The sequence below is a fragment of the Pseudomonas sp. WS 5503 genome (genome assembly GCF_012985385.1).
Lineage (GTDB): Bacteria > Pseudomonadota > Gammaproteobacteria > Pseudomonadales > Pseudomonadaceae > Aquipseudomonas > Aquipseudomonas paracarnis.
The window spans coordinates 113,649-168,800 of sequence record NZ_JAAQWI010000004.1; the positions used below are offsets into that span (position 1 = coordinate 113,649).

The window sequence follows — 55,152 nt, forward strand, 5'->3', positions numbered from 1 at the left end:
GGCCCAGCAGTCGCTCAAGCATTTCATGGACACGGTCATCGCGTTGTTTAAACCCGATTTCTATAGCAATGAGTTCAATGACCTCGGCCCCCATGCGTTTTTCAGCGACATGGCCGATTGGAAGCAGGTGCGCGAAGCCTGCCAGTTCGATGAGGCGTTTCTGTGGGTCGAGGCCGAGCTGGAAAAAGGCTTTAACGTGGCGGATGTCACGCGTTTGAACAGGTTGATTGGCCATCCGGACGAGCGCGTCCTGTTGATGCTGGCGCAGGATGCGGGCGGCATGGAGTTCGACCGGGTACTGCTCACCCCGGAATTGTTGACCAATGTGAAGTTCCAGGACGCCTACGCGTTCGATCAACGACTCTGTGCGGTGTATATCGCGATTTCACGGGCCAGGGTGCAGTTGTACCTGCCCTACGATGTGGTCGAGTGGCTCGACTACCACAAGTATCAAAAGACCCGTGAATCCCACGGTTACTGACGGATTTAATCCGGCTGTTTCACAACTTTTATAACGTCCTCTGGACAATCCGCAGACCGCCTTGTTAGCTTGCGCCGGCCACTTGTTTCAGAATATGACAAGGGCGTGGATTTGATATTGAAGTGCTATCACTTCTTTCACTCACAAGGATGTCTGTCATGAAAAGCCTGCAAGGGTTGCCTCGTCTTATCAGCGCGTCGGTAGGGACGCCCGGCAAAGCCCGCAACTTGCCCGCCGATGTTCAGTGCATCCAGTATTTATTCAATTTGATCATTCCCAAGATGGGATTTGCCTTGCTGGAAAACGGCAAGTGCGACGGCCAGTTGGTGCAATGCATCAGCCAGTATCAGTTTCGCCATCTCAAGTACGCCCATCCCGATGGCGTGATCGACCCCACCGGGCGGACGTTCAACAGTCTGATCGAAGAGGCGCTGAAGGTACCGGTGCGGGCTTTTCCCAATACGCGCATTCCGACGTTTCTCAACATTTTCGGCAATAACAACGTCGATGCGGTACAGGCCACGGTCAATGTGTACCTGGACCGCGTGCGTGCGGTGATCGAGGCCGAGCGGCGTAACCGGCAGTTGATGATGCAGTCCACCTGCGATGGCGGGACGACATTGAGCGACACGGATTTCCAGAACGCCGCCAAGCAATTGGGCAACGGCATTTCGGTGAATGTGGTCAAGGCGTTCGCCACGGTGGAGTCGGGCGGGAAGGTGGGGTTCGGGCCCGCCAAGTTGCCGATCATCGCTTTTGAAGGGCACCACTTTCGCAAGTACACCAAGCACATCTACGACCAGTCGCAGCCGTTGCTGTCGTATATCTACAAGAAAAAAGCCGGCCCGCAATGGCAGACGAACAATAAGGATCAGGTCAAGGCCTGGGAGACCATGGCCACTGCCTTTGCGCTGGACCAGGAAGCCGCCTTGATGTCGGCCTCCTGGGGCATGTTTCAAATCATGGGGTTCAATTTTGCTGCGTGCGGATTCAAGACGGTGTTTGAGTTCGTGGCGTCATTAAAGATCAATGCCGGTAACCAACTCAAAGCCTATCTCAGCCTTTGCAGCCACAACTCGGCATTATTGAGTGCCATGAAAAACAAGGATTTTACCGCCATGGCCCGAAACTATAACGGCGATGATTACGGCAACTATGACGTCCTGATGAAACAAGCCTACGAAGCCTTTGAAGGGAAGAAATAAGATGATTCGTTATCTGGCGATGGGAGTGTTGTCGTGGTGCGCCGTGGCGCCTGCGTTGGCCGGCTCGGCGGCGTTGCATTCAGGCAAATATGAAGGGCTGATGCTGGCGGTGACGCCGGGGCATCAGGTGGAGGGTTTCTACCAGGAGTCGATGGGCGAGGGTGTGGCCCGTGGTTGCACGTTCTACTTGCAAGGCAAACCCGAAGCGCTCACCACCTGGCTGGACGCTGCCTACCCAGGCAGTGTGGCAGCGGCGTCCGACGGGGTGACCCTGACCGTGGCGCAGGGCCGTCAACACCCCGGCTGCATCAATGTGCTGATGCCGGAAATCGCCACCGGCCTGGAGCTGAGCCAGACGGCCAGCAAACAATGGATAGGCTTGGTGACGGTGTCTGCCGACAAGGCTTACTTGCTGAAAACGCCGGGCGCCAAAGCGGCAAAGCGGCCCTACATCGTCAAGCATGACGTGGTGGGCGTACTGGCGTTCAAGGACGGTTGGGCGCAGGTGGAGTTCATCAACGCTGACGACCGTTCGTTCACGGGCTGGATCAGCCAGGGCCAGTACGCACGGTTGGCTGCGCCGAAGCCCTGAATTGTAGGAGCGAGCTTGCTCGCGAAAAACGTCAACGATAACGCGTGCCTCCTGAATAAACGCGGCGCTTGTGAGTTTTTCGCGAGCAAGCTCGCTCCTACTTGGTATCAGGGCGATTTTCGTCGCACATTTAGGACTGTGTCAGCCAAAGGTCTCGCGCAGTAGCCCGGCAAACGCATCTCGCGCCAGGTGCCGCTGGGTGTCCGTGTGCCAGAACAACAGGTTGTCCACGGGCGCCAGTGCTTCAAAGCGATACGATGCCAGCTGATTGGCCTGTTCATAGCGCGCCAGGATCCCCTCGGGTGCCAACGCCACGCCAATCCCCGCGCTCACGCATCCGATGATCGTGCCCCAACTGGCGTAGCTGGCGATTGTTGGCTTGATGTCATGGGGCTTGAGCCAGTTTTCCAGGGCGGCGCGATAAGGGCAGCCCGGCGGCCACACCAGCAGGGTTCGGCCGGCCAGGTCCTCGGCACTGTTGATAGGTGCGCTGCACGCGCTGGCGATCAGCACCAGGCGCTCGCTGTAGACCACGCTCTGTTCCAGCTTCGTGCGTTTGCCGCCGGCAGCCACCAGCGCCACATCCAGGCGGTGGTGCTGCAGGTCGTCCAGCAGTTGCGCCCAGGCACCGGTGACCAGTTCCAGGCTGACATCCGGATAACGCCGGTGGTATTCCGCCAGTAGCGGCGGCAAGCGCCCGCTGGCGCTGGATTCCACCGCACCGATGCGCAAGGTGCCACGGGGAATGGCGCTGGCATCCACGGCGCGTTTGGATTCATCCACCAAGGCCAGGATACGTTCGCAGTAATCCAGGAAGATCTCTCCCGCGGCGCTGATCGCCAGCCCTCGGCCAGCACGGATAAACAGCGGTGTGCCCAACTCGCTTTCCAGCTGCTTGATGCGCGTGGTGATATTGGACGGCACGCAGTGCAATTGCAGCGCAGCCTGGGCCACGCTGCCGGTTTGCGCCACGGCTCGCACCATTTTCAGTTGGGCCAGTTCCATTGCTCAGTTCCAATGATTTCAGAAGTCAGAAACGCTTAATTGTCCTATGCCTTGCCTGGGCCAAGACTGGCAGCATTCCTTTTGCGTGGATGCTGTCGATGAATACTCCGTCACCTCTGAAGCTTACGCTAGTCATTGCCAGCGTCATCCTCTGTTGGGCGTATTCCCCCATCGGCGTGCACATGGGGCTGCACAGTTACAGCCCCGGCCAATTGGCGCTGCTGCGGTTTTTGATCGCGTCGATATTCATGGGCGGCGTGGCCTCGGTGTTGGGAATTGGACGGCCACCATTGCGCGACCTGCCGTGGTTGTTGGTGCTGGGCTTTTTCGGGGTGTTCCTGCACCACACCAGTCTCAATTACGGGCAGCAATGGGTGACGGCGGCAGCGTCGAGTGTGTTGGCACAGTCGGCGCCGTTGTTCAGTGTGTTGATTGCGTTTTTGTGCTTGAAGGAGCAGGTCAGCGCCTGGCGCTGGGGCTGCGTGCTGTTGGGGTTGGCCGGCGTAGTGGTGGTGATCTGGGGCGACCGGGGCATAGGCGATATCAACCCACGGGGTTTGCTGATCTTGTTGGCGGCCTGCTCATGGAGTGTGTACTTCGCCATTCAGCGACATTACGCCCATCGCTACAGCCCGTTGACGATGGCGTGCTACATGGTGTGGTCCGGCACCCTGATGCTGTGCGTGAACCTGCCGGGCCTGCCCGTCGCCATCGTGCAGGCACCGATGGTGGAGAATCTTGCCGTGCTGGTGCTGGGCATTTTTCCCAGTGCCTTGGCCTATCTGGCCTGGGGTTACGTGTTGAAGCACGTCGAGGTCAGTCGTGCGTCGGTGGCGATGTACCTGATTCCACCGGTTGCCATGCTGATGGCCGCCACGCTGCTTGGCGAACACGTCACCCTGCAGGTGATGCTGGGCGCGGTGATCGTGCTGGCAAGTGTCGCCGCTATCAGTCTGGAAGGGCATTGGCGCTCCAAGGTGCCAGCAAAACGCCCGCAGGTGCCCTCCGGGAGGCCAATCGAACAAGCTTCGTCAGATTAGACGAGCGTGCCGGATGCAATTTCCCCCTTGCTCCGCTAGCATTACCGGCTTCTGCTTCCCAGTTGCGACGGTTTTCGATGAGTTATCAGGTTCTTGCACGTAAATGGCGCCCGCGCTCGTTCCGCGAAATGGTCGGCCAGACCCATGTGCTCAAGGCTCTGATCAATGCCTTGGACAGCCAACGGCTGCACCATGCCTACCTGTTCACCGGTACGCGTGGGGTGGGCAAGACCACGATTGCGCGCATCATCGCCAAGTGCCTGAATTGTGAAACCGGTATTACCTCGACGCCTTGTGGCTCCTGTTCGGTGTGCCGTGAGATCGACGAGGGGCGTTTCGTCGACCTGATCGAGATCGATGCCGCGAGCCGAACCAAGGTCGAAGACACCCGCGAGCTGCTGGACAACGTGCAGTACGCGCCGAGCCGTGGCCGCTTCAAGGTCTACCTGATCGACGAAGTGCACATGCTGTCCAGCCACTCCTTCAACGCCTTGTTGAAAACCCTGGAAGAGCCGCCGCCCTACGTCAAGTTCATCCTGGCCACCACCGACCCGCAGAAACTTCCGGCAACGATTTTGTCGCGGTGCCTGCAGTTCTCCCTGAAAAACATGACCCCCGAGCGTGTGGTCGAGCATTTGACCCATGTGCTGGGTGTCGAGAACGTACCGTTCGAAGATGACGCGCTGTGGTTGCTGGGCCGCGCCGCTGATGGTTCGATGCGCGATGCCATGAGCCTCACCGACCAGGCCATCGCGTTTGGTGAAGGCAAGGTCATGGCCGCCGACGTGCGCGCCATGCTCGGTACCCTGGACCACGGCCAGGTGTTCGACGTGCTCCACGCGCTGATCGAAGGAGACGCCAAGGCGTTGCTCGAAGCGGTGCGCCACCTGTCGGAGCAAGGCCCGGACTGGAATGGCGTGCTTTCGGAAATCCTCAACGTATTGCATCGCGTCGCCATCGCCCAGGCCCTGCCGGAAGGCGTGGACAACGGCCATGGCGACCGAGATCGCGTATTGGCCCTGGCCCAGGCCTTGCCGGCCGAAGACGTACAGTTCTACTACCAGATGGGCCTCATCGGTCGCCGCGACCTGCCCCTGGCACCCGACCCTCGGGGTGGCTTTGAAATGGTGCTGCTGCGCATGCTGGCATTCCGGCCGGCAGATTCGGCAGACGCACCGAGACAGCCGCTAAAGCCAGTGGGGATCAGCCAGGCCACAGTTGATTCCGCCAAACCAGTGGCTGGCGCGGCCGTTGTCGCGCCAGTAGTTACTGCGCCTGCGGTTGCTGTGCCTGAGCCGGTTGCGCCGGCACCTGAGCCCGAACCTGCGCCGGTTGCCGTCGCACCGGTGGTCGAGCCCGAGCCGGTCATCGAGCCCGAGCCCGTGGTCGACTTGCCTTGGAATGACCCGGTCGAAGCGCAAGTAGAGCCCGAGCAACAGCCCGCCGTGGAGCCCGTGCTGGAAACCACCGGCGAGCAACCCGAGCTGACGCCGATGCCTGCGCCGACTCCGGACAGCGTGGTGCCGGATGCCCCTGAGTGGGTATCGGCCCCCGTTCCTGAACCGACGGTCGCCCAGGTCGACGCGGCCACTCCCGGCATTGACCTGGACGACGAACCGCCGCTGGACGAAGACTACATCGAGCCGGACATGGATTCGGCCTACAGCTACCTGGACGATTTGGCCAGTGAGCACACCGCGGAACCTGCGCCCGAGCCCGAGGCAGAACCTGCCGCGGCCCCGGCTACCGGCCTGGCCCTGCAATGGCTGGAATTGTTTCCGAAATTGCCGATCTCCGGCATGACCGGCAGTATCGCCGCCAACTGCACCCTGATTTCCATCGAAGGCGACCACTGGCTGCTGCACCTGGACCCGGCCCATAGCGCCTTGTTCAACGCCACCCAGCAGCGTCGGCTCAACGATGCGCTCAACCAGTACCATGGGCGCACGCTGACCATCGCCATCGAGCTGATCAAGCCCGAGCAGGAAACCCCGGCCCAGGCAGCGACCCGTCGGCGCCTTAACCGCCAGCGCGAGGCCGAGGACTCGATCCACGCAGATCCGCTTATCCAACAAATGATGCAACAGTTCGGTGCGGTCGTCCGCCACGATACTATTGAACCTGTCGAAGCCCCGGTGCCCCAAGCGTCATGACACCGGCTACTCATTGATCCACGTACTTTTGAGGTGATTCCCATGATGAAAGGTGGCATGGCCGGCCTGATGAAGCAGGCGCAGCAGATGCAGGAAAAAATGGCCAAGATGCAGGAAGAGCTGGCCAACGCCGAAGTCACCGGTAAAGCCGGTGGCGATATGGTCAGCGTGGTGATGACCGGTCGTCACGACATCAAGCGTGTCAGCATCGATCCAAGCGTATTGCCAGGCGTGGGTGAAGATGACCTGGAAATGCTCGAAGCGCTGTTCGCCGCAGCCGTCAACGACGCTGTGCGCAAGATCGAAGCCAACAGCCAGGACAAAATGTCCGGCGTGACCGCTGGTATGCAACTGCCACCGGGCATGAAACTGCCGTTCTGATACAGGTTTTAGCTAGACTCAAATGCCAGGCATCGCGCCTGGCATTTTTTTTGGCCGGTCGAAACATCGAACCCCAGGCCTTCACCGATGGTCTGCACCCTATACCGTTGAAACCACTCACCGATAAAGGAGCCCCGCTGATGCCTCAAGAAATGACGCTCAACCAACGCATCGTTCTGGTCTCACGCCCTCAAGGCGCACCCACGCCGGAAAACTTTCGCCTGGAACGTGTGAGCCTGCCGGACCTGGCAGACGGTCAGGTGTTGCTCAAGACCCTGTACCTGTCCCTGGACCCTTACATGCGTGGACGCATGAGTGACGCGCCGTCCTACGCCGCGCCCGTGGAAATCGGCGAGGTGATGACCGGTGGGGCTGTCAGCCGTGTCGAGCAATCGCGCAACCCGAAATTCGAAGTGGGCGACCTGGTGGTCGGCGCCACCGGCTGGCAAAGCCACTGCATTTGCGAAGGCCATAACCTGATCCCGCTGCCCAAGGGGTTGCCGAGTCCGTCGATGGCCTTGGGCGTACTGGGTATGCCGGGCATGACGGCCTATATGGGCTTGATGGATATCGGCCAGCCCAAGGCCGGGGAAACCCTGGTGGTGGCGGCTGCGTCTGGCGCAGTGGGGTCGGTGGTGGGCCAAGTGGCCAAGCTCAAGGGCTTGCGCGTGGTGGGCATTGCCGGTGGCGCAGACAAGTGCCGCTACGTGGTGGATGAGTTGGGCTTTGACGCCTGTATCGACCACAAGAGCGAAGATTTTGCCCATGAGCTGGCCCTGGCCTGTTTCAAAGGCGTGGACATTTACTTCGAAAACGTCGGCGGTAAAGTCTTCGATGCCGTGCTGCCTTTGCTCAACCCCAAAGCGCGCGTGCCGCTGTGCGGGTTGATTGCCGGCTATAACACCCATGAAGCGCCCAGCGGCCCTGACCGTTTGCCGGCCCTGCAACGCACCTTGCTGACCAAGCGGGTGCGCATCCAGGGCTTTATCGTGTTCGATGACTACGGCGACCGCCAGCCGGAGTTCCTCAGTGCCATGGCGCCTTGGGTGCGCGAGGGCAAGATCAAGTTCCGCGAGGACGTGGTCGACGGCCTGGAGCAGGCGCCCGAAGCCTTTATCGGCCTGCTCGAAGGGCGCAACTTCGGCAAGTTGGTGGTGCGCGTCGCGCAGGATTGAGTATTTGACGCTAATCCGGGGCGCGGGTATAAACCGCGTCTCGTTGTTTTGTCGGACCCTTCGCCCATGAGCTTCAGCCCCCTGATTCGCCAACTGATCGACGCCTTGCGCACCTTGCCCGGCGTTGGCCAGAAAACTGCCCAGCGCATGGCGCTGCAACTGCTGGAGCGTGACCGCAGCGGCGGCACTCGCCTGGCCCAGGCCCTGAGCCAGGCCATGGAGGGCGTGGGCCACTGCCGCCAGTGCCGCACCCTCACCGAAGAAGAACTCTGCCCGCAATGCGCCGACCCGCGTCGCGACGACACGTTGCTGTGCGTGGTGGAAGGGCCGATGGATGTGTACGCCGTGGAGCAAACCGGTTACCGCGGGCGTTACTTTGTGCTCAAGGGCCACCTGTCGCCGCTCGACGGTTTGGGGCCGGAAGCCATCGGTATTCCACAACTGGTGGCGCGAATCGAAGAGCAGGGCACCTTTACCGAAGTGATCCTGGCAACCAACCCGACGGTGGAAGGTGAAGCCACCGCGCACTACATCGCCCAGTTGCTGACCAATAAAGGTTTGATTACTTCACGGATCGCCCATGGCGTACCGTTGGGGGGCGAGCTGGAATTGGTGGACGGCGGCACCCTGGCGCACTCGTTCGCAGGCCGCAAACCCATCGCCCTCTAAAAGCCACTGCAATCTGGAGCTTCCTAACCCTGTAGGAGCGAGCTTGCTCGCGAAAAACTAATAGGCGCCGCGTTCACTCAGGAAGCACGCGTTATCGTTGACGTTTTTCGCGAGCAAGCTCGCTCCTACAGGATTAGCGCAGACACAGTCCCTGTGTATGACTTGATAACCAAGCAAGCGCTTGGTAAGTTCGCTCCATCTCGCCATGGAGCTTGCCGATGTCTGCCTATCAGGAATACTTCGATCCCAGCCACCAATTGGTCCGCGACAGCGTGCGCCGCTTCGTCGAGCGCGAGATGCTGCCGGGCATCGAGCACTGGGAGGAAGCTGAGAGCTTTCCCCGTGAGCTTTACCTCAAGGCCGGTGCGGCGGGCATTCTGGGCATCGGCTACCCCGAAACGCTGGGTGGCAGCCACGAAGGCGATCTGTTCGCCAAGGTCGCCGCCAGCGAAGAGCTGATGCGCTGCGGCTCCGGCGGCGTGGTGGCAGGGCTCGGCTCCCTGGATATCGGCCTGCCGCCCATCGTCAAATGGGCCCGGCCCGACGTGCGTGAGCGCATAGCGCCTCTGGTGCTCGCCGGCGAGAAGATCATCGCCCTGGCGGTCACCGAGCCCAGCGGCGGCTCGGATGTAGCCAACCTGCAAACCCGCGCCGTACGTGAAGGCGAGCATTACCGCGTGAGCGGTGCCAAGACCTTTATCACCAGCGGCACTCGCGCTGATTTCTACACCGTGGCCGTGCGCACGGGTGGGCCGGGCTTTGGTGGCATCAGCCTGCTGCTGATTGAAAAAGACACGCCCGGTTTTACCGTCGGCCAGCCACTGAAGAAGATGGGCTGGTGGGCGTCGGACACCGCCGAGTTATTCTTCGATGACTGCCGCGTGCCTGTGGGCAATCTCGTCGGTGTCGAGAACATGGGCTTTGCCTGCATCATGGGCAACTTCCAGAGCGAGCGCCTGGCCTTGGCCCTCATGGCCAACATGACCGCGCAACTGGCCTTGGAGGAAAGCCTCCAGTGGGCCGCCCAGCGCGAAGCATTCGGCAAACCCATCGGCAAATTCCAGGTGCTCAAGCATCGCCTGGCGGAAATGGCTACCGCCGTGGAGGTTTCCCGCGAGTTCACCTATCGCCAGGCCGCGAAGATGGCCGCCGGCAAGAGCGTAATCAAAGAGATTTCCATGGCCAAGAATCTGGCTACCGATACCGCTGATCGGGTGACGTATGACGCGGTGCAGATATTGGGCGGGCAGGGATATATGCGTGGCAGTCTGGTGGAGCGGCTGTATCGCGATAACCGGATTTTGTCGATTGGTGGCGGGACGCGCGAAGTGATGAATGAAATCATCAGTAAGCAGATGGGGTTGTAAGCCGGGGTGTTCTTTCGGCCTCATCGCGGGCAAGCCCGGCTCCCACAGGAGAATGCATTCCAAGGTGGGAGCCGGGCTTGCCCGCGATGGCGTCAGTACTGACGACGCTTATCTCTCAGTCAGCCCGAACTGCGTCAGGCAATACGTCGGAATCCCCATGTCTGCCAAGCGCTGCGAGCCACCCAGCTCCGGCAAATCAATAATCGCCGCGGCTTCAAAGATCTTTGCCCCCATGCGCCGCACCAGGTTCGCCGCCGCAATCAGGGTGCCGCCGGTGGCGATCAGGTCATCGAACATCAGCACGGAGTCGCCTTCGCACAGGCTGTCGGCGTGCACTTCCAGGAACGCTTCGCCGTACTCGGTCTGGTAACCCTCAGCCAGCACGTCCGCCGGCAGCTTGCCTTGCTTGCGGAACAGGATGAGCGGCTTGTTGAGTTGGTAGGCGATGATCGAGCCGATCAGGAAGCCACGGGCATCCATTGCACCGATATGGGTGAAATCGGCTTCGACATAGCGTTGGGCAAAGCTGTCGGCCACCAGGCGCAGGGCGCGGGGCGATTGAAACAGCGGCGTGATGTCACGAAAGATCACACCCGGCTTGGGGAAGTCGATAACGGGGCGAATCAGGGATTTGATGTCGAACGAATCAAAAGTCATCGTCGAGGAGTCCAGAGCGGAAAACGGACTCGAAGTATACCTGCGGCCTCGCCGATTGGCGCGGCCGCAGCCTGGATCAGACCTCCAGCGAACCGCCAGCCAATGCACACAGCTGGATCGGGTCGAGGATATGCACTTCTTTACCCTCGGCGGCAATCAACTGGTTCTGCTGGAAACGGGTAAACACGCGGGACACGGTCTCCACTGCCAGGCCCAGGTAATTACCGATCTCATTGCGCGACATGCTCAGGCGGAACTGGTTGGCCGAGAACCCACGGGCGCGAAAGCGCGCCGACAGGTTGACCAGGAACGTGGCGATACGCTCGTCGGCGGTTTTCTTCGACAGCAGCAGCATCATTTGCTGGTCGTCACGAATCTCACGGCTCATCACGCGCATCAACTGGCGGCGCAATTGCGGCAGTTGCAGGGCCAGTTCATCCAGGCGCTCGAAAGGAATTTCGCACACCGACGTGGTTTCCAGGGCCTGGGCCGATACCGGATGAATCTCGGTGTCCATCCCCGACAGCCCGACCAACTCGCTTGGCAGGTGGAAACCGGTGATTTGCTCTTCGCCGCCGTCGCTGAGGCTGAAGGTCTTCAACGCGCCCGAGCGTACTGCATAGACGGAATCAAACTTGTCGCCCTGGCGAAACAGAAACTCGCCTTTTTTCAGTGGGCGGCCGCGTTTGACGATGTCGTCCAGCGCATCCATGTCTTCCAGATTCAACGAAAGTGGCAGGCAGAGGGGGGCCAGGCTGCAATCCTTGCAATGGGCCTGGCTGTGAGCGCGCAGTTTGACTGGCTCGGACATTTCTTAAATCCTTGTGGGAAAACACACATAAGACGTAAGGGTAACGCACTGGGGGGCAGCGAGGCCAGCGTGTACAGAAAACCTGCACAGGTATAAAGATTTGTTGCTTGAGGTCGATACAAAGAGCACATCTCTTAGACGGAGCTCGGATCATGTCTGTTATAGCGGCCTACAACCCGGCTATTCGCATCCCTGTTGTGCCTGACGCGAAGCCGGTTACTGCGCTCAAGGACGAAGGTCCCACCCTTGAAAAATCTTCTGAAACCAAGGTCGTGGAAGGTGTGACAGTGACTATTTCCGCTGCGGCATTCAAAGCGGCAGGCGTGGAGCAGCGCAGCAATGCGGACATCGATGACAGTGGCCTGGAAGACAACGTCAAACAGGTACTGAAAATGATCCGCCAACTGAAGCAACAGATCGCCGAAAAACAGGCCGAACTGGCGGCGGTGGCCGCGGACAGTAATCTTTCCCCTGAAGAGGCGCGTGCCAAGGCCAGCGCGCTGCAGACCGAGATCGGTTCGCTGCAGGCTGGCCTGATGTCGGCTCAGACGTCGCTGGCCAAGGCGATGAAAGGCATGAGTGCCGAGGATTCGATGAAAGCTGCCTCCCTGGCGATGTAATCAAATCACCCGCGAAAACCGTTGCCTGTTCTGGTGCTCCAGGTAGGCATCGAACACCATGCACACCGAGCGCACCAACAAGCGCCCGGCCGGCAGCACGCGAATGCCCTGGGCGTCCAGTTCGATCAAGCCATCATCGGCCATTGTCTGCAATTGCGGCCATGACTCGGCAAAATAGCCGCGAAAATCGATGTTGTACGCCTGTTCGATTCCCTCGAATGCCAGGCTGAAATTGCAGATCAACTGCTGGATCACGTCCCGTCGCAACCGGTCGTCCGTAGTGCAGACCAGGCCGCGGCTGGTCGCCAGTTGCGCGCCCGCCAAGGCATTCTGGTACTGGTTCAGGTCACTGCTGTTCTGGCAATACAGGTCGCCGATCTGGCTGATCGCCGACACCCCCAGCCCAATCAGGTCGCAGTGCCCGTGGGTGGTGTAACCCTGGAAGTTGCGCTGCAGCTTGCCTTCTTCCTGGGCCACCGCCAGTTCGTCGTCCGGCAGCGCAAAGTGGTCCATGCCTATGTAGCGGTAACCGGCCTGGGTCAGTTGTTCGATGGTGGTTTGCAGCATCAGCAGTTTTTCTGCCGGCGAGGGCAGGTCGTCGGTGTTGATCCGCCGCTGGGGCATGAAGCGTTCCGGCAGGTGCGCGTAGTTGAATACCGACAGGCGGTCAGGCTGCAAGCGGATAACTTCCTCCACGGTGCGCGCAAAGTTCAACGGCGACTGCTTGGGCAGGCCGTAGATCAGGTCGATATTAATCGAGCGAAATTGCAAGGTGCGCGCTGCATCGATCACGGCGCGGGTTTCCTCCAGGCTTTGCAGGCGGTTGACCGCCCGTTGCACCTCGGGGTCGAGGTCTTGCAGGCCGATGCTCACGCGGTTGAAGCCCAGTTCGCGTAGCAGGCCCATGGTGGCCCAGTCGGCTTCGCGCGGGTCGATTTCGATGCCGTAGTCGCCCGAGTCATCATCCAGCAAATTGAAATGCTGGCGCAGGCGTGTCATCACCTGGCGCAGTTCATCGTGGCTGAGAAACGTTGGCGTACCGCCGCCGAAATGCAGTTGCTCAACGGGTTGCTGCGGGTCGAGGTGGCAGGCCACCAATTGGATCTCCTGCTCCAGGCGCTGCAGGTAGGCCTGGGCGCGCCCCCGGTCCTTGGTGATCACCTTGTTGCAGGCGCAGTAGTAGCAAATGTTGGCGCAGAAGGGTACATGCACGTACAGCGACAGTGGCCGCACTGCCTTTCGGCTGTCACGCAGGGCGTGGAGCAGGTCGAAGGTGCCGACCTGGCTGTCAAATTGTACGGCGGTGGGGTAGGACGTGTAGCGCGGCCCCGCCAAGTCGTAGCGGTGAATCAGATCTGTGTCCCAACGAATGGCGTCGAGCATGCGGGCGGTCCCCCGGATTGGCTAGTGGGCCGAGTCTAGGGGCAGGGCAGGCAAGGCATGTTGATTTGCATCAACGGGGAGCGGCGCTATGCCACAGGGCCTGTTAATGCCCCATTAGCCAGTGCTGATGGGGGCCGGGCAAGGTCCAGAGGCCGAAGATCATCACCAGCACCCCGCCGGCCACCCGCACGCTGCGCTTGCGCAACAACGCCGTCACCCGTTCGGCGGCCAGCCCGGTGGCCAGCAGCACCGGCCAGGTGCCCAGCCCGAACGCCAGCATCAGCAAGGCGCTGTCCAGTGCATTGCCCTGGCTCGCCGCCCATAGCAGGGTGCTGTAGACGAGCCCGCACGGCAACCAGCCCCACAGCGCACCCAGCAACAAGGCGCGGGGCAGGCTGGACACCGGCAGCAAACGGTTGGCCACTGGCTGCAGATGCCGCCACAGGCCGCGCCCCAGGCTTTCGATACGGGTGAGGCCGCTCCACCAGCCGGCCAGGTACAGGCCCATGCAGACCAACAGCAGGCCGGCGAGCACACGCATGAACATCGCTGCCGGGCTGTTGGCCACCGCCCAGCCGGCCAGGCCGATCAATAAACCGGCGGTGGCATAGCTGAGGATGCGCCCCAGGTTGTATGCCAGCAGCAGGCGAAAACGGCGGCTGCGTTGTTCCTTGGGAATGGCCAGGGTCAGCGCGCCCATCAACCCACCGCACATGCCCAAGCAGTGGCCACCACCGAGCAGGCCGAGGATCAGCGCCGAGACCAGCAAGGGCATCAGCTCAAGCATGAGGGGGCTCTTTGGGCGGTTGCTCGGGGTTGTTGGCTCCATCGATGGCGGCCAGGTGGTTCGGGTCCTGGTCATCGAACAGCACGCTATGGGCCGGGCCATCGAGGTCTTCGTACTGGCCGCTGTCCACGGCCCAGAAGAAGATGTAGATGGCCACGCCCACTAACAGCAGTGCCGCCGGAATCATTACATAGAGAGCTGGCATCTGTACTCCATGCCCACGCGGCTCAGGCCGGCAGCGGGCGGGTTGCTGGGGCGGTGCCCGGGGCTTGCGCGCTCGGCAGGCGAGTCAGGCGCAACGCGTTGAGTACCACGGTCAACGAACTGATGGACATGCCGATGGCCGCCCAGATCGGAGTGATCCAACCCAGGGCGGCGAACGGCAGCATAAGGCCATTGTACAACCCGGCCCACAACAGGTTCTCGATGATCACTCGGCGGGTGCGCCGCGCGAGGCTGAAGGCCTGCACCAGCGCATCCAGGCGGTTGGACAATAGCACCGCATCGGCGCTGGTTTTTGCCAGGTCGGTGGCCGAGCCCATCGCCACACTGATATCGGCAGCAGCCAACACCGGCACATCATTGACCCCATCGCCCAGCATCAGCACTTTGCGACCTTCCTTGTGCAGGTTTTGCAGTACCTGCAGCTTGTCGTCAGGGCGCAGGCTGCCGTGGGCCTCGTCGATACCCAGCTCAGAGGCGACACTGGCTACCATCGGCGAACTGTCGCCGGAGAGCAACAGCGTGCGCCAGCCCCGCGCCTTGCATGCGGCCAGCAAGGCGGGGGCGTCGCTGCGCAGACGGTCGTCGAGTACGAACCAGGCCAGCGCCCCGCTGCGGTCGCCCAGCAGCAGCCATTGCCCGGCTTCGTCCGGCGAGGCGGGAATCGCGCAGCCACTGAGTTCACAGACAAAACCCGGCTGGCCGATGCGCAACAGACGTTCTCCCACACGACCCTCCAGGCCCAGCCCTTGCGTGCTCAGCACTTCATCGGCGGCTAGCGGCGCACGGCCGAAGGCACGGGCAATCGGGTGTTCGGAGCGGTTCTCCAGGGCGGCGGCAAGGCCCAGGCATTGGTCGCTGTCCAGCGCGCCGAGGGGCCGGATGGCGCGCAACGCCAGGCGCCCTTCGGTGAGGGTGCCGGTCTTGTCGAAAATCACCGTGTCGATCTGGTTCAGGCCCTCCAGCACATGGCCGCGGGTCAGCAGTAACCCGAGACTGTGCAAGGTACCGGTGGCTGCGGTAAGGGCGGTGGGCGTGGCCAGCGACAGGGCGCATGGACAGGTCGCCACCAGCATCGCCAGCACAATCCAGAACGCCCGGGTGGGGTCCAGCTCCCACCACAGCAGGCCGATCAGTGCGGCGGCGATCAGCGAGCACAACAAGAACCACTGCGCAGCGCGGTCGGCGATCTGCGCCAGGCGCGGCTTCTCGGCCTGGGCGCGCTCCAGCAGGCGCACGATGGCGGACAGGCGCGTGTCATGCCCCAGGGCGCGTACTTGGACGGTCAGCGCGCCTTCGACATTCAGCGTGCCGGCCGTGACGCTCTCACCCGTGCGCCGAGGTTGCGGCAGGTACTCGCCGGTCAGCAGGGATTCATCAATGCTGGATTGGCCGTCGAGAATCACCCCATCCGCCGGCAGCACCGCACCGGGATGCACCAGCACACGATCACCCAGTGCCAACTCGCTGAGCAGGATGCGTTCGCTCTGGCCATTGTCCTTGAGGCGCAGGCAGGAGGCGGGCAACAGGTTGACCAGTTGGGCGGTGGCTGCGGCAGTACGCTCCCTGGCGCGGCGCTCAAGGTAGCGTCCGGCCAGCAGGAACAGGGCAAACATGCCCACGGCATCGAAATACAACTCGCCTACGCCAGTGATCGCCGTCCAGATGCCGGCCAGGTACGCGCCGCCAATCGCCAGGGACACCGACACGTCCATGGTCAGGTGGCGCGTGCGCAGGTCACGCAGGGCGCCTTTGAAGAAGGGTGCGCAGCTGTAGAACACGATGGGCGTGGTCAGAAACATCGCAACCCAGCGCAGGATGACGTGCAATTCCGGGCTCAGGTCGATATTGAATTCCGGCCAGGTGGCCATGGTTGCCATCATGGCCTGGAACCACAGCAAGCCGGCGACTCCCAGTTGTCGCAGGGCCAGGCGATTCTCGCTGGCCAATTGTTCGGCGGCGCGGTCGGCCTGGTAAGGGTGGGCGGCGTAACCGATATGGCGCAGCTCGCTGAGCAGTTGGCTCAACGGCAATTGCCCATCGGCCCAGCGCACGTGCAGGCGGTGGTTGGACAGGTTCAATCGCGCTTCGGCCACCGCAGGCAGGCTGCGCAGGTGCTTCTCGATCAACCAGCCGCAGGCGGCGCAACTGATGCCTTCCATCAGCAAGGTGGTTTCGGCCAGGTCGCCTTGATGGCGGACAAAGGGTTTTTGCACATCGGCGCGGTCGTACAGCGCCAGCTCGTCCACCAACTGCACGGGCAGCGCCTCGGGGTTGGCCGAGGCTTCGCTGCGGTGTTGATAATAGCTTTCCAGCCCGCCGGCCACTATCGCCTCGGCCACGGCCTGGCAGCCCGGGCAGCAGAGTTCGCGGCGTTCGCCGAGGATCTGGGCGGTGAACCGGCTTCCGGAGGGGACGGGTAGGGCGCAGTGGTAGCAGGGGGTGGGTTGGGTCATTACTCGGTTCCGCAGATCGTTCCCACGCTTTGCGTGGGAATGTTGCCCGTGACGCTCTGCGTCACAAAGCGGACGCAGAGCGTCCAGCAAGGCGTTACCACGCAGAGCGTGGGAACGATCATCGTCTACTTCTTCAGGTCCTCGGCGCCCTGCAACGGTTCGTCACCCAGCAGCAAGTCCTTGTCGTGGCTGACCTCTTCTTCTTCGAACAGGCGCCAGGTGTTGCCGCCTTCCACGCCAAGCAGTTCCACGAAACGGCGACCTTCGACCTTGTCGGTGACCTGGCCGATGTAGCGGCCGGGCTCGCTGTCGCTGCGGGTGAGGTTGATCTTGCGATCCTTCTCTGGCTGGGTCGGGGAGATCAGGTTCAGCTCCAGGGTATTTGGATTGCTGTAGCCAGTCAGTTGCAGCTCGACCTCGCCGGTCAGTTCGTCCAGGTGCAGCTTGCCGCGCAGTTGCAGGGTCTGGGCCAGGCGCTCGCGGTCCAGGGAACGGTTGATGCCTTTGCCGGCCTCGTAGTAGTTGTCGTTGACCAGATTGTCCGGGTTGTTCACTGCGATGGTCACCATGGACAAGGTCAGGGTCACCGAGCAGGCCAGAATCGCGATGATGATCCAGGGCCAGAGGTGCTTGTACCAAGGGCTGGCGGCAGTAGTTGCGGGCATGCGTATGTTCCCTGTTAACGGACTTGTGGGCCGATGAATCGGCTCTTGGCTTCAATATGGACGCTGGTGTCATCGGCGTCTTCGAGGATGAAGGTCACCTCGTTGGTGCTCGACGGCAACTGCTCGGGCGCACTCGACAACTCCACCGGCATGCTGACGATATCGCCGGCGGCCACTTTGATTTCGCGCCGGCCTTGCAGCTTGAGGTCTGGCAGGCCAGCGGCGTCGAGCACGTAGGTGTGGTCGCGCTGGTCTTTGTTCATGATCTTCAGGCTGTAGACGTTTTCGATGCGTCCTTCGGCGTTCTCGCGATACAGCACGCGGTCTTTGCTGACGTCGAAACCCACCAGCGAGCGCATGAAGAAGGCGGCCACCAACAGGCTGATCATCGCCAGCAATACCAGGGCGTAACCGATCAGGCGCGGGCGCAGCTTATGGGTTTTCTGCCCCGAAAGGTTGTGTTCGGTGGTGTAGCTGATCAGGCCGCGTGGGTACTCCATCTTGTCCATGATGTTATCGCAGGCATCGATACAGGCGGCGCAGCCGATGCATTCGATTTGCAGCCCGTCGCGGATATCGATACCGGTAGGACATACCTGCACGCACATCGTGCAGTCGATGCAGTCGCCCAGGCCCTGAGCCTTGTAGTCGGTACCCTTTTTACGTGGGCCACGCACTTCGCCACGGCGGGGGTCATAGGACACGATCAAGGTGTCCTTGTCGAACATCACGCTCTGGAAGCGCGCATAGGGGCACATGTAGATGCACACCTGCTCACGCAGCCAGCCGGCGTTGCCGTAGGTGGCGAGGGTGAAGAAACCCACCCAGAAATACGACCAGCCATCGGCCTGGCCAGTGAAAAAGTCGAACACCAGTTCGCGAATCGGCGAGAAGTAGCCGACGAAGGTGATGCCAGTGGCAAAGCCGATCAGCAGCCACAGGCTGTGCTTGCTGAACTTGCGCAGGAATTTGTTGGCGCTCATGGGCGCCTTGTCGAGCTTGATGCGCTGGTTGCGGTCGCCTTCGGTGACCTTTTCGCACCACATGAAGATCCATGTCCACACGCTTTGCGGGCAGGTATAGCCGCACCACACGCGCCCGGCGTATACGGTGATAAAGAACAGGCCAAATGCCGCGACAATGAGAATGCCCGACAGCAGGATGAAATCCTGGGGCCAGAACGTTGCGCCGAAAATAAAGAATTTACGCTCCGGCAGGTTCCACCACACCGCCTGGTGACCGCCCCAGTTCAGCCACACCGTGCCGAAGTACAACAGGAACAGAGCGGCACCGCCGACCATGCGCAAGTTGCGGAACAAGCCAGTGAAGGCGCGGGTGTAAATCTTCTCACGCGAAGCGTAGAGGTCGACGGTCTTGGCAGGCGGGGTAACGTCATGTACCGGTATCTGGTCGCTCATCATTGCATCCCACGGCGGTGGAGATTTGCCTCGGCCAGTACGTGCCAGCCGGGGTCAAATTAAGGGTGTTGCAGTGGCCTAATGATACGCCCCCGATGGTGCGCAAAGGGTGCGACCTTTGGTCGCGTTGGGGGAAATCAATTGATGGTGTACGTGACCTGGATCAATTGACTTGGCAAGTATGGACGGTTTTTGTCGGTAAGCCGGTCATTCGTCCCATGGATTGATCAGTGCAACGCCGCTCGATTGGAAGTCGCTGATGTTGCGCGTGACGACGGTGAGCCCATGAACCAGCGCAGTTGCGGCAATCAATGAATCACTTTCGTTGGCTCGGTCGGGTACATGCAAGTGTGCGCAACGCAACGCGACTGCTGCATCGACGGGCAGGATTCTGGCATCAAAGGCGGGCATCACATGACGCTTGAGCCAGGCTCTCAACACCTTCCCCTGCGCCGGGTCTCGCCGCTCAATTCGCAGGACTCCGGTTTCCAATTCCTTCAGCGTGATCGCCGAAATAAACATACGTGGCGCCACCACACTTTTTGCCCACGCCACGACATTTGCATCAGCCTGAGGTTTACGCAGTTCAGAGATCACATTCGTGTCGAGTAAATACATCAAGAAAAGTCCACGGGGCGATGAATGATCACGGCACGTTCGGTTTCGAAGTCGATATCGGCGGCTTCCGGCATCACCAAAAGATCAACGATGTCGGCGTTCAGACCTGTCAGCTTCTGGTAGTCCTCAATGCTTAGCAGTACATGGGCAGGCTTGCCGCGATCAGTGATAAAAACCGGCCCTTTGCGGGCGGCTTTTTTGGCACCACTTGTGTCTTGGTTGAATTCGCGGCTGGAAATGGTCGTGATGGTCATGGGGTAGGTCCCCCTTCGCTGGACTGAATGTAGTTACGTTACTACCTGGCGAATGCGCGCGGCAAGGTTGAGGCTACGAACGGTAGATTTGGCTTTGAAAGGTTCGCAGCTAAAACAAAAAAGCCCCGCCAGCATTCGCTGTGCGGGGCTCGATTATTGTTTCAGAGGTCTTACTGCTCCTCAGCCTTCTTATCCCCATGCGACAAGCTATACACATACGCCGCAAGCAAGTGCACCTTGTCATTGCCCTGCAACTGCTCCTGCGCGGGCATCTGGCCCTGGCGGCCATAACGGATGGTCTGCTGCAGTTGCGCAAAGCTTGAACCGTAGATGAACGCCCCCGGATGCGTCAGGTCCGGCGCGCCCATGGCGGGGGTGCCTTTACCGGCCGGGCCGTGGCAGGCCACGCAGTTGGCGGCGAAGAGTTTCTCACCGTTGGCCACATCGGCCTTGGCACCTTCCGGCAGTTTGCGGCCATCGAGTTGGGTCACCACAAAGCCTGCTACGTCAGCCACGCCTTGCTCACCGATGACTTCGGCCCAGCCCGGCATCACCGCGTGGCGGCCCTTCATGATGGTTTCCTTGATGGTGTTGGGTTCACCGCCCCAGCGCCAGTCGGCGTCGGTCAGGTTGGGGAAGCCGTAGGCGCCTTTGGCGTCGGAGCCGTGGCACACCGAGCAGTTGGAGGCAAACAGCCGACCGCCCATCTTCAAGGCTTGCGGGTCCTTGGCGACTTCTTCAATGGGCATCGATGCGAACTTGGCGAAGATCGGCCCGAACTTGGCCTCCGACCTGGCCATTTCCTTTTCCCATTCGTGCACGCCGGTCCAGCCGGTCTGGCCGTTGGCGAACGGGGTTTGCTTGTCGTTGTCGAGGTAGTTGTAGCCTGGCAGCAGACCCTTCCAGTTGCCCAGGCCAGGGTAGAGCACCAGGTAACCAAGGGCGAAGACGATGGTGCCGACAAACAGCATGAACCACCACTTGGGCAGCGGGTTGTCGTACTCCTCGATGCCGTCGAACGAGTGGCCGACGGTCTCGTCCGTCTGTTCGGTGCGCTGGCCCTTGCGGGTCGACAGCAGCAGCCAGGTCAGGGCGAAGATGGTACCCAGACTGAGGACTGTGACGTACAGACTCCAGAACGTAGTCATTCTTTGTTACTCCTAGAAGCTTGCTCGACGTGCTTGATGGCTTCGGGATCATCTGCAAAGGGCAGCATGGTCGCGTCGTCAAACTCCGACTTGCGCCGTGGGCTGAACACCCACAACGCCAGGCCGATAAAGGCCACCATCACCACAACGGTGCCCAGGCCACGAATCATCCCGATATCCATGTAGGTCACCGTTTGCTTTTGATGATGGTGCCAAGGCCTTGCAGGTAGGCCACCAATGCGTCCATTTCGGTCTTGCCCTTCACGGCTGCGGCTGCGCCGGCGATGTCTTCGTCGGTGTAGGGCACGCCCAGGGTGCGCAAGACTTCCATCTTCTTCGCGGTGTCCTTGCCGTCGAGCTTGTTTTCCACGAGGAACGGGTACGCCGGCATTTTCGACTCAGGCACCACGTTGCGCGGGTTGTACAGGTGCGCACGCTGCCAGTCATCGGAGTAACGCCCACCCACACGGGCCAGGTCCGGGCCGGTGCGCTTGGAACCCCACAGGAACGGGTGGTCCCACACGCTTTCACCGGCGACCGAGTAGTGGCCGTAGCGTTCGGTTTCAGCACGGAACGGGCGGATCATCTGCGAGTGGCAGCCCACGCAACCGTTGGCGATGTAGACGTCGCGGCCTTCCAGTTCAAGGGCGGTGCGCGGCTTCATGCCTTCGACCGGCTTGTTGGTCACGTCCTGGAAAAACAGCGGGACGATTTGGGTCAGGCCGCCGATGCTCACGGCGATGACCATGAAGAAGGCCAACAGGCCGATGTTCTTCTCGACTACTTCATGCTTCATCAGTGAGCTCCCACAACGGCGATCTTGGCGGCGGCTTCGGCTTCTACAGGGTCGCTGGCACGCACGGTGCGCCAGACGTTGTAGGCCATCAACAGCATGCCGCTGGCAAAGAACGCACCGCCCAGGGCACGTACGATAAAGCCCGGGTGGCTGGCTTGCAGCGCTTCGACGAAAGAGTAGGTGAGGGTGCCGTCATCGTTGATCGCACGCCACATCAGGCCCTGGGTGATGCCGTTGACCCACATCGAGGCGATGTAGAGCACGGTGCCGATAGTGGCCAGCCAGAAGTGTGCGTTGATCAGCCCGACGCTGTGCATCTGCACGCGGCCGAACAGTTTGGGGATCATGTGGTACAGCGCGCCGATGGAGATCATCGCCACCCAGCCCAGCGCCCCGGCGTGTACATGGCCGATGGTCCAGTCGGTGTAGTGGGACAGCGAGTTGACGGTCTTGATCGCCATCATCGGACCTTCAAAGGTCGACATGCCGTAGAACGCCAGGGACACCACCAGAAACCGCAGGATCGGGTCGGTGCGCAGCTTATGCCAGGCGCCCGAGAGGGTCATCATGCCGTTGATCATGCCGCCCCAGCTTGGCGCCAGCAGGATGATCGACATCGCCATGCCCAGGGACTGTGCCCAATCCGGCAAAGCGGTGTAGTGCAAGTGGTGAGGGCCGGCCCAGATGTACAGGGTGATCAGCGCCCAGAAGTGCACGATGGACAGGCGATAAGAGTAGATCGGACGCTCGGCCTGCTTGGGCACGAAGTAGTACATCATCCCCAGGAAACCGGTGGTGAGGAAGAAGCCTACGGCGTTGTGGCCGTACCACCACTGGATCATCGCGTCCGTTGCGCCGGAATAGGCCGAATAGGACTTGAACAGATTCACCGGCAGGGAGGCGTGGTTGACGATGTGCAGCATCGCCGTGACCACGATAAAGGCCCCGTAGAACCAGTTGCCCACGTAGATGTGCTTGGTCTTGCGCTTGACGATGGTGCCGAAGAACACCAGGCCGTAGGTCACCCACACGATGGCAAGCAAAATGGCGATCGGCCATTCCAGCTCGGCGTATTCCTTGGTAGTGGTGTAGCCCAGGGGCAGGCTGATGATGGCGCCGACGATGACCGCCTGCCAGCCCCAGAAGGTGAAGGCGGCCAGACCATCGGAAATCAGTCGCGTCTGGCAGGTGCGCTGCACGACATAGTAGGAGGTGGCAAACAGTGCACATCCGCCGAAGGCGAAGATCACCAAGTTGGTGTGCAGTGGGCGCAGGCGGCCGAAAGTCGTCCAGGGCAGGTCGAAATTCAATTGCGGCCAAACCAGTTGCGAGGCGATGAACACCCCGAGCCCCATGCCAAGGATCCCCCAGACCACCGTCATGATGGCGAACTGGCGGACTACCTTATAGTTATAAGCAGTCGGACTGATTGCTGTGCTCATTCTAAGGTTCCACGGTTTAGGTTTTTTTATAGGTAAAATCGGCCGCAAGTATGTAGAAACCGAGGGGCCATTGCAACGCAATGGCTGACCTGTATCAATGCGTTCCACGCCAGATTCTGCGCCCTTTCCATGTTTGGTGTAAGGATAAAGACCGAAATAGAAAGCTGATCAAGTGGACAGGAATTTTAGAGGGCGCAACGGATACCGTCGCCTACGCCAGAATTGCTCCACTGTGGGAACAAGCGTAGACCCGAATAGGAGGAGGGGAAAGTTGGGTTTGGAAGGGGTGCGACACTTGGTCGCGACTTATGCCTGTGGCGAGGGAGCTTGCTCCCGTTGGGCTGCGCAGCGGCCCCAAAATCGTGGGAGCGCTTCGCACTCCAGCGGGAGCAAGCTCCCTCGCCACAGGTAGAGCTTTTACTGCGGTTGGCTGTCTGGCGTTGAGCCTTCAGCGTTATGGGACAGGCTGTACACGTAAGCCGCCAGCAAGTGCACCTTGTCATTGCCTTGCAGCACGTCCTGAGCCGGCATCTGGCCCTGGCGACCATGGCGGATGGTCTGCTGCAACTGCGCCAGGCTGGTGCCGTAGATAAAGCCGGCAGGCTCGGTCAGGTTGGGCGCACCCATGGCTTCCACGCCGTGACCTTGCGGACCATGACACGCCACGCAAGTGGTGCTGAAGGCGGCTTGCCCGGCGGCCAGGTCGGCGGTGTTGTCGGCGGGCAACGGCAGCTTGGCCAGGTCGTGACGCACATAGGCGGCGACGTTCTTCACCCCGTCCTCGCCCAGCACTTCACCCCAGGCCGGCATCGCCGCGTGGCGACCGTTCAGGATGGTGGCCTTGATGGCCTCGGCCGAACCGCCCCAGCGCCAGTTGTTGTCGGCCAGGTTGGGGAAGCCATAGGCGCCCTTGGCGTCCGAGCCGTGGCACACCGCACAGTTGGAGGCAAACAGGCGACCGCCCATCTTCAACGCTTGCGGGTCCTTGGCGACTTCTTCCACCGGCATGGCCGCGAACTTGGCGAAGATCGGCCCGAACCTGGCGTCGGCCTTGGCCATTTCCTTGTCCCATTCCTTGGTCTGGGTCCAGCCGTCTTCATAGCCCGGCAGTACGCCTTTCCAGTTGCCCAGGCCCGGGTAGAGGATCAGGTAGCCGACGGCGAATACCAGGGTGCCGGCGAACAACATAAACCACCACTGGGGCAGCGGGTTGTCGTATTCCTCGATCCCGTCGAAGGCGTGGCCCATGGTCTGGTCGACGCTGCCCTTGGTTTCGCCCTTGCGGGTGCCGACCAACAGCCAGGTCAGGCCGATCAGGCTGCCCAGGGTCAATACGCAGATCCATGTACTCCAAAACGTAGTCATGGCCGAGTGCTCCTTGTGGCTGGCTCTGCTTGAGCGTCGGGTGGGGAAGGTTCATCGGCAAACGGCAGCAGGCGGGCCTGCTCGAATTCCGCGTTGCGGCGGTTGTTGAACACCCACAGCGACAGGCCGATAAAGGCGATGGCGACCACCAGCGTGCCAAGGCCGCGGATGGTGCCCGCATCGAATTCAAATCCCATGGCTCACCTCTTGCTCTTGATGGCAGTGCCGAGCACTTGCAGGTAGGAAACCAGCGCGTCCATCTCGGTCTTGCCCTTGAGGCTGGCGACGGCGCCATTGATGTCGTCGTCGGTGTACGGCACGCCGAGGGTGCGCATCACTTTCAACTTGGTCTCGGTGTGGCTGCTGTCGACGGCGGCGGTGACCAGCCAGGGGTAGGCCGGCATTTTCGACTCTGGCACCACGTTGCGCGGGTTGTACAAGTGCGCGCGGTGCCAGTCGTCCGAGTAGCGCGCGCCGACGCGGGCCAGGTCCGGCCCGGTACGCTTGGAGCCCCACAAGAACGGGTGGTCCCACACGCTTTCGCCAGCCACCGAGTAGTGGCCGTAGCGCTCGGTCTCGGCGCGGAACGGGCGGATCATCTGCGAGTGGCACTGCACGCAGCCTTCGCGGATGTAGATGTCGCGGCCTTCCAGTTGCAGCGCGGTGTAGGGCTTCATGCCTTCGACCGGTTTGTTGGTCACGTCCTGGAAGAACAGCGGGACGATCTGCGTCAGGCCACCGATGCTCACGGCGAGCACCATCAGCAGCATCAACAGGCCGACGTTCTTTTCAATCGTTTCGTGTTTCATCATCGACTCCTCAGGCCATCTGCGCGGCAGCGGTGACTTCGGCAGGTTGCGCCGAACGCACGGTGCGCCATGTGTTGTAAGCCATCAGGAACATGCCGCTGAGGAAGATCGCACCGCCCACCAGACGCACGATGAAGCCTGGGTGGCTGGCCACCAGGGTTTCGACGAAGGAGTAGGTGAGGGTGCCGTCTTCGTTGACCGCACGCCACATCAGGCCCTGGGCGATGCCGTTGACCCACATCGAGGCGATGTAGAGCACGGTGCCGATGGTGGCCAGCCAGAAGTGCGCGTTGATCAGACCGAGGCTGTACATCTGCTCGCGACCGAAGACTTTCGGGATCATGTGGTACAGCGCGCCGATGGAGATCATCGCCACCCAGCCCAGCGCCCCGGCGTGTACGTGGCCGATGGTCCAGTCGGTGTAGTGGGAGAGGGCGTTGACGGTCTTGATCGCCATCATCGGGCCTTCGAAGGTCGACATGCCGTAGAAGGCCAGGGAGACGACGAGGAAGCGCAGGATCGGGTCGCTGCGCAACTTATGCCAGGCACCCGAGAGGGTCATCATGCCGTTGATCATGCCGCCCCAGCTTGGCGCCAGCAGCACCAGTGACATCACCATGCCCAGGGACTGCGCCCAGTCCGGCAAGGCGGTGTAGTGCAAGTGGTGCGGGCCGGCCCAGATGTACAGGGTGATCAGCGCCCAGAAGTGCACGATCGACAAGCGATACGAATACACCGGGCGTTCGGCCTGCTTGGGCACGAAGTAGTACATCATCCCCAGAAAACCCGCAGTCAGGAAAAAGCCTACCGCGTTGTGCCCATACCACCACTGCACCATGGCATCCGTCGCACCGCCGTACAGCGAGTAGGACTTGGTCAGGCTGACCGGGATTTCCAGGTTATTGACGATATGCAAAATGGCCACGGTGATGATGAACGCGCCGAAGAACCAGTTACCCACATAGATGTGCTTGGTCTTGCGTTTCATGATCGTGCCGAAGAACACGATGGCGTAGGCGACCCAGACGATGGTGATCAGGATGTCGATCGGCCATTCCAGCTCGGCGTATTCCTTGGAGCTGGTGTAGCCCAGTGGCAGGCTGATGGCGGCCAGCAGGATCACAAGCTGCCAGCCCCAGAAGCAGAATGCGGCGACTTTCGGCGCGAACAGCTGCGTCTGGCAGGTGCGTTGCACCGAGTAAAAGGAGCTGGCGAACAGCGCACAGCCACCGAACGCGAAGATCACCGCGTTGGTGTGCAAAGGGCGCAGGCGACCGAAGCTGGTCCAGGGCAAATCGAAGTTGAGCGCAGGCCAAACCAATTGGGCCGCGAGAAAAACCCCGAGCCCCATGCCGACGATGCCCCACACCACCGTCATAATGGCGAATTGGCGGACCACCTTGTAGTTATAGGCGGTACTTAAAGTAGTGTTCATGGTTCCCCATCCACGGTTCAACCCAAGCAAGTGCGGCACTTGGGCTGGAGTTATAGGCAGACTAAAAAGCGAGGCAAGCATGGGCAAAGAGCACAAGGCCAGTATTGACGGGGATCAATGGGCGCAGTGTGTACGGGAACATGGCTGGTTGTGGGATGTCGCCACGGGCAAGCGTTCGGGCGAGCCTGTGACGCTGATCCTGGCCCATGGCGCCGGTGCACCGATGGACTCGGCGTTCATGAACGACATGGCTGCACGCCTTGCCGGGCATGGTGTGAACGTGTTGCGCTTCGAGTTCCCGTACATGGCCCAGCGCCGCTTGGACGGGGGCAAACGCCCGCCGAATCCGGCGCCGAAACTGCTGGAGGCGTGGCGTGAGGTGTATGCCCTGGTGCGACGTCATGTCGCTGGGAAACTGGCGATTGGCGGCAAGTCCATGGGCGGGCGCATGGCCAGTTTGTTGGCCGATGAGCTGGGCGCAGATGGGTTGGTGTGCCTGGGCTATCCGTTTTATGCGGTGGGCAAGCCGCAAAAGCCTCGGGTGGAGCATCTGGCTGCGCTTGCGACGCCGACGCTGATAGTGCAGGGCGAGCGTGATGCCTTGGGCAATCGAGCGGCGGTGGAGGGGTATGCGTTATCGCCGAGCATTGAGGTGATGTGGCTGGTGGCGGGGGATCATGATTTGAAGCCGTTAAAGGCGTCGGGGTTCAGTCATGAGCAGCATTTGGAGGCGGCGGCCATCAAAGCGTCAGGTTTTCTCGCCTGACGCTTTGCAGGTTTCTCTATGTTGGGATATTTCGGCTAGTGTTTTCGTGAGGTTTAACACTAGCGGTCCCTAATGAGCGTGAAGTGTCCTGTCGCGTCGTATTGAGCATACTCACTGTCGAAGGACGCCTCGAAGTTGCCATTGGCCGTGCCTTCAACAGGGTTGAGCTTTATTGTCAGCGTTGCGTGTTTGGCGGGAATCGCTGTAGTGCCAGGCATGTCCCCAGGGGCAGAGATGTAAAGAGCATAATGTAAAATTCCGTCAAGTATATACGTATTGTCTATCGGCGCTTCTCCTAGGTAGGGGATATGAAAATAATACGAAGAAAAATTCTTTTCACTTTCTCCAATGGCCCCTGAAAATATCCAGGTATTTGTCTGTGTACGATGACCAAAAATTGTTCTTTCTGCAGTGATTGATGTTTGAGAGTTTTTAAATGTCCATTCAAAATGGTTGTTTGCAGATTGAGAGAGATAGCAGTCGGGGATGAAAATAATTTCTTGGTTCATGGTGAGACCTTTTACGCGTGGGGTTTGCGCTATCTGATTTTTTCAGAAATGCCAGCTTGAGTGTGTCGCGCTCGGCTGAGACGTGAAACTTATTTTGTTTTAAGCCTCTTTTGTCGAGCCTTATTACGATGGGGGAGTAGGGTCTTTTATAGGCTGAAACGTGCCGTCAGTCATCTCTACACGGTCGCGGATTTTATTTTTAAAGGTGGCTTCGCAGCGCAACGGCTGCTGAGTCAGTGTAAGCGTTACATTGTATTCGCCTTCATAGGTGCCACCGCCGAAGGGAGCATAGTAAAAATTCGATTTCTCATCACCGTTTTTAAATGTTTCATCGATGATCTGTTCATTTTCATCGTCGCAGTAAATATAAATAGCCCACTCACGGTATTGAGGCGTACCCCATTCTCCCTCCTCGCTGGTCAGATACCATGCCTTGCTTGAATTGGAGTAGGCCAACCAGCCCTCCGTTTTGTATTGAGTTTGTCCTTCTGTCCACTTAAAGACCGAACGTTGTGAGTTAAGGGCAGTTCCAGGCCACTCACAGCAGCATTTTATTTCGCATAATTCCGACGCTGTGTCAGTGAAAGAGCCTTCGAAATTCAGCGTTGTGTTCCCTGTGCTTTCGTCAACGGTTACTTCAATGTCGCCGACAGGTTTAATACGTTCTTCCGTTTCAGGTGCGTTATTGTTTGCACCTTGAATGTACACGTGGGTGAAGGCTTCCGGGTTTTGCTTGATTGATTTGTTAGGTGATGTACTTATGGAGTCGCAAGGTATTTTCAGTAACAGTGATTGTTGAGTGTCTGGGGACTGGAGCGTCAACTTGACCCAATACTGATTATTGTATTCGGATAGGTGCAGTGGCAGAGCCCAGCCTTCCAATGTTCTTTCGTTGTTCGATGATTTTTCAGTCCATTGCACACGCCCCATGGTTTTTGGGAAGGGATGCAGGGCGCTATTTGAGTCGGTAGACCGGGACATAACGGTGTGCTCCTGTTTGACAGGTTCACACTATAAGGAGGGAGGCGTTCAAAGGTTAACTGTGAGAATTGACAGTTTTATAGAATGCTTGGTGATAAAAAGATGATGAGTGATAGCCATCTGCAAGGGGCTCACTTGTTGGAGAAAGTGAGCCCCTGAAGTTCTACCGGTTAAAACGCTCCACCAGCGAGTACTGAGTATTCGCCGTATGAGTCAGCTCTTCACTCAACTGCGCCGAGTTCATCGCCTGCTCTGAGGTCTGGTCTGCCAACAGCGCGATGGTGCTGATGTTGCGGCTGATCTCCTCGGCCACGGCGCTTTGCTCTTCGGTGGCCGCGGCAATCTGGGTGGTCATGTCGGTGATATTGGCCACCGCCTCACTGATGCCCACCAACGCCTGATCCGCTTCCATCACACGCGCTACGCCCTCTTCAGCCTGGCGATGCCCGGCGTCCATGGTTTGCACGGCCGCAGCCGCCGTGTGTTGCAGCTTGGCGATCAGGGCATGGATCTGCCCGGTGGATTCGGCCGTACGCTGCGCCAGTTGGCGCACTTCATCGGCGACCACCGCAAAGCCACGGCCCATCTCACCGGCACGCGCGGCTTCGATAGCGGCGTTGAGCGCCAGCAAGTTGGTCTGGTCGGCGATGCCCTTGATTACATCGACAACGCCGCCAATTTCATCGCTGTCCTTGGCCAGTTGAGTGACGGTCACGCCGGTCTCGCCAACCGCTGCCGAAAGCCGCTGAATCGCCTCGCGGGTTTCCCCGGCGATATCGCGGCCGCGACCGGTCAGGCGGTTGGCTTCCTGGGTGGCGTCGGCGGTGCGCTGCACGTGGCTGGCAACTTCCTGGGTGGTTGCAGCCATCTGGTTGACGGCCGTGGCCACCTGTTCGGTTTCCACACGCTGACGTTCCAGGCCGCTGGAGCTGCTGTGCGCCAGGGTGTTGGACTGTGCCGCCTGATCGTTGAGGTGCTCGGCAGTGTCCTGCAAGCGGGTCAGGCAGGTCTTCAGACGCGCTTCCTGGCTGAGGATCGACATTTCCAGTCGGGCCTGGGCGCCACGGCTGTCGGTGTACATCTGCGCAATCAGCGGGTCGGACGTGGTCTGCTCGGCCAGGCGCAGCAAGCGCTTGAGGCCGCGCTGTTGCCAGCTCAGCCCCAGCAGGCCCAACGGCACCGACAACGCTGCCGCCAAGGCAAAGCCCCACTGGGAGGTGAGGGTAGCGCCGATCATGAAGCTCAGTTGGCTGACCAGGATAAACGGCAGCCAGTCCTGCAGCACCGGCAGCCATTTGTCGCGCTGGGGAATCGCCGACTTGCCCTGGTTGATGCGTTGATAGAGCGCCTCGGCCCGGCGGATCTGCTCGGCGGTGGGCTTGATACGCACCGATTCGTAGCCGATCACCTGGTTACCGTCGAACACCGGTGTTACATAGGCGTTAACCCAGTAGTGGTCGCCGGTCTTGCAGCGATTCTTGACAATGCCCATCCATGGCAAGCCTTGTTTGAGCGTGGACCACATGTGTGCGAACACCGCCGAGGGCACATCCGGGTGACGCACCAGGTTGTGCGGAGCACGGACCAGTTCGTCGCGGGTGAACCCACTGATTTCGACAAACGCGTCGTTGCAGTAGGTAATGACACCCTTGGCATCTGTGGTGGAGATCAACCGTTGCTGAGCGGGGAAGGTACGTTCGCGCTGGGTAACGGGTTGGTTATTACGCATGATTGTTCAATCCGCAAGGCTTTCAGGGGGTATCGGCCATGCTGGGTATTTATTTAACTTATTTTTGCAACAATCGTGGGAGCAGAGTGCCGACTGTGGCGAGGGAGCTTGCTCCCGCTGGGCTGCGAAGCGGCCCCAAACAACTTGCGGGCGCTACGCACCCGAGCGGGAGCAAGCTCCCTCGCCACAACAGCTCGTTCTTACAGTCGGGCAGGCTTAGCTGGCCAGCATTGGGTAGGTGAACAAGCCGAAGTGCAGCAGATTCAAGCCAAAATGCGTGGCAATCGCTGCGCCGAGCCCGCCAAAGCGATACGCCAGGCCGTAACCGACCCCGGCAATACTGGCCAGCGTCACCCATTGCCAACCCGCACCGAAATGCATCAGGCCGAATAACAGCGAAGCCAGCAGCAGCGCAAGGTTCTCGCCGTAGGGCAAGTGTTTGAAACGTTGGCTCAGGCCGCCCTGAACATAGCCACGAAACAGCGCTTCTTCCACCAGCGTCACCAGCAGCAGGTTATTGAGTACCCACAGCCATGCCTGGTCCGGCCATTTCGGCGCCCAACTGATCATTCCCATCAGTGCGGCCCCACCCAATACGGCGATGGCGGTCAGGGTCAGTGCCAGGGCGGTGACGCAGATCGACAGGCGCAATGAGCGTCGCGCCACAATCCACGGGCAGGCCAGCAACAGCCAGAAGCCTATCAGGGGCTTGTCCTGGTTCAGGTACATCGAGAAGGGCACTGAGTCCGGAGTTAGACGCTGGGGCGCAATACCGCGGCCGTTATAGAAACCCGGCAGCCAGTGCATCACCAGGCCCAGGGCCAGTACGATAAACAAGCCTTGGCCCAAGTAGCGTGCCCAAGGGTTGCGTTGCTGGCGCACGGCGTACCCGGCCACCAGCAGCAGTGCGATGGAGACCGCCGCCAGTACGCCCAGTTGGCCGTAGATCAAAGCCACGACATAGCCAATGGAAAGTAGGGTGAGGTACAGCCAGGGCAAAGCAATCATGTGAAATCCTTCGAAAAATCCGGGCGGCATTATAGCGAGTGGCCAGGTTCTAGGGCATGAAAACGCCTCCATGTACAAGGCAAGGGGGAAAGGATTGCAAAGTATGTTTGCGGCTGGTTATAGTCGTCGCGTCTTTATATCCCTTCAAAAAGATCAGCACATGCCAGCTTCCCAGCGCATAGCGGTAGTCGATTCAGCGGTCAACGCCGTGGTCGTGCCGTGCCGTGGCAAGCAGCCTGCGCAGATCAGTCATTACCCCCCACCTGTCAGTAGCACGCCGGTGTACGCAGTCGTATCACCGCCGGATGTTGGCATTTCGGGCTGATCAGCGGTTCGCTGTTGCCCGTGCCTGCCTGAAAAAACCTACTGAAATTCAGTTTTTTACTGAGTCGGCTTTTTTGCCTGATAACAGGTGGTAACCATGTCTGTGCTTTCGAAACAATCCGTGGCCGCGGCGGCCTCGACGAGCGTGTTTGTCTTGCTGTGGAGCAGCGGGGCGATCTTCTCCAAGTTGGGCCTGGCCCATGCGTCGCCCTTTGCCTTTCTGTTGATCCGGTTTGCCGTTGCCCTGATGGGGTTGGTAGTGCTGGTCCCGCTCCTCAAGTTGAAGCTGCCACGTCCCGGCAAGCCGCTGCTGTATGCGGCGGCGACGGGCCTGGTTTTGCTGGGGGCCTATCAGATTTTCTATCTGCTGGCCCTGGACCTCAACGTCACCCCTGGGGTGATGGCGACCATCATGGGCGTGCAGCCGATCCTTACCGTGGTACTGATGGAGCGCCAACGCTCCTGGCGCCGGCTGTTCGGCCTGGGGTTGGGGTTGGCTGGCTTGATTATGGTGGTGTATCAGGGCATCGGGTTGGCGGGCATGTCCCTGGCGGGGATGCTGTTCGGGCTGCTGGCGCTGGCGAGCATGACGTTTGGCTCGATCATGCAAAAGCGCATCACCGACAATCCTTTGGGCACGCTGCCACTGCAATACTTGGCCGGGCTGTTGCTGTGCGGAGTGTTCGTGCCGTTCCAGCCGTTCCACTTCGAGCACAGTGCAAGCTTTTACCTGCCGGTGCTGTGGATGGGCTTGGTGGTGTCGGTGCTGGCGACGCTGTTGCTGTATCGGCTGATTGCCCGCGGCAACCTGGTGAATGTCACCAGTTTGTTCTATCTGGTGCCGGCGGTGACCGCGGTGATGGACTACCTGATCTTCGGTAACCGCCTGGCGCTGTTGAGCGTGCTGGGAATGGCGTTGATCATCGTCGGCTTGGTCTTCGTGTTCCGCAAGAGCTAGAAACCACCCCTGTAGGAGCGAGCTAGCTGTGGCGAGCAAGCTTGCTTGCGCTGGGGTGCGAAGCGCCCCCAGGAGCTTGCGACTGCTACGCAGTCGAGCGGGAGCAAGCTCCCTCGCCACAGGGGCGCTCCTACAGTTTTTGCGGGCGCAACACCAACCACAACGCCCCGGCAATCAATACACCACCATACAGATGAGCCATGGACAGCGGCTCATCCAACAACAACGCCCCCCACAACACGCCGAACGGCGGAATCATGAAGGTCACGGTCATTGACTTGACCGGGCCGATGGATGACAGCAGGCGGAAGTACAGGATGTAGGCGAACGCCGTACATATCAGCCCCAATCCCAGCAGCGACACCCACACCTGCCAGCCGCCCCAACTCGCCGGTGGCTGGGTGATGGCGCTGAAGGCGAAGAACGGCAGCAAAAACAACGTAGCACCCAGCATACTGCCCAAGGCAGAGAGACGACTGTCCAACCCGCCGCGCTGATCCAGCCAGCGTCGCGCCAGGAAACCGGCGAAGCCATAGCAGGTGGTCGCCAGCAGGCACGCTAATGCGCCCATTAACAGTTCCAGATCAAATGCCACCGGCCCTGCGCGGGTGAGCACGGCAACACCAAGCAGACCCAAGGCCACACCCGCTATTTTTGACGGCGTCAGGCGTTCGCTGAAAAACAACCCGCCGATCAGCACACCCATCAGCGGTGTAGTGGCGTTGAAAATCGCCGAATAACCCGCCGGCAGTACCTGCGCCGCCACCGAGTACATCGTCGCGGGAATCCCCGAGTTGATCACGCCCAGCAGCAGGACCGTCTTGAACTTGCCCTGGAAATCCCAGCTCACGCGCAGCATCGCCAGGATCACCAATAAGCCCGCGGCGGCAATCGACACGCGGAAAAACGCGGTGGGCACCGTGCCGATTTCCGGCGCGATGATGCGCATGAACAGGAAACTCGCGCCCCAGATGGCAGCCAGCCCCAGCAGATACAGGGTGTCAACAGGTCTCACGGAAAACTCCTATGCCAATCGGGCGCAGAAGTGTTGCCCAGCGGGCAGGTCGGCACAATGGCTAATTGCAGTCAGTTTGCCCCCGTGCAAAATCATTCTTCTCCTGCCTCGGTTCACTGGCTAAGCTCTGGGCTTCCAGATACCCGTTCGAGGTTTCCCGCATGTCGCAGTCCGCCCTCGCTATCGCCCGGATGATCCTCGACGGTTTCGACGATTACCGTGAGCACTTCCGCCAGATCACCGATGGCGCCCGTGAGCGTTTCGAGAAGGCCCAGTGGCAGCAGGGGCAGGCCGCGTCGGCGGCGCGCATCAACCTGTATGAGGAGAAAGTCGCTGAGGTGACTACTCGTCTGCGCGCCAGTTTCGACCCTGCTGGATTGCAGGACATCGGCCAGTGGCCCTTGGTAAAAAGCGCTTATATTGGCTTGATCGACCTGCGCTTTGACGATGAGCTGTCCGAGACCTGGTACAACTCGATCTTCTGCGGCCTGTTCAGCCATGACCTGATCAGTGACGGCTGCATGTTCATCCATACCACCCGGCCTAGCCTGCGCCGGGCGCGGGCGGCGCAAACCCGTATCTACACGCCGGCCGGTAAAATAGCGGACATGCTGGCGCAGGTCTTCTCTGACTACAGCTTCAGCGAGCCCTACGCCGACCTGCCCGCCGACCTGCGCCGCCTCGAAGCCCAGTTGCGGGAAAACCTGCCGGATTGGGTGTGCAAGGACCCGGACCTCAAGGTCGAGTTGTTTTCCTCAGTGCTGTACCGCAACAAAGGCGCCTACCTCGTGGGGCGCATCTACACCCGCGACGAACAATGGCCGTTGGTGATTCCGCTGCTGCACCGCGAAGGGCGTGGCATCCAGATCGATGCGTTGATCACTGACGAAGCCGACGTGTCGATCATCTTCTCGTTCACCCGTTCCTATTTCATGGTCGATGTACCCGTGCCAGCGGAATTCATCGGCTTTCTCAAGCGCATCCTGCCGGGCAAGCACATTGCCGAGTTGTACACCTCCATCGGTTTCTACAAGCACGGCAAATCCGAGTTCTACCGCGCGCTGATCAACCACCTGGCCACCACCGACGACCAGTTCATCATGGCCCCCGGCGTGCGCGGCATGGTCATGAGCGTGTTCACGCTGCCGGGTTTCAATACGGTGTTCAAGATCATCAAGGACCGCTTCTCGCCGTCAAAAAACGTCAACCGCGCCACGGTGATCGAAAAGTACCGCCTGGTGAAAAGCGTCGACCGGGTAGGGCGCATGGCCGACACCCAGGAGTTCGCCGACTTCCGCTTCCCCTTGAGCAAGTTCGAGCCCGAGTGCCTGGCCGAGCTGCTGGAAGTCGCCGCCGGTACCGTCGAAGTGGAGGGCGACACCGTGCTCATCCGCCACTGCTGGACCGAGCGACGCATGACCCCGCTCAACCTCTACCTCGACAACGCCAACCCCGCTCAGGTGCGCGAAGCATTGGAGGATTACGGCCTGGCGATCAAGCAACTGGCGGCGGCGAATATCTTCCCCGGCGACATGTTGCTGAAGAACTTTGGCGTCACCCGCCACGGCCGCGTGGTGTTCTACGACTACGACGAAATCTGCTTTCTCACCGAAGCCAACTTCCGCCATATCCCCGCGCCGCGCACCCCCGAGGATGAAATGGCCTCCGAGCCCTGGTACTCCATCGGCCCGCTGGATGTGTTCCCCGAAGAGTTCCCGCCGTTCCTGTTTGCCGACGCCGGGCAACGCCGGTTGTTCGATGAGCTGCATGGCGAGTTGTACAACGCTGACTACTGGAAGGGCCTGCAGGACGCGATTCGTGCCGGCAAGGTGATCGACGTGTTCCCTTATAAGAGGAAAGAGCAGCCATAAGCTGCAAGCTGCAAGGGGCAAGTGAAAGTAGGTCTGCCCTTACTTGCTGCTTGAAGCTTGCCGCTAGCAGCTGCTTTTCTGCGACAATTCGCCCCCTGCATAAATAGACGACCCAAACGCACCTGATGACAGACCAAGCACCCACCATCGACCAACTGCTCAAAACCCTCGATCACGCCATGCTCGCCGACCGCCACCGCTTGCGCCGGCAGTTGCTTGAGCTGCGCAAGAAGCCCGACGAGGACAAGTTGGCGCAGTGGGTGGCGCGCATGCAGGCATCGTGCGCGCAGGTCACGGCGCGGCGCGCCAGCCTGCCGGTGATTCGCTACGACGACAGCCTGCCGATTGCTGCCAAGCGCGATGAGATCAAGGACGCGCTGAACAAGCACCAGGTGCTGATCATTGCCGGTGAGACCGGTTCGGGTAAAACTACGCAGTTGCCGAAAATCTGCCTGGAAATCGGCCGCGGCCAGTTCGGCCTGATCGGCCACACCCAGCCACGCCGGATCGCAGCGCGCAGTGTCGCCAGCCGTGTCGCTGAAGAGCTGGCCACGCCATTAGGTGCGCTGGTCGGTTACCAAGTGCGCTTCGAAGACCAGAGTGACTCCAACACCCTGATCAAGCTGATGACCGACGGCATCCTGCTGGCCGAAACCCAGAACGACCGCTACCTCGAGCGCTACGACACGATCATCGTCGACGAAGCCCACGAACGCAGCCTGACCATCGACTTCCTGCTCGGCTACCTCAAGACCCTGTTGCCGCGTCGCCCCGACCTGAAAGTCATCATTACCTCGGCCACCATCGACCTGGAGCGCTTTTCCAAGCACTTCGACGATGCGCCGATTGTCGAGGTGTCGGGCCGTACCTTCCCGGTGGACACCTGGTATCGCCCACTCACCCTGGAACAGGACGAGGAGGGCAACCGCGTCGAGGACGACCTGACCGTCGACCAGGCGATCCTTGCCACCCTTGATGAAATCGCCGCCTATGAGCGCAGCGAACGGCGCAGTCCTGGCGATGTATTGGTGTTCCTGCCCGGCGAGCGCGAGATTCGTGACGCGGCCGACATGCTGCGCAAGGCCCAGCTCAAGCACACCGAGATTTTGCCGTTGTACGCACGGCTATCGCCGGCCGAGCAGCAGCGCATTTTCCAGTCCCACCCGGGCCGGCGCGTGGTACTGGCGACCAACGTCGCGGAAACCTCGCTGACCGTGCCGGGCATTCGCTACGTGATCGACAGCGGTACGGCGCGCATCAGTCGCTACAGCTACCGCGCCAAAGTGCAGCGTTTGCCCATCGAGGCGATTTCCCAGGCCAGCGCCAACCAGCGTAAAGGCCGTTGCGGCCGGGTTGAGCCGGGTATTTGCGTGCGCTTGTACAGCGAAGAAGACTTTATCGGGCGCCCGGAATTTACCGACCCGGAGATCCTGCGCACCAACCTCGCTGCTGTGATCCTGCAGATGTTGCACCTGCGCCTGGGCGAGATCACCGATTTCCCGTTTATCGAACCGCCGGATGGCAAGGCCATCAGCGACGGTTTCAACCTGCTGCAAGAACTCTCGGCGGTAGACCGCAACAGCCAGCTCACGCCGTTGGGCCGCCAGCTTGCCCGCTTGCCGGTGGACCCGCGCATGGGCCGCATGTTGCTGGAAGCGGCCAAGCTGGGCAGTTTGCAGGAAGTGTTGATCGTCGCCAGTGCCATGTCGATCCAGGACCCGCGCGAGCGCCCACCGGAGCGTCAACAAGCGGCCGACCAGACCCACGCACAGTGGAAAGACCCGGATTCGGACTTCGCCGGGCTGGTCAACCTGTGGCGCGGTTTCGAGGAGCAGCGCCAGGAACTGACCGCCAGCCCGTTGCGCAACTGGTGCCGCAAAAACTTCCTCAACTACTTGCGCCTGCGCGAGTGGCGCGACTCCCATCGTCAATTGAGCCTGATCTGCCGCGACATGCAGCTGAGCCTCAACAAAGAGCCCGCGGACTATCCGAAGCTGCATAAAGCGGTACTGTCCGGCTTGCTCAGCCAGATCGGCCAGAAGACCGAAGACGGCGATTACCTCGGCGCGCGCCAGCGTCGCTTCTGGATTCACCCGTCTTCGGGCATCGGCAAGAAGCGCCCGCAATGGCTGATGACCGCCGAACTGGTGGAAACCACCAAGCTCTATGCACGCATGGTGGCGAAAATCGACGCCGACTGGATCGAGCCGCTGGCCGGGCATCTGATCAAGAAAAACCACTTCGAACCCCATTGGGAGAAGAAGCGCGGCCAGGTGGTGGCCTTTGAGCAGATCACCCTGTTCGGGCTGATCGTGGTCGGGCGCCGGCCGGTGCATTACGGGCCGATTGACCCGGTGGTGTCCCGTGAGTTGTTTATTCGTGAAGGCCTGGTGCGCGGCGAGATTCAGTCCCGTGCCAAGTGCCTGACGGCCAACCAGAAACTGCTGGAGCAACTCGACGAGCTGGAAGCCAAGGCTCGCCGTCGCGACATCCTGGCCGATGAAGAAACCCTGTACGCCTTCTACGATGCGCGCCTGCCTGCAGAGATTCACCAGACCGCCACCTTTGACAGTTGGTACAAGGTCAACAGCCAGAAAGATCCGCAACTGTTGATCATGCGTGAAGAAGACGTACTGGCCCGCGAGGCCAGTGAAGTCACCGCCGCGCATTACCCGGACACCTTGCACTTGGGTGACCTGGCCCTGGCCTTGAGTTACCACTTCGAACCCAACCACCCCCGTGACGGCGTGACCCTGCGGGTGCCGGCGCCTTTGTTGCCGGCGTTGCCAGCCGAGCGCCTGGAGTGGCTGGTGCCGGGGTTGATCGAAGCCAAGTGCATCGCTCTGGTGCGCAACTTGCCCAAGGCGTTGCGCAAAAACTTCGTGCCGGTGCCGGACTTCGTCAAGGCCGCGCTGCAACGCATCGAATTCGGCCAGGGCTCGCTGCCCCAGGCGCTGGGGCGTGAATTGCTGCGCATGACCGGTGCGCGGGTCAGCGATGAGGCGTGGGCCGAAGCGGCGCAACAGGTGGAGAATCACCTGAAGATGAACCTGGAAGTGGTCGACGGCCAGGGCAAGTTCCTCGGCGAAGGCCGTGACCTGGCCGAGCTCACCGCACGGTTCGCCGAAGCCAGCCAGGCGGCTTTGGCCGTGCCGCAAACCGCGAAAAGCCAGCAGCCGGTGGAGGCCAAGGTGTTTGCGGCGGTGGCGGAAAAAACCCAGCAGAACATTGCCGGCCTATCGATGACAGTGTACCCGGCACTGGTGGAAGAGAACGGCACGGTCAAGGAGGGGCGCTTCTCGACCGCCGCCGAAGCCGAGTTCCAGCACCGTCGCGCCTTGCAGCGCCTGCTGATGCAGCAATTGGCGGAACCGGCGAAATTCCTGCGCGGCAAATTGCCGGGCTTGACCGAGCTGGGCCTGATGTACCGTGAACTGGGGCGTATCGACGCGCTGGTGGAAGACATCCTGCTGGCCAGCCTCGATACCTGCGTACTTGAAGGCGAAGATAGCCTGCCACGGGACGGCGCTGGCCTGGCAGCCTTGGCTGAACGCAAGCGCGGCAGTTGGACTGAGCACGCCGAACGCTTGGCGCGCCTGACATTGGAAGTGCTGAAGCTCTGGCACGGCCTGCAAAAACGCTTCAAAGGCAAGATCGACCTGGCCCAGGCCGTGGCCTTGAACGATATCAAGCAGCAACTGAGCAACCTGGTGTATCCAGGTTTTGTGCGGGAAACCCCGGCCCAGTGGTTCAAGGAACTGCCGCGTTTCCTCAAGGCCATCGAACTGCGTCTGGAAAAACTGCCGAGCCAGGTGCAAAAGGACCGCGTGTGGAGCAGCGAATTGGGCGGCCTGTGGGCGCAGTACCAGAACCGCCTGAACAAACACACCCAGGAAGGCAAGCGCGACCCGCAGTTGGAGCTATACCGCTGGTGGCTGGAGGAATACCGGGTGTCGCTGTTTGCCCAGCAGTTGGGCACCAAGGTACCGATTTCCGATAAACGCCTGAGCAAGCAATGGAGCCAGGTAGAGCCCTGAACCCCTGGCCCACTTGTAGGAGTGAGCTTGCTCGCGAAAAACGTCAACGATAACGCGGCTCTCCTGAATAAACGCGGCGCCTGTGAGTTTTTCGCGAGCAAGCCCGCTCCTACAGGTATGAGGACAAACCCCTCCCACAATTGGATGTTTGTCTGGCATATGGCGCCAAATCACCGGCGTTGTGGCAAACTTCGCGGTTACAAGATTAGATAAAGCGTTGCCAGTTTGATGCCTGCTGGACGGAATCAAACGACTTACAGTTTGGTACGACGGTACCAATATCTTCTGCCTGACAGATTTAGAGGAACGACCGTGCATAACGTCGTCATCAGCGGCACCGGCCTGTACACCCCGGCCAACAGCATCTCCAACGAAGAGCTGGTGCAGTCTTTCAATGCCTACGTACAACAGTTCAACGCCGACAACGCCGCCGCTATCGAACGTGGCGAGGTGCAGGCGCTGACCGAGTCGAGCGCGGCATTCATCGAAAAGGCATCCGGCATCAAGAGCCGTTTTGTGATGGACAAAGACGGCATCCTCGATCCGCAGCGCATGGCGCCGCGCCTGCCCGAGCGCAGCAACGACGAATGGTCGGTGCTTTGCCAGATGGCCATCGGTGCCGCCGAACAAGCCCTGCAGCGCGCCGGCAAGACCGCCGCCGACATTGATGGCGTGATTGTCGCCTGCTCCAACCTGCAACGTGCCTACCCGGCGATCGCCATTGAAGTCCAGGAAGCCTTGGGTATCCAGGGTTTCGGCTTCGACATGAACGTGGCGTGTTCCTCGGCCACCTTCGGCATCCAGAACGCGGCCAACAGCATCCAGTTGGGCCAGGCCCGGGCGATCCTGATGGTCAACCCGGAAGTCTGCACCGGCCACCTGAACTTTCGTGACCGTGACAGCCATTTCATCTTCGGTGATGCCGCCACGGCGGTGATCCTGGAGCGTGCTGACCTGGCGACGTCCGAACATCAGTTCGATGTGGTGAGCACCAAGCTGCTGACCAAGTTTTCCAACAACATTCGCAACAACTTCGGCTTTCTCAACCGCACGGCGGAAGAGGGCATCGGCGCCCCCGACAAGCTGTTCGTGCAGGAAGGCCGCAAGGTATTCCGCGATGTTTGCCCGATGGTGGCCGAACTGATCGGCGAACACTTGGCAGAAAACCAGCTGAGTGTCACTGATGTGAAGCGTTTCTGGCTGCACCAGGCCAACCTGAGCATGAATCACTTGATCGTGAAAAAACTGCTGGGACGCGAGGCATCGGTGGAAGAAGCGCCGGTGATCCTCGATACTTACGCCAATACCAGCTCGGCCGGCTCGGTGATTGCGTTTCACACTTATCAGGATGACCTGCCCAAGGGCGCGGTTGCCGTACTCAGCTCCTTTGGCGCCGGGTATTCGATTGGCAGTGTGATCCTGCGCAAACGCTGAGTGTGTGGCCGGACGCGGTCAACTGTGGGAGCTGGCTTGCCTGCGAAGGCATCGGCTCGGTGTGCCTGAATCACTGAGTTGTCTGGATCGCAGGCAAGCCAGCTCCCACATTGAGCGTATTTCCACGGCAATATTGAGGTAATCGATGGCAGCAGCGGACGATGCGCACCTGCTTGAACGCCTGCTCAAGGGTGAGCAGCGGGCTTATAAGGATTTGGTCAACACTTACCAGAGTGCGATGCGGGCAGTGGCGTATGCCATCGTCGGCCAGCGCCATGCCGATGAGGTGGTGCAAGATGCCTGGCTCTCGGTGGTGCGCAACCTGGCCAAGTTCGAAGGGCGATCGAGCCTCAAGACATGGTTATTGACGATCACTGCCAACTCCGCAAAGAGCCGTTACAAACAAAATCGTCGGGAAGTCCTTCTCGACGATTTGCCCTCACCCCACGGCACCATTGGCGATGAACGCTTCAGCCCGGATGATGGCCATTGGGCTGTCGCCCCTTACGCTTGGCACCAGGACACCCCGGAAGCGCTGCTGACCGAAGATGAACTGCGCAAATGCCTGGAGCATACGATTCTGAGTTTGTCCGAATTGCAAAGCAGTGTGCTGGTCCTGCGTGAACGCCAGGGCCTGGAACTGGAAGAAATCTGTAATCTTCTGACCCTTTCACTCTCCAACGTCCGTGTGCTGTTGCATCGAGCGCGGCTTAAAGTCTTCGCCACGGTGGAGCATTTTGAGGAAACGGGCGAATGTTGACCTGTAAAGAACAAGTAGCGCGTTCCAGTGACTATCTCGATGGGCAATTGACCTTTTGGGAGCGTCTGCTGGTGCGTCATCACTTGATGTTTTGTCCGAACTGCCGGCGCTTTATCCGTCAGATGCGCCTGATGCAGGCAACGCTCAAGCGTATGCCGCAGGAGCCGGTGGAGGGTGTTGATGCGCTGGCCGAACAATTGGCGGCTGAGCGGCGTAAAGATATGTAGGAGCGAGCTTGCTGTGGCGAGGGAGCTTGCTCCCGCTCGACTGCGCAGCAGTCGCAGGCTTTTGGGGGCGCTTCGCACCCCAGCGCAAGCAAGCTTGCTCGCCACAGCAAGCTCGCTCCTACATGTTAAACGTTAGAACTTGGCTTCAGCATCCAGCTGCAAGGTGTTGGTATCGGCATCCCGCTGGGTCCGGCTGGCGAAGTCAGCCTTGGTCAGGAAGTAGGTGGCGCCGATGGCGAAGTTCTTGTCGATGTCGTAGCTGACTTTCATCTTGTGACCGCGCGAACCGGTGGTGCCGTTGGCGAAGTCCGAATCGGTGAAGGCGCCTACGACGGCATTACGTTGAACGTCGCGGTAGTTGTAGTCCAGGTTCAAACCGAACACCTTGGACTTGGCACCCAGCAACCAGGCGGTGTCCTGGTCGGTCACCGCATCGTTGTTTTTCACGTACTGCCCGTAGAACGACAGCGGCACGGCCAGGCCACCGATGTCTGCTTGCGCAAAGCCTTCGTACAGGCGGAATTCATTGTTGGCCGAGTTGCCGTTGACCGCCAGTGCGCAAGGCGTGGTGGTGGTTGTGCAGCGGCTGTCCTCGTCATTCTTGTAGGCGTAGATACTGCCGCCCAAGGTCATTTTCAGGTTGTCGGTGACCGAGAACCGCGTGCCCAACTGGCCGGACGTCAGGCGCAGGTCATGGCGAAATTGCACGCCGTCACCGTCCACGTTGTCCTTGAGGTTGTAGTTACCCAGGCTGCCGAACAGCTCAGCGCTGTTACCCAGTGGGTATTTGTAGGTGACGGCCAGGCCTTCAGGGTTGATGTCGCTATCCCAGATCACATCGCCCATGTTCACCCACGGCTGCAGCATCTTGCCGCCGATCACGTGCAGGTTCTTGATCTGGTCCGGGTGGTAGTCGATGTAGCCGAGGTCCAGCCAGATCGACTTCTTATCGAAGTAACCATCCTGGTCCTGGTTGGTGGAGCGTGCATCATCGCCGCCGCCGGTGGCGATACGGATACCGGTGTCCACCTGCGGGTTGATTTCGGTGTAGGCACCCAGGCGGGCACGAATGCGTTGACGGTCTTTGTCACGCCCACCGTTATTGGGCTCGCCGTCGATCTTGATGGTTTCCTGGCGGAAGCGCACGTCACCCTTGAACTGGGTCTTGGCTGCCCAAGCCAATTTCTGGTCGAAGCTGCTCAGCTCGTTGGTTTTTTTCGCAGTGGCCGCGATCTGCTCGTTGGTCTCTTGTTGAGCCTGGCGTGCGATCTGCTGCTCTTTCTGATCCCTGGCCAGTTCCATTTGCAGTTCGGTGTACTGCGCCGCGGTGATCTGGCCGTTGGCCTTGAGCATGTCGAGCAATTTAGCGTCGACTGCAGCGCTGGCCGGAACGCTCAGTGCCAGCAACAGGCCGCCACACAGGACCGCCGCAGTTTTAGTGGAAGCAAGACGCATATCAATCTCCGAAAGTGAGGAGGGAGGGCAACACCCTCCAGGACACAACCGACCCATGACGGACGGAAAAAATGTCGCCCGGTAGACCCGGACGCTCTAAAAACTGGCGTCAGTATCGCGACCGTTTATGACGGAGTAGTGGCTAAGTGATTTCATCTAGATGACAAATCGTTACGCAACGGAACTAAGGGTTTTGACGTCTGTCCGCGTGTTTTGAGGATGTGTGCGCGGCTGTGATCAGCGATACTCCCCAGGTTTTCATGCCAAGAAACAATGAGGATGCCGATGCCGCTGCAACGCCTGGACAGCCTGTCCGATATCGCTGCGCACACGTGGGATGCCCTGATGCCACAGGCCCAGCCGTTTATGCAGCATGGGTTTCTCAGTGCGCTGGAAGACAGCGCCAGCATCGGCCCGCATTCGGGCTGGCAGACGGAGCACTTGCTGCACTGGGAAGGCGACCGGTTGATGGCGGCATTGCCGGGTTATCGCAAATGGCATTCTTATGGCGAGTACGTGTTCGATCACGGCTGGGCCGACGCTTGCGAGCGCGCCGGCATCGACTATTACCCCAAGTTGCTGACGGCCGTGCCGTTCAGCCCGGTCGGTGGGCCGCGCGTATTGGCTGCCAGTGCCGCAGACGCTTTCGAATTGCTTAATAGCCTGCCGGGGTATCTGGAGATCGAGGGCCTGTCGAGCGCCCATATCAACTTTACCGATGCCCTCGCCGATGAAGCCATGGCCCAACACCCCGGCTGGTTGCAACGCCTGGGTTGTCAGTTTCATTGGCAGAACCGTGGTTACCGCGACTTCCAGGATTTCCTCGACGCCCTGAGTTCACGCAAGCGCAAACAGATGCGCAAAGAGCGCGAACAAGTGGCAGGGCAGGGGATCGAGTTCGAGTGGTTGCAAGGCCATGAGCTGAGCGAATCCCAGTGGGATTTTGTTTACGCCTGCTACGCCAACACCTACGCGGTGCGCCGGCAATCGCCCTACCTGACCCGCGCATTTTTCAGCCTGTTGGCTGAGCGCATGCCGGCAGCCATACGCGTAGTCTTGGCCAAACAAGGCACGCGCCCGGTGGCCATGGCCTTCAGCCTGCTCGGTGGCGACAGCTTCTATGGTCGCTACTGGGGTTGCCTGGCGGAATTCGACCGCCTGCATTTCGAAACCTGTTTCTACCAGGGCATGGACTACGCCATCGCCCACGGCCTGCAACGCTTCGATGCAGGTGCCCAGGGTGAGCACAAATTGATTCGCGGGTTTGAGCCGGTGATTACGCGGTCATGGCACTACCTGCGCCACCCTGGGTTGAAGAACGCTGTGGAAGATTTTCTTGAGCGTGAACGGGTGGGGGTTCTGGCGTATGCCGAAGAGGCGAGGGCGGCCCTGCCTTATCGGCAGGTCTGAACCATCGGTCTGGCAACCCTGCTGACTAACAATAAAATCGCTAATCTGTATGTACAAACGTACATACAGGATGTGCCATGCATTTTGAGTGGGATGAATCTAAGAACAAAGCCAATATTTCTAAGCACGGCATCGACTTTAACGACGTCCCAGATATTTTTCGGCATCCAATGCTGGCCTTGCGCGATGATCGGGCAGATTATGGCGAAGAGCGTTGGATCAGTATTGGCTGGATCAAATTGTTAATGGGTGTGGTCGTATATACCGAGCGGTGTGGTGATGTGATCCGTATCATATCTGCGCGAAAAGCAACCAAGAAGGAGGCCAAATACTATGACGCAAACATCGAAAACTGATTGGGAGCGCCTGGCCCACATGAATGATAAAGAAATCGACACCAGCGATATTCCTGAGCTGGACGCCGAATTTTTTCGACGCGCCGAGTTACGTGTTCCGGTGAAGCAGGCCGTGACCATTCGACTGGATGCCGATGTTCTGGAGTGGTTCAAAGGCCAAGGCACCGGATATCAGACACGTATTAATCAATTGTTGCGTCAGTACATGCAAGCCCACCAAGGTTGAAGCGCATTCAATTGAAGTCAGCCAGTAAAACACCCTATAGGAGCGAGCTTGCTCGCGAAGAACGTGCAGACGACGCGGGTTTACAGCTGTAAGCACTGCGTCATCGTTGGCGTTTTTCGCGAGCAAGCTCGCTCCTACAGGGATTGGGTCAAGCTGTTTTTTCTGTACCCAACCATCGGTACGTAATGCCGCCGATCACCGCGCCGACGATGGGCGCGAGCCAGAACAGCCACAATTGCTGCAGCGCCCAGCCGCCGACAATCAACGCAGGCCCTGTGCTGCGGGCCGGGTTGACCGAGGTGTTGGTCACCGGGATGGAGATAAGGTGGATCAGCGTCAGCCCCAGGCCAATGGCGATGGGCGCGAAGCCTGCCGGGGCTCGACGGTCGGTGGCGCCAAGGATGATCAGCACGAACATCGCCGTCATCACCAGCTCACAGACAAAGCCTGCCGCCATTGAATAACCTCCGGGTGAATGCTCGCCATAACCATTGCTTGCCAGCCCGGAGGCCAGTTCGAACCCGGGTTTGCCGCTGGCGATGAAGTACAGCAGTGCGGCGGCGATGGCGCCACCGATCACTTGCGACACGATGTAGGCCGGCAACTCCCTGGCCGGGAATCTGCCGCCGACCACCAACCCCACCGAGACGGCCGGGTTAAGGTGACAGCCGCTGATATGCCCGATGGCAAATGCCATGGTCAGCACCGTGAGCCCGAAAGCCAGGGACACCCCGAGCAGGCCGATGCCGACGTTGGGGAACGCTGCGGCCAACACCGCACTCCCGCAACCACCCAACACCAGCCAAAACGTACCCAGTCCTTCCGTTACGGAACGTTTGAACAGTGACATGAACACTTCCTTAGATTGCTCTATCTGATTAACGGTCTGTGTGGCTTCCCTGCCGCCTTAAATCAGGGCCCTCCTGGGGCCTGATTGCAGTACAGCAGGATTGTGTCGCAAGACCAGCCAGATAGAGAAAGCTGTCAGAATTGTTCGGAATTGAGCGGGGCTTTACCCAGCGAAATCAGTCTATGCCGACAAAACCCCCGGTCTGATGCTGCCATAACCGCGAATAAAGCCCGCCGTATGCCAACAACTCTGAATGGCTGCCGCTTTCGGCAATCTGGCCTTTTTCCAGCACCACCAGGCGGTCCATTCGTGCGATGGTCGACAACCGGTGTGCAATTGCGATCACCGTCTTGCCCTGCATCAAGGTTTCCAGGCTCTCCTGGATCGCCGCTTCTACTTCCGAGTCCAGCGCGGAGGTGGCTTCGTCCATGATCAGGATCGGTGCGTCCTTGAGCAGCACGCGGGCGATAGCGATACGCTGGCGTTGCCCGCCGGAGAGTTTCACCCCGCGTTCACCCACATGGGCATCCAGCCCGGTGCGGCCCTCGGAATCCGACAGCAGCGGGATGAATTCATCGGCGCGGGCCTTGTGCACCGCCGCCCACAGTTCTTCGTCAGTCGCGTCGGGCTTGCCATACAGCAGGTTGTCGCGGATCGAGCGGTGCAGCAACGAGGTGTCTTGGGTGATCATGCCGATCTGCGCGCGCAGGCTTTCCTGGGCCACTTCGGCGATGTCCTGGCCGTCGATGAGGATGCGCCCGCCCTGCAGGTCGTACAGGCGCAGCAGCAGGTTGACCAGCGTCGATTTGCCCGCGCCGGATGGGCCGATCAAGCCGATCTTTTCCCCGGCCTTGATCTCAAGGTTGAGGCCGCCAATGATTCCGCTCTTCTTGCCGTAGTGGAAGTCCACTTGCTCAAAGCGTACCTGGCCGTGGGGCACCGTCAGGCGCGGAGCGTTTTCATGATCGATAACGGCCAGTGGCTGGGCGATGGTCTTCAGGCCGTCTTGCACAATGCCGATGTTTTCGAAGATGCCGTTGACCACCCACATGATCCAGCCGGACATGTTGACGATGCGGATCACCAGGCCGGTGGCCAGGGCAATCGCGCCCACGGAAATCAGCGACTGGGTCCACAGCCACAGGGCCAGGCCAGTAGTGGTGACAATCAGCAAGCCGTTCAGAATACAGATCACGGTGTCCATGCTGGTGAGCACGCGGGCGGCCAGTTGGGTTTTTTCGGTCTGCTCGATGATCGCTTGCTTGGCGTATTCCTGTTCGTTCTGCGTATGGGCGAACAGCTTCAAAGTGGTGATATTGGTGTAGCCGTCGACGATTCGGCCCATCAGTTTGGAGCGCGCCTCGGAGGAAATCACCGAGCGTTCTTTCACCCGAGGTACGAAGTAACGCAGGGCCAGGCTGTAGCAAACGATCCAGGTGATCAGCGGAATCATCAGCCGCCAGTCGGCTTCGGCAAACAACACCAGGGCACTGATGGCGTAGATCGACACGTGCCAGATAGCCTCCGCCGTCGCCACCGCCGAGTCACGCAAGGAGTTGCCGGTTTGCATGATCCGCTGGGCGATGCGCCCGGCGAAATCGTTTTGAAAGAAATTCAGGCTCTGCTTGAGCACGTAGCTGTGGTTCTGCCAGCGAATCAGGCTGGTCATGCCAGGGTTGATGGTCTGGTGCACCAGCAAGTCATGCAGGCCGTTGAAAAGCGGGCGCAACAACAGGGCGACCACGGCCATCCAGATCAGCTCGGCGCTGTGGATCTGGAAAAAATTCGCCGGTGGCGTGCCCTGGGCCAGGTCGATGATGCGGCTCAGGTAGCTGAACAACGCAACTTCGATCAGGGTGCCGACCAGCCCCACCACCAGCAGCGCGGCGAAGCACGGCCACACCTGGCGCAGGTAATAGAGATAGAAGGGCAGGACTTTTTCGGGAGGGGCCGCGCTGGGGGCGTCGCGGAAAATATCGATCAGTTGTTCAAAACGACGATAGAGCATTAGGTTTGACGCCCGCCGGGCGGGCTCTCCTTTCAAAGGTGCACGGTGCCATGCGGGCACCGTGCAAAGCTGCCTGCGGACCTCAGTCGATGCGCTTGGCCGACTTGATGATCACAGGATCGATAGGCACGTTCTGCATGCCTTGCTTGGTGGTGGTCTGGGAGTTGACGATGATGTCTACCACGTCCATGCCCTTGACCACTTTGGCGAACACGGCATAACCGGCATCGCGGCCCGGGTCGAGGAAGGCATTGTCAGCCACGTTGATGAAGAATTGGCTGGTGGCCGAGTTCGGGTCATTGGTGCGAGCCATGGACAAGGTGCCACGCACGTTATGCAGGCCATTGCTGGCTTCGTTCTTGATCGGTGCTTCGGTCGGCTTTTGCGCCATTTGCTGGGTGAACCCGCCGCCCTGGACCATGAAGCCGGGGATCACGCGGTGAAAGATCGTGTTGGTGTAGAAGCCCTTGTCGACATAGGCCAGGAAGTTCTTGGTGCTGATCGGCGCCTTGACCGGGTCCAGTTCGATTTCAATCTGGCCGTTGGTGGTGTCGAGCAACACGTGTGGCGCCTTGGCCGGCTCGGCCGCCATCAGGTTGGCAGCGAACAGGGCGGAACCGGCAAAGAAGGCGATTTTTTTCAGCATGGGTCAGTGATCCTGGGTAGTGGTTTCGACGGTCTTTAAAAACTCGAGCAAGGTCGCGTTAAAGACCTCGGGTTGATCCAAGGGCGTGGCATGGCGGGAATCTTCGATGACCACCAGCCGCGCATCGGGCAGCAGTTTTACATAGATTTCTTTCTGCGCCACTGGGGTGTAGTCATGGTCGGAGCTGATGACCAGGGTTGGACAGGCAATTCTCGACAGTTGTTCCTGCACGCCCCAGCCCACGATGGCGTCGAAGCTGGCGAGATAAGCACGTTTGTCGTTGCTTGCCCAGCGTTCGGCCATCTTGCGGCGCAGGTCGGCCTGCTCAGGTTTTGGGAACAGCCGATCGCCCAAGGCCTTGCCGATGGTGCCCAGGCTGAGCACGCGGGCCAGGGTCCAGCGTTTGGCCCACTGCCAATAGTCGTCGGCACTGCGCACCTTGACCTCAGGCGCGCTGTTGACGATGCACAGGCTCTTGACCCGCAGGGGTTCATCCACCGCCAGTTGGAAGGCGATCATGCCGCCCATGGATAAACCCACCACGTGGGCCGCTGGCAGGTCCAGGTGTTCGATCAGGGCGACCAGGTCGAAGGTAAACCCTTTGATGCTGTAGCGCTCCCGGGGTTTGTCCGAGCGACCATGGCCGCGCACGTCAACCACGATCAGGCGGTAGTGCCGGGCGAGTACCGGTATTTGCAGTTCCCAATCCTGGCTGCTGGAGCCCAGGCCGTGGATCAGGATCAGGGGGTTGCCATGGCCGTATTCCTCGTAATGCAGGCTGCAGCCTTCATGATCGAACCAGGCCATGGATGAACTCCGTTTCAGGCTTGTTGGGGAGCGGCGAAGGGCGCGTCCAGGGGGGCGGTGTCAAAGGTGCGCAGCAATTCCACGAGGATCTGCGTGGCGGGCCCCAAGGGTTTGTCTTTGTTGGAGTACAGGTAAAACGTCGGGTTTCGACTGCCACCTTTTTCCAGGGGAAGCTGCTTGAGCACGCCTTCCTTGAGTTCGCGCTCGATCATGTGCCGGGGCAGCCAGGCAAAGCCCAGGCCGCTGCCGACGAAGGTGGCGGCGGTAGCGAGGCTGCCGACGGTCCAGCGCTGTTCGGCGCCTAGCCAGCCGACGTCGCGCGGTTGTTGGCGGCCCGAGTCACGGATCACCACCTGCATCTGGCTCTCCAGGTCGTGGAAACTCAGCTCACGGTTGAGGCGATGCAGCGAGTGATCGGGGTGGGCCACGGCGACGAACTCCACATCGCTCATTTCCGTGCCCAGGTAGCCCGGGATGATAAACCCGCAAATGGCCAGGTCCGCCATGCCGTCGAGCAGCAACTCTTCGACGCCGGACAGCACTTCTTCGCGCAGGCGCACCCGGCAGCCACGGCTTTGGGGCATAAAGGCGGTCAGCGCGCGAACGAGGCGTGCGCTGGGGTAGGCGGCATCCACCACCAGGCGCACTTCGGCTTCCCAGCCCTGCTCCATGTGATGGGCGAGGTCTTCCAGTTGGCTGGCGTTTTTCACCAGTTGGCGGGAGCGGCGCAGCAGCACTTCACCGGCTTCGGTCAGCACCGCCTTGCGCCCGTCGATACGCAGCAAGGGGACGCCGAGTTGGTCCTGCATGCGCGCTACGGTGTAGCTCACTGAAGATTGCGAACGGTGCAGCGCTTCGGCGGCTTGGGCAAAGCCGCCATGATCGACCACGGCTTGCAAGGTGCGCCATTGATCGAGGGTAACGCGGGGCGCTTTCAAGATGAGCTCCTCTTGTCCTAAGCTGGCGGTCCTTATTGGAGACTGCCGAATGAGAAAATTGTGTTGTGTGTTGCTGGCGCTGCTGCCGATGAGCGCGTTTGCCTACCCTATCGACGTGACGAAAAAGATCGATGGCGTGAGCATTGATTACACCGCCTCCGATGTGGACGGCGACATCAGTTCGATCCAGCTGAACAACTACGGTACCCAGGACGCTGTGTGCAAGGTTACCTTCACCAACGGCCCGGAATCGCCACGCCGTCGCACCGTGACTGTGCCGGCAGGCAAAAGCACCAACACCACGGTCAAGTTCAACCGCGCCATCATCAAGATGCGCATTGCCTTGGACTGCGCCCCAAAATAAAGCGGTAGCGGGGCATGCCCACAGGAATACTCCGCTTATAAACAAATTTCTAGATGGGTTGTAGCAGTTTTTTGCGCTTTTTTATCGAATAGGCCCTGGTTAACCTTCTCTCCATCGACTTACAGCAATTACCGATGGAGCCTACGAAGCCATGTCCAATGTTCTGATCATCGAAAGCAGTGCGCGCCAGCAGGATTCCATTTCCCGCCAGCTCACCCAACAGTTCATCAGCCAATGGCAAGTCGCCCATCCGGCAGACCGCATCACCGTGCGCGACGTAGCGCTCAATCCGGTACCCCATCTGGATGCCAACCTGCTGGGCGGCTGGATGAAACCGGCGGAGCAGCGTAACGACGACGAACAGGTGTCCCTGGACCGCTCCAACGAGTTAACTGACGAACTGCTGGCCGCCGACGTGTTGGTGATGGCCGCGCCGATGTACAACTTCGCTATCCCCAGCACCCTCAAAGCCTGGCTGGATCACGTGTTGCGGGCCGGTGTGACTTTCAAATACACCGCCACTGGGCCCCAGGGCCTGTTGACCGGCAAGCGCGCCATCGTGCTCACCGCACGCGGCGGTATTCACACGGGTGCTACCTCGGATCACCAGGAACCGTACCTGCGCCAGGTCATGGCATTTATTGGCATTCATGACGTCACCTTCATTCACGCCGAAGGCGTCAACCTGGGCGGCGACTTCCAGGAGAAGGGCGTCAATCACGCCAAGGCACTGCTGGCCCAGGTGGCCTGAGGCGTTAATCGTCAGATAATCCCGTGCTGCTTATATAGCCCCACGCAAACCCTTCAAGTACGCGTATCGAACCTCCCTTTGCACTTTTTGCTCCTGAGTGCTCCTGCCCGACTGCCGCTTTAGCGAGGTCGGGTTTTTTTTGCGCCGAGTTTCTTCAAAAACCAAAAAGCTTTAATGTCGCGCCCATTCGAAACGAGGCGCGCATGGGCTATTTACTGGTTGTCACCCTGATTCAGGCATTTTCCTTCAGCTTGATTGGCGAATACCTCGCCGGTCACGTCGACAGCTACTTTGCGGTGCTGGTGCGCGTCGTGCTGGCCGGGCTGATTTTTATTCCGCTGACGCGCTGGCGCTCGGTGGAGCCCGCGTTCATGCGCGGCATGTTGGTGATCGGTGCGTTGCAGTTCGGCGTGACCTACGTATGCCTGTACCTGAGCTTTCGCGTGCTGACGGTGCCGGAAGTGCTGCTGTTCACCATCCTCACGCCGCTGCATGTGACCCTGATCGAGGACGCGCTTAATCGCCGCTTCAATCCCTGGGCGCTGGTGGCGGCCCTGGTGGCGGTGGGCGGTGCGGCGGTGATTCGTTTCGATCAGATCACCCCGCACTTCCTGATGGGGTTCTTGCTGCTGCAATTGGCCAACTTCACCTACGCCGCCGGGCAAGTCATGTACAAGCACCTGGTGGCGCGTTATCCCAGTGACCAGCCGCACTTCCGGCGTTTCGGTTATTTCTACCTGGGTGCCTTGTTGGTGGTGTTGCCGGCATTCCTGCTGTTCGGCAAGGCTGACTTCCTGCCGCAAGCGCCGCTGCAATGGGGTGTGCTGGTGTTCCTCGGTTTGGTCAGCACCGCGCTGGGCATGTACTGGTGGAACAAGGGTGCTTGCCTGGTCAATGGCGGCACCCTGGCGGTGATGAACAACCTGCATGTGCCGGTGGGGTTGCTGCTGAACCTGCTGATCTGGAACCAGCACGAACCGCTGGGCCGTTTGGCCCTGGGCGGTCTGGTGATTCTGGGGGCGGTTTGGATCAGCCGGCTGGGTGTACGTCGGGCGGTGTCGTCTCCATCGTGATCACTACCTTGCCTTTGGCGCGGCCTTGTTCGACATGGTCCAGGGCCGCCGCTGTGGATTCGAACGGAAAGGTACGGTCGATAACCGGCCGGATACTGCCGGACTCGACCAGCGCGGTGATGTCATCCAGTTGTGCGCCACTGGCACGCATGAAGACAAACTCATAGCTCACGCCTTGCTTGCGTGCTTTCCTGCGGATACCGCTGCTCAACAGGCCCATGACCAGGCCTAATACCCATGGCAGGTTCTGGGCGCGGGCGAAGGCGGGCGTCGGCGGCCCGGAGATGGAGATGAGCTGACCGCCGGGCTTGAGAGTCTTCAGTGACTTGGCCAGCGCATCCGGGCCCAGGCTGTTCAGCACCACATCGTAATCCCGCAGCACGGCCTCGAAGGCTTGCTGTTTGTAGTCGATCACTACATCCGCGCCCAACGCCTTGACCCACTCCACATTGGCGGTGCTGGTGGTGGTGGCGACAAAAGCGCCCAAATGCTTGGCCAGCTGGATGGCGATACTGCCCACCCCGCCTGAGCCCGCATGAATGAACACCTTCTGGCCTTTCTTCAGCTTCGCGGTTTCCACCAGCACCTGCCACGCCGTGAGCGCGACCAGGGGCAGGGACGCGGCTTGCTCCATGGTGATGTTGTCGGGTTTGCGCGCCAGTGCGTCTTCGTGCACGGCAATCCGCTCGGCGAAGGTGCCGATACGTTGCTGGGGCGGACGAGCGTAGACTTCGTCCCCCGGCTTGAAGCGTCGTACCGCAGCGCCGACGCTGAGCACCACGCCGGCCAGGTCGTTGCCCAGTGTCAACGGCAATGCATAGGGCAGGATCAGTTTGAATTCGCCCTTGGCGATCTTTGCATCCAGCACATTGACGCTGCTGGCCCGCACCTGGACCAGCACGTCATGTTCACCCACAACAGGCGCGGGGGTTTCGATGAGGCGGCCGGGCTGCTTGCCGTACCGTTCGATGGAAAATGCCTTCATGGTTCAACGCTCGTTGCTTCGGTGAGAAGGGCAGGCGCGGAGCACGCCTGCTACCGGTTGATCAGGCGTTGGCCAGGTAACGCTCGGCAACCTGGGACTGCTTGATCTGCGCCAGCAAGCCTTGCCGCGCAGCCTGCAACGCGTCCCAACGGGCGCCGTCCTGCAACGGCGGAATGGTCACCGGCTCGCGGCGGTCGAAACCGACCAGCGCTGCGTCCACCAGATCACCCACTTCCATCACGTCCGTGAGGGTGTTGATATCAATGCCCGCACGCTCCCAGATCTCGGTACGCGTGGCAGCGGGCAGCACGGCTTGCACGTACACGCCTTTGGGCGCCAGTTCCAGGCTCATGCCTTGGGACAGGAACAGCACGAACGCCTTGGTCGCGCCGTACACCGTCATGCCGAATTCCGGGGCTAGGCCCACTACCGAGCCAATGTTGATGATAGCGCCGTTGCCGGCTGCCGCCAGGCGCGGGGCGATGGCACTGGCCAGGCGTACCAGCGCCGTGGTGTTGAGGGCGACCAACTGCACGACGCTTTCGGTGGACTGTTCAATAAAACTGCCGGACTGCGCGGCGCCTGCATTATTGACTAGCGTGCCAATGCTGGCGTCATCGCGCAGGCGCGCTTCAACTGCGGCCAAGTCAGCGCTTTGGGTCAGGTCGGCCGGGAGGATATCAACGCTGACGGCGTGGTGCTCACGCAGC

At 60.2% G+C, this 55,152-nt stretch carries 56 protein-coding genes (2 of these 56 running past the window's edge); 24 read left to right on the forward strand and 32 right to left on the reverse strand.

Translation table 11 applies throughout. The features are described from left to right. The 3 genes from HBO10_RS12370 to HBO10_RS12380 form a co-directional block, all read left to right on the forward strand. Positions 1–481 carry the 3' portion of a hypothetical protein gene (locus HBO10_RS12370; RefSeq protein ID WP_169921998.1) on the forward strand. It extends 1,481 nt beyond the left edge of the window, so the window shows 481 of its 1,962 coding nt (coding positions 1,482–1,962); the start codon falls outside the window, past its left edge; it ends in the stop codon at positions 479–481. Between the two features lie 158 nt (positions 482–639). Continuing rightward, on the forward strand, positions 640–1,686 hold the full coding sequence (locus tag HBO10_RS12375) for an N-acetylmuramidase family protein (RefSeq protein ID WP_034128386.1): 1,047 nt from the start codon (positions 640–642) through the stop codon (positions 1,684–1,686). Position 1,687: 1 nt separating this feature from the next. After that, on the forward strand, positions 1,688–2,278 hold the full coding sequence (locus HBO10_RS12380; RefSeq protein WP_034128387.1) for a hypothetical protein: 591 nt from the start codon (positions 1,688–1,690) through the stop codon (positions 2,276–2,278). 141 nt (positions 2,279–2,419) lie between these two features. Here HBO10_RS12380 and HBO10_RS12385 read toward each other — a convergent pair whose 3' ends face one another. Beyond that, positions 2,420–3,283 carry a LysR substrate-binding domain-containing protein gene (locus HBO10_RS12385; protein ID WP_034128388.1) on the reverse strand — a complete coding sequence of 288 codons (864 nt, stop codon included), beginning with the start codon at positions 3,281–3,283 and terminating at the stop codon, positions 2,420–2,422. A 98-nt stretch (positions 3,284–3,381) separates the two neighbouring features. On the opposite strand from HBO10_RS12385, the gene HBO10_RS12390 reads away from it, so the two are divergent. The 6 genes from HBO10_RS12390 (at position 3,382) to HBO10_RS12415 (ending at position 10,068) form a co-directional block, all read left to right on the forward strand. Continuing rightward, positions 3,382–4,323, forward strand: coding sequence for a DMT family transporter (locus HBO10_RS12390; protein ID WP_034128389.1), 942 nt, complete (start codon positions 3,382–3,384; stop codon positions 4,321–4,323). Between the two features lie 77 nt (positions 4,324–4,400). After that, the gene (dnaX, locus tag HBO10_RS12395; RefSeq protein ID WP_034128390.1) at positions 4,401–6,476 is read left to right on the forward strand and encodes a DNA polymerase III subunit gamma/tau; all 2,076 of its coding nucleotides are present in this window, start codon (positions 4,401–4,403) and stop codon (positions 6,474–6,476) included. A 42-nt stretch (positions 6,477–6,518) separates the two neighbouring features. Then, positions 6,519–6,857 (forward strand): YbaB/EbfC family nucleoid-associated protein, encoded by a 339-nt coding sequence (locus HBO10_RS12400; protein WP_003193199.1) that lies wholly within the window; start codon positions 6,519–6,521, stop codon positions 6,855–6,857. Positions 6,858–6,997: 140 nt separating this feature from the next. Next, positions 6,998–8,032 (forward strand): NADP-dependent oxidoreductase, encoded by a 1,035-nt coding sequence (locus tag HBO10_RS12405; protein ID WP_034128391.1) that lies wholly within the window; start codon positions 6,998–7,000, stop codon positions 8,030–8,032. Positions 8,033–8,098: 66 nt separating this feature from the next. Next, the gene (gene recR / locus HBO10_RS12410; protein WP_014719453.1) at positions 8,099–8,701 is read left to right on the forward strand and encodes a recombination mediator RecR; all 603 of its coding nucleotides are present in this window, start codon (positions 8,099–8,101) and stop codon (positions 8,699–8,701) included. A 218-nt stretch (positions 8,702–8,919) separates the two neighbouring features. Beyond that, positions 8,920–10,068, forward strand: coding sequence for an acyl-CoA dehydrogenase family protein (locus HBO10_RS12415; RefSeq protein ID WP_034128392.1), 1,149 nt, complete (start codon positions 8,920–8,922; stop codon positions 10,066–10,068). A gap of 108 nt (positions 10,069–10,176) precedes the next feature. On the opposite strand, the gene HBO10_RS12420 is transcribed toward HBO10_RS12415, so the two are convergent. Next, positions 10,177–10,725, reverse strand: coding sequence for an adenine phosphoribosyltransferase (locus HBO10_RS12420; protein WP_034128393.1), 549 nt, complete (start codon positions 10,723–10,725; stop codon positions 10,177–10,179). A 76-nt stretch (positions 10,726–10,801) separates the two neighbouring features. Next, a complete protein-coding gene (fnr, locus tag HBO10_RS12425) occupies positions 10,802–11,536 on the reverse strand; it encodes a fumarate/nitrate reduction transcriptional regulator Fnr (RefSeq protein WP_005790290.1) in 735 nt (244 codons plus the stop codon). A gap of 152 nt (positions 11,537–11,688) precedes the next feature. Here fnr and HBO10_RS12430 point away from each other — a divergent pair, with 152 nt between their 5' ends. Beyond that, complete coding sequence (locus tag HBO10_RS12430; protein WP_080757733.1) at positions 11,689–12,156, forward strand: FlxA-like family protein; 468 nt, start codon at positions 11,689–11,691, stop codon at positions 12,154–12,156. Here the strand turns inward: HBO10_RS12430 and hemN are convergent, their stop codons facing one another. The 16 genes from hemN to ccoN (HBO10_RS12510) all read right to left on the reverse strand — a co-directional run bounded on the left by hemN (position 12,157) and on the right by ccoN (HBO10_RS12510) (position 26,954). Beyond that, a complete protein-coding gene (gene hemN / locus HBO10_RS12435) occupies positions 12,157–13,539 on the reverse strand; it encodes an oxygen-independent coproporphyrinogen III oxidase (protein WP_034128394.1) in 1,383 nt (460 codons plus the stop codon). Between the two features lie 103 nt (positions 13,540–13,642). Beyond that, positions 13,643–14,326 carry a sulfite exporter TauE/SafE family protein gene (locus tag HBO10_RS12440; RefSeq protein ID WP_034128395.1) on the reverse strand — a complete coding sequence of 228 codons (684 nt, stop codon included), beginning with the start codon at positions 14,324–14,326 and terminating at the stop codon, positions 13,643–13,645. After that, positions 14,319–14,531 (reverse strand): cbb3-type cytochrome oxidase assembly protein CcoS, encoded by a 213-nt coding sequence (gene ccoS, locus HBO10_RS12445; protein WP_034128396.1) that lies wholly within the window; start codon positions 14,529–14,531, stop codon positions 14,319–14,321. The genes HBO10_RS12440 and ccoS overlap by 8 nt, the downstream gene beginning before the upstream one ends. Positions 14,532–14,553: 22 nt before the next feature. Then, positions 14,554–17,004, reverse strand: a complete 2,451-nt coding sequence (locus HBO10_RS12450) for a heavy metal translocating P-type ATPase (RefSeq protein WP_034128397.1) — start codon at positions 17,002–17,004, stop codon at positions 14,554–14,556. Positions 17,005–17,129: 125 nt separating this feature from the next. After that, the gene (locus HBO10_RS12455; RefSeq protein WP_014719446.1) at positions 17,130–17,669 is read right to left on the reverse strand and encodes a FixH family protein; all 540 of its coding nucleotides are present in this window, start codon (positions 17,667–17,669) and stop codon (positions 17,130–17,132) included. Positions 17,670–17,683: 14 nt separating this feature from the next. Then, positions 17,684–19,087, reverse strand: coding sequence for a cytochrome c oxidase accessory protein CcoG (ccoG, locus tag HBO10_RS12460; RefSeq protein WP_034128398.1), 1,404 nt, complete (start codon positions 19,085–19,087; stop codon positions 17,684–17,686). Positions 19,088–19,294: 207 nt separating this feature from the next. Next, complete coding sequence (locus tag HBO10_RS12465) at positions 19,295–19,705, reverse strand: type II toxin-antitoxin system VapC family toxin (RefSeq protein ID WP_034128399.1); 411 nt, start codon at positions 19,703–19,705, stop codon at positions 19,295–19,297. After that, positions 19,705–19,959: a type II toxin-antitoxin system Phd/YefM family antitoxin gene (locus tag HBO10_RS12470; RefSeq protein WP_034128400.1), complete on the reverse strand. Its 255-nt coding sequence runs from the start codon at positions 19,957–19,959 to the stop codon at positions 19,705–19,707. The genes HBO10_RS12465 and HBO10_RS12470 overlap by 1 nt, the downstream gene beginning before the upstream one ends. A 170-nt stretch (positions 19,960–20,129) precedes the next feature. Then, complete coding sequence (gene ccoP, locus HBO10_RS12475) at positions 20,130–21,107, reverse strand: cytochrome-c oxidase, cbb3-type subunit III (protein ID WP_014719444.1); 978 nt, start codon at positions 21,105–21,107, stop codon at positions 20,130–20,132. Further along, positions 21,104–21,289 carry a CcoQ/FixQ family Cbb3-type cytochrome c oxidase assembly chaperone gene (locus HBO10_RS12480; protein ID WP_003193169.1) on the reverse strand — a complete coding sequence of 62 codons (186 nt, stop codon included), beginning with the start codon at positions 21,287–21,289 and terminating at the stop codon, positions 21,104–21,106. Before HBO10_RS12480 ends, ccoP (HBO10_RS12475) begins: the two co-directional genes overlap by 4 nt. Positions 21,290–21,294: 5 nt before the next feature. Next, a complete protein-coding gene (gene ccoO, locus HBO10_RS12485; protein ID WP_003193167.1) occupies positions 21,295–21,903 on the reverse strand; it encodes a cytochrome-c oxidase, cbb3-type subunit II in 609 nt (202 codons plus the stop codon). After that, positions 21,903–23,345 (reverse strand): cytochrome-c oxidase, cbb3-type subunit I, encoded by a 1,443-nt coding sequence (gene ccoN / locus HBO10_RS12490; protein ID WP_014719443.1) that lies wholly within the window; start codon positions 23,343–23,345, stop codon positions 21,903–21,905. The genes ccoO (HBO10_RS12485) and ccoN (HBO10_RS12490) overlap by 1 nt, the downstream gene beginning before the upstream one ends. 417 nt (positions 23,346–23,762) lie before the next feature. Continuing rightward, positions 23,763–24,710: a cytochrome-c oxidase, cbb3-type subunit III gene (gene ccoP / locus HBO10_RS12495; RefSeq protein WP_034128401.1), complete on the reverse strand. Its 948-nt coding sequence runs from the start codon at positions 24,708–24,710 to the stop codon at positions 23,763–23,765. Continuing rightward, entirely contained in the window at positions 24,707–24,907 is a 201-nt protein-coding gene (locus tag HBO10_RS12500) for a cbb3-type cytochrome c oxidase subunit 3 (protein WP_003193161.1), read from the reverse strand. The genes ccoP (HBO10_RS12495) and HBO10_RS12500 overlap by 4 nt, the downstream gene beginning before the upstream one ends. A 3-nt stretch (positions 24,908–24,910) precedes the next feature. Continuing rightward, positions 24,911–25,519, reverse strand: a complete 609-nt coding sequence (gene ccoO, locus HBO10_RS12505; RefSeq protein ID WP_003193159.1) for a cytochrome-c oxidase, cbb3-type subunit II — start codon at positions 25,517–25,519, stop codon at positions 24,911–24,913. A gap of 10 nt (positions 25,520–25,529) precedes the next feature. Continuing rightward, positions 25,530–26,954 (reverse strand): cytochrome-c oxidase, cbb3-type subunit I, encoded by a 1,425-nt coding sequence (ccoN, locus tag HBO10_RS12510; RefSeq protein ID WP_034128402.1) that lies wholly within the window; start codon positions 26,952–26,954, stop codon positions 25,530–25,532. A 79-nt stretch (positions 26,955–27,033) separates the two neighbouring features. On the opposite strand from ccoN (HBO10_RS12510), the gene HBO10_RS12515 reads away from it, so the two are divergent. Further along, the gene (locus HBO10_RS12515; protein ID WP_034128403.1) at positions 27,034–27,720 is read left to right on the forward strand and encodes an alpha/beta family hydrolase; all 687 of its coding nucleotides are present in this window, start codon (positions 27,034–27,036) and stop codon (positions 27,718–27,720) included. A gap of 59 nt (positions 27,721–27,779) precedes the next feature. Here HBO10_RS12515 and HBO10_RS12520 read toward each other — a convergent pair whose 3' ends face one another. The 4 genes from HBO10_RS12520 to HBO10_RS12535 form a co-directional block, all read right to left on the reverse strand. Next, on the reverse strand, positions 27,780–28,229 hold the full coding sequence (locus HBO10_RS12520) for a hypothetical protein (protein WP_138763826.1): 450 nt from the start codon (positions 28,227–28,229) through the stop codon (positions 27,780–27,782). Between the two features lie 123 nt (positions 28,230–28,352). Further along, the gene (locus tag HBO10_RS12525; protein ID WP_034128404.1) at positions 28,353–29,210 is read right to left on the reverse strand and encodes a hypothetical protein; all 858 of its coding nucleotides are present in this window, start codon (positions 29,208–29,210) and stop codon (positions 28,353–28,355) included. Between the two features lie 163 nt (positions 29,211–29,373). Then, entirely contained in the window at positions 29,374–30,939 is a 1,566-nt protein-coding gene (locus tag HBO10_RS12530) for a PAS domain-containing methyl-accepting chemotaxis protein (protein WP_034128405.1), read from the reverse strand. A 216-nt stretch (positions 30,940–31,155) separates the two neighbouring features. After that, positions 31,156–31,947: a CPBP family intramembrane glutamic endopeptidase gene (locus HBO10_RS12535; protein ID WP_034128406.1), complete on the reverse strand. Its 792-nt coding sequence runs from the start codon at positions 31,945–31,947 to the stop codon at positions 31,156–31,158. 160 nt (positions 31,948–32,107) lie between these two features. Between HBO10_RS12535 and HBO10_RS12540 the strand changes: the two genes are divergently transcribed. Next, the gene (locus HBO10_RS12540; protein ID WP_169921999.1) at positions 32,108–32,272 is read left to right on the forward strand and encodes a hypothetical protein; all 165 of its coding nucleotides are present in this window, start codon (positions 32,108–32,110) and stop codon (positions 32,270–32,272) included. Positions 32,273–32,368: 96 nt separating this feature from the next. Then, a complete protein-coding gene (locus tag HBO10_RS12545) occupies positions 32,369–33,229 on the forward strand; it encodes a DMT family transporter (RefSeq protein WP_034128407.1) in 861 nt (286 codons plus the stop codon). A 130-nt stretch (positions 33,230–33,359) separates the two neighbouring features. Here the strand turns inward: HBO10_RS12545 and HBO10_RS12550 are convergent, their stop codons facing one another. Further along, positions 33,360–34,244 carry a DMT family transporter gene (locus HBO10_RS12550; protein ID WP_034128408.1) on the reverse strand — a complete coding sequence of 295 codons (885 nt, stop codon included), beginning with the start codon at positions 34,242–34,244 and terminating at the stop codon, positions 33,360–33,362. A 161-nt stretch (positions 34,245–34,405) separates the two neighbouring features. On the opposite strand from HBO10_RS12550, the gene aceK reads away from it, so the two are divergent. The 5 genes from aceK (at position 34,406) to HBO10_RS12575 (ending at position 42,573) form a co-directional block, all read left to right on the forward strand. Then, positions 34,406–36,115 (forward strand): bifunctional isocitrate dehydrogenase kinase/phosphatase, encoded by a 1,710-nt coding sequence (gene aceK, locus HBO10_RS12555; RefSeq protein ID WP_034128409.1) that lies wholly within the window; start codon positions 34,406–34,408, stop codon positions 36,113–36,115. Positions 36,116–36,240: 125 nt separating this feature from the next. Continuing rightward, positions 36,241–40,152: an ATP-dependent RNA helicase HrpA gene (hrpA, locus tag HBO10_RS12560; protein ID WP_169922000.1), complete on the forward strand. Its 3,912-nt coding sequence runs from the start codon at positions 36,241–36,243 to the stop codon at positions 40,150–40,152. A gap of 312 nt (positions 40,153–40,464) precedes the next feature. Continuing rightward, complete coding sequence (locus tag HBO10_RS12565) at positions 40,465–41,586, forward strand: beta-ketoacyl-ACP synthase III (RefSeq protein WP_034128411.1); 1,122 nt, start codon at positions 40,465–40,467, stop codon at positions 41,584–41,586. A gap of 145 nt (positions 41,587–41,731) precedes the next feature. Continuing rightward, positions 41,732–42,346 (forward strand): RNA polymerase sigma factor, encoded by a 615-nt coding sequence (locus tag HBO10_RS12570; RefSeq protein WP_034128412.1) that lies wholly within the window; start codon positions 41,732–41,734, stop codon positions 42,344–42,346. Further along, positions 42,340–42,573: a zf-HC2 domain-containing protein gene (locus HBO10_RS12575; protein WP_034128413.1), complete on the forward strand. Its 234-nt coding sequence runs from the start codon at positions 42,340–42,342 to the stop codon at positions 42,571–42,573. Before HBO10_RS12570 ends, HBO10_RS12575 begins: the two co-directional genes overlap by 7 nt. A gap of 132 nt (positions 42,574–42,705) precedes the next feature. Here the strand turns inward: HBO10_RS12575 and HBO10_RS12580 are convergent, their stop codons facing one another. Then, positions 42,706–44,028, reverse strand: a complete 1,323-nt coding sequence (locus HBO10_RS12580) for a putative porin (protein ID WP_034128288.1) — start codon at positions 44,026–44,028, stop codon at positions 42,706–42,708. A 285-nt stretch (positions 44,029–44,313) separates the two neighbouring features. Between HBO10_RS12580 and HBO10_RS12585 the strand changes: the two genes are divergently transcribed. The 3 genes from HBO10_RS12585 (at position 44,314) to HBO10_RS12595 (ending at position 46,020) form a co-directional block, all read left to right on the forward strand. Then, a complete protein-coding gene (locus HBO10_RS12585; protein ID WP_034128289.1) occupies positions 44,314–45,438 on the forward strand; it encodes a GNAT family N-acetyltransferase in 1,125 nt (374 codons plus the stop codon). A 77-nt stretch (positions 45,439–45,515) separates the two neighbouring features. Then, a complete protein-coding gene (locus HBO10_RS12590; protein ID WP_003193132.1) occupies positions 45,516–45,794 on the forward strand; it encodes a BrnT family toxin in 279 nt (92 codons plus the stop codon). Beyond that, complete coding sequence (locus tag HBO10_RS12595) at positions 45,772–46,020, forward strand: BrnA antitoxin family protein (RefSeq protein ID WP_034128290.1); 249 nt, start codon at positions 45,772–45,774, stop codon at positions 46,018–46,020. The genes HBO10_RS12590 and HBO10_RS12595 overlap by 23 nt, the downstream gene beginning before the upstream one ends. Positions 46,021–46,168: 148 nt before the next feature. Here the strand turns inward: HBO10_RS12595 and aqpZ are convergent, their stop codons facing one another. The 5 genes from aqpZ to HBO10_RS12620 form a co-directional block, all read right to left on the reverse strand. After that, a complete protein-coding gene (gene aqpZ, locus HBO10_RS12600) occupies positions 46,169–46,870 on the reverse strand; it encodes an aquaporin Z (protein WP_034128291.1) in 702 nt (233 codons plus the stop codon). Between the two features lie 175 nt (positions 46,871–47,045). Continuing rightward, a complete protein-coding gene (locus HBO10_RS12605) occupies positions 47,046–48,878 on the reverse strand; it encodes an ABC transporter ATP-binding protein (RefSeq protein ID WP_034128292.1) in 1,833 nt (610 codons plus the stop codon). Positions 48,879–48,960: 82 nt separating this feature from the next. Further along, positions 48,961–49,524 (reverse strand): peptidylprolyl isomerase, encoded by a 564-nt coding sequence (locus HBO10_RS12610; protein ID WP_034128293.1) that lies wholly within the window; start codon positions 49,522–49,524, stop codon positions 48,961–48,963. Positions 49,525–49,527: 3 nt separating this feature from the next. Next, positions 49,528–50,331 carry an alpha/beta hydrolase gene (locus tag HBO10_RS12615; RefSeq protein WP_034128294.1) on the reverse strand — a complete coding sequence of 268 codons (804 nt, stop codon included), beginning with the start codon at positions 50,329–50,331 and terminating at the stop codon, positions 49,528–49,530. A gap of 14 nt (positions 50,332–50,345) precedes the next feature. Beyond that, positions 50,346–51,269, reverse strand: coding sequence for a LysR family transcriptional regulator (locus HBO10_RS12620; protein WP_003193120.1), 924 nt, complete (start codon positions 51,267–51,269; stop codon positions 50,346–50,348). A gap of 49 nt (positions 51,270–51,318) precedes the next feature. Between HBO10_RS12620 and HBO10_RS12625 the strand changes: the two genes are divergently transcribed. The 3 genes from HBO10_RS12625 to HBO10_RS12635 all read left to right on the forward strand — a co-directional run bounded on the left by HBO10_RS12625 (position 51,319) and on the right by HBO10_RS12635 (position 53,457). Beyond that, positions 51,319–51,633, forward strand: a complete 315-nt coding sequence (locus HBO10_RS12625) for a 3-phosphoglycerate kinase (protein ID WP_034128295.1) — start codon at positions 51,319–51,321, stop codon at positions 51,631–51,633. A 151-nt stretch (positions 51,634–51,784) separates the two neighbouring features. Then, positions 51,785–52,384 (forward strand): FMN-dependent NADH-azoreductase, encoded by a 600-nt coding sequence (locus tag HBO10_RS12630; protein WP_034128296.1) that lies wholly within the window; start codon positions 51,785–51,787, stop codon positions 52,382–52,384. A 203-nt stretch (positions 52,385–52,587) separates the two neighbouring features. After that, positions 52,588–53,457, forward strand: a complete 870-nt coding sequence (locus tag HBO10_RS12635; RefSeq protein ID WP_034128297.1) for a carboxylate/amino acid/amine transporter — start codon at positions 52,588–52,590, stop codon at positions 53,455–53,457. Here the strand turns inward: HBO10_RS12635 and HBO10_RS12640 are convergent. Together HBO10_RS12640 and HBO10_RS12645 are read right to left on the reverse strand one after the other, a co-directional pair. Next, positions 53,414–54,442, reverse strand: coding sequence for an NADP-dependent oxidoreductase (locus tag HBO10_RS12640; RefSeq protein ID WP_034128298.1), 1,029 nt, complete (start codon positions 54,440–54,442; stop codon positions 53,414–53,416). The two genes, HBO10_RS12635 and HBO10_RS12640, sit on opposite strands and share 44 nt — an antisense overlap. 61 nt (positions 54,443–54,503) lie before the next feature. Further along, positions 54,504–55,152, reverse strand: partial view of an SDR family oxidoreductase gene (locus HBO10_RS12645; protein ID WP_034128299.1) — the 3' portion only. The gene runs 140 nt beyond the window's last position; the window shows 649 of its 789 coding nt (coding positions 141–789); its start codon lies beyond the right edge, outside the window; its stop codon occupies positions 54,504–54,506.

Excerpts from the sequence above, each read along its gene's own strand:
- HBO10_RS12430 (WP_080757733.1), top strand. The coding sequence starts at position 11,689 with ATGTCTGTTATAGCGGCCTACAACCCGGCTATTCGCATCCCTGTTGTG.
- recR (WP_014719453.1), top strand. The coding sequence starts at position 8,099 with ATGAGCTTCAGCCCCCTGATTCGCCAACTGATCGACGCCTTGCGCACC.
- HBO10_RS12545 (WP_034128407.1), top strand. The coding sequence starts at position 32,369 with ATGTCTGTGCTTTCGAAACAATCCGTGGCCGCGGCGGCCTCGACGAGC.
- HBO10_RS12585 (WP_034128289.1), top strand. The coding sequence starts at position 44,314 with ATGCCGCTGCAACGCCTGGACAGCCTGTCCGATATCGCTGCGCACACG.
- aceK (WP_034128409.1), top strand. The coding sequence starts at position 34,406 with ATGTCGCAGTCCGCCCTCGCTATCGCCCGGATGATCCTCGACGGTTTC.
- HBO10_RS12570 (WP_034128412.1), top strand. The coding sequence starts at position 41,732 with ATGGCAGCAGCGGACGATGCGCACCTGCTTGAACGCCTGCTCAAGGGT.
- HBO10_RS12605 (WP_034128292.1), bottom strand. The coding sequence starts at position 48,878 with ATGCTCTATCGTCGTTTTGAACAACTGATCGATATTTTCCGCGACGCC.
- HBO10_RS12615 (WP_034128294.1), bottom strand. The coding sequence starts at position 50,331 with ATGGCCTGGTTCGATCATGAAGGCTGCAGCCTGCATTACGAGGAATAC.
- HBO10_RS12610 (WP_034128293.1), bottom strand. The coding sequence starts at position 49,524 with ATGCTGAAAAAAATCGCCTTCTTTGCCGGTTCCGCCCTGTTCGCTGCC.
- HBO10_RS12595 (WP_034128290.1), top strand. The coding sequence starts at position 45,772 with ATGACGCAAACATCGAAAACTGATTGGGAGCGCCTGGCCCACATGAAT.
- HBO10_RS12415 (WP_034128392.1), top strand. The coding sequence starts at position 8,920 with ATGTCTGCCTATCAGGAATACTTCGATCCCAGCCACCAATTGGTCCGC.
- ccoN (WP_014719443.1), bottom strand. The coding sequence starts at position 23,345 with ATGAGCACAGCAATCAGTCCGACTGCTTATAACTATAAGGTAGTCCGC.
- HBO10_RS12520 (WP_138763826.1), bottom strand. The coding sequence starts at position 28,229 with ATGAACCAAGAAATTATTTTCATCCCCGACTGCTATCTCTCTCAATCT.
- HBO10_RS12440 (WP_034128395.1), bottom strand. The coding sequence starts at position 14,326 with ATGCTTGAGCTGATGCCCTTGCTGGTCTCGGCGCTGATCCTCGGCCTG.
- dnaX (WP_034128390.1), top strand. The coding sequence starts at position 4,401 with ATGAGTTATCAGGTTCTTGCACGTAAATGGCGCCCGCGCTCGTTCCGC.
- HBO10_RS12540 (WP_169921999.1), top strand. The coding sequence starts at position 32,108 with ATGCCAGCTTCCCAGCGCATAGCGGTAGTCGATTCAGCGGTCAACGCC.
- fnr (WP_005790290.1), bottom strand. The coding sequence starts at position 11,536 with ATGTCCGAGCCAGTCAAACTGCGCGCTCACAGCCAGGCCCATTGCAAG.
- HBO10_RS12470 (WP_034128400.1), bottom strand. The coding sequence starts at position 19,959 with ATGACCATCACGACCATTTCCAGCCGCGAATTCAACCAAGACACAAGT.
- HBO10_RS12375 (WP_034128386.1), top strand. The coding sequence starts at position 640 with ATGAAAAGCCTGCAAGGGTTGCCTCGTCTTATCAGCGCGTCGGTAGGG.
- HBO10_RS12480 (WP_003193169.1), bottom strand. The coding sequence starts at position 21,289 with ATGGATATCGGGATGATTCGTGGCCTGGGCACCGTTGTGGTGATGGTG.
- HBO10_RS12635 (WP_034128297.1), top strand. The coding sequence starts at position 52,588 with ATGGGCTATTTACTGGTTGTCACCCTGATTCAGGCATTTTCCTTCAGC.
- HBO10_RS12530 (WP_034128405.1), bottom strand. The coding sequence starts at position 30,939 with ATGCGTAATAACCAACCCGTTACCCAGCGCGAACGTACCTTCCCCGCT.
- HBO10_RS12420 (WP_034128393.1), bottom strand. The coding sequence starts at position 10,725 with ATGACTTTTGATTCGTTCGACATCAAATCCCTGATTCGCCCCGTTATC.
- HBO10_RS12535 (WP_034128406.1), bottom strand. The coding sequence starts at position 31,947 with ATGATTGCTTTGCCCTGGCTGTACCTCACCCTACTTTCCATTGGCTAT.
- ccoS (WP_034128396.1), bottom strand. The coding sequence starts at position 14,531 with ATGCCAGCTCTCTATGTAATGATTCCGGCGGCACTGCTGTTAGTGGGC.
- HBO10_RS12500 (WP_003193161.1), bottom strand. The coding sequence starts at position 24,907 with ATGGGATTTGAATTCGATGCGGGCACCATCCGCGGCCTTGGCACGCTG.
- ccoP (WP_014719444.1), bottom strand. The coding sequence starts at position 21,107 with ATGACTACGTTCTGGAGTCTGTACGTCACAGTCCTCAGTCTGGGTACC.
- HBO10_RS12590 (WP_003193132.1), top strand. The coding sequence starts at position 45,516 with ATGCATTTTGAGTGGGATGAATCTAAGAACAAAGCCAATATTTCTAAG.
- HBO10_RS12400 (WP_003193199.1), top strand. The coding sequence starts at position 6,519 with ATGATGAAAGGTGGCATGGCCGGCCTGATGAAGCAGGCGCAGCAGATG.
- HBO10_RS12380 (WP_034128387.1), top strand. The coding sequence starts at position 1,688 with ATGATTCGTTATCTGGCGATGGGAGTGTTGTCGTGGTGCGCCGTGGCG.
- HBO10_RS12630 (WP_034128296.1), top strand. The coding sequence starts at position 51,785 with ATGTCCAATGTTCTGATCATCGAAAGCAGTGCGCGCCAGCAGGATTCC.
- HBO10_RS12455 (WP_014719446.1), bottom strand. The coding sequence starts at position 17,669 with ATGCCCGCAACTACTGCCGCCAGCCCTTGGTACAAGCACCTCTGGCCC.
- HBO10_RS12515 (WP_034128403.1), top strand. The coding sequence starts at position 27,034 with ATGGGCAAAGAGCACAAGGCCAGTATTGACGGGGATCAATGGGCGCAG.
- hrpA (WP_169922000.1), top strand. The coding sequence starts at position 36,241 with ATGACAGACCAAGCACCCACCATCGACCAACTGCTCAAAACCCTCGAT.
- HBO10_RS12640 (WP_034128298.1), bottom strand. The coding sequence starts at position 54,442 with ATGAAGGCATTTTCCATCGAACGGTACGGCAAGCAGCCCGGCCGCCTC.
- HBO10_RS12405 (WP_034128391.1), top strand. The coding sequence starts at position 6,998 with ATGCCTCAAGAAATGACGCTCAACCAACGCATCGTTCTGGTCTCACGC.
- HBO10_RS12450 (WP_034128397.1), bottom strand. The coding sequence starts at position 17,004 with ATGACCCAACCCACCCCCTGCTACCACTGCGCCCTACCCGTCCCCTCC.
- ccoN (WP_034128402.1), bottom strand. The coding sequence starts at position 26,954 with ATGAACACTACTTTAAGTACCGCCTATAACTACAAGGTGGTCCGCCAA.
- HBO10_RS12385 (WP_034128388.1), bottom strand. The coding sequence starts at position 3,283 with ATGGAACTGGCCCAACTGAAAATGGTGCGAGCCGTGGCGCAAACCGGC.
- ccoP (WP_034128401.1), bottom strand. The coding sequence starts at position 24,710 with ATGACTACGTTTTGGAGTACATGGATCTGCGTATTGACCCTGGGCAGC.
- HBO10_RS12525 (WP_034128404.1), bottom strand. The coding sequence starts at position 29,210 with ATGTCCCGGTCTACCGACTCAAATAGCGCCCTGCATCCCTTCCCAAAA.
- aqpZ (WP_034128291.1), bottom strand. The coding sequence starts at position 46,870 with ATGTCACTGTTCAAACGTTCCGTAACGGAAGGACTGGGTACGTTTTGG.
- hemN (WP_034128394.1), bottom strand. The coding sequence starts at position 13,539 with ATGCTCGACGCCATTCGTTGGGACACAGATCTGATTCACCGCTACGAC.
- HBO10_RS12625 (WP_034128295.1), top strand. The coding sequence starts at position 51,319 with ATGAGAAAATTGTGTTGTGTGTTGCTGGCGCTGCTGCCGATGAGCGCG.
- ccoG (WP_034128398.1), bottom strand. The coding sequence starts at position 19,087 with ATGAGCGACCAGATACCGGTACATGACGTTACCCCGCCTGCCAAGACC.
- ccoO (WP_003193167.1), bottom strand. The coding sequence starts at position 21,903 with ATGAAGCATGAAGTAGTCGAGAAGAACATCGGCCTGTTGGCCTTCTTC.
- ccoO (WP_003193159.1), bottom strand. The coding sequence starts at position 25,519 with ATGAAACACGAAACGATTGAAAAGAACGTCGGCCTGTTGATGCTGCTG.
- HBO10_RS12580 (WP_034128288.1), bottom strand. The coding sequence starts at position 44,028 with ATGCGTCTTGCTTCCACTAAAACTGCGGCGGTCCTGTGTGGCGGCCTG.
- HBO10_RS12465 (WP_034128399.1), bottom strand. The coding sequence starts at position 19,705 with ATGTATTTACTCGACACGAATGTGATCTCTGAACTGCGTAAACCTCAG.
- HBO10_RS12390 (WP_034128389.1), top strand. The coding sequence starts at position 3,382 with ATGAATACTCCGTCACCTCTGAAGCTTACGCTAGTCATTGCCAGCGTC.
- HBO10_RS12575 (WP_034128413.1), top strand. The coding sequence starts at position 42,340 with ATGTTGACCTGTAAAGAACAAGTAGCGCGTTCCAGTGACTATCTCGAT.